The sequence below is a fragment of the Xanthomonas sp. NCPPB 2864 genome (genome assembly GCF_056675615.1).
Genome location: NZ_JBWWVS010000004.1, coordinates 113,965 through 169,804, shown reverse-complemented (window position 1 = coordinate 169,804; position 55,840 = coordinate 113,965). Strand labels below are relative to the sequence as shown.

General features: G+C 66.2%; 51 protein-coding genes, 1 other RNA gene and 2 pseudogenes (2 of these 54 running past the window's edge). 26 read left to right on the top strand and 28 right to left on the bottom strand.

The genetic code is table 11. The features are described 5' to 3' along the window. A protein-coding gene (locus AC1KVE_RS11315) for a M13 family metallopeptidase (protein ID WP_080931480.1) crosses the window boundary here: on the top strand, positions 1-1,700 show its 3' portion. Its footprint begins 370 nt before the window's first position; 1,700 of the gene's 2,070 nt are visible here — the last part of the coding sequence; its start codon lies beyond the left edge, outside the window; the stop codon is at positions 1,698-1,700. A gap of 50 nt (positions 1,701-1,750) precedes the next feature. Here the strand turns inward: AC1KVE_RS11315 and AC1KVE_RS11310 are convergent, their stop codons facing one another. Further along, positions 1,751-2,677, bottom strand: coding sequence for an oxygenase MpaB family protein (locus AC1KVE_RS11310; protein WP_065032927.1), 927 nt, complete (start codon positions 2,675-2,677; stop codon positions 1,751-1,753). Between the two features lie 457 nt (positions 2,678-3,134). On the opposite strand from AC1KVE_RS11310, the pseudogene AC1KVE_RS11305 reads away from it, so the two are divergent. After that, positions 3,135-3,856 (top strand): annotated as a pseudogene (locus AC1KVE_RS11305) (hypothetical protein). Positions 3,857-4,103: 247 nt separating this feature from the next. Here AC1KVE_RS11305 and AC1KVE_RS11300 read toward each other — a convergent pair. The 4 genes from AC1KVE_RS11300 to AC1KVE_RS11285 form a co-directional block, all read right to left on the bottom strand. Next, a complete protein-coding gene (locus AC1KVE_RS11300) occupies positions 4,104-5,699 on the bottom strand; it encodes an APC family permease (protein ID WP_024940772.1) in 1,596 nt (531 codons plus the stop codon). A 159-nt stretch (positions 5,700-5,858) separates the two neighbouring features. After that, complete coding sequence (locus AC1KVE_RS11295; RefSeq protein ID WP_065032928.1) at positions 5,859-6,230, bottom strand: hypothetical protein; 372 nt, start codon at positions 6,228-6,230, stop codon at positions 5,859-5,861. A 35-nt stretch (positions 6,231-6,265) separates the two neighbouring features. After that, positions 6,266-7,042 (bottom strand): LytR/AlgR family response regulator transcription factor, encoded by a 777-nt coding sequence (locus AC1KVE_RS11290; RefSeq protein ID WP_039525156.1) that lies wholly within the window; start codon positions 7,040-7,042, stop codon positions 6,266-6,268. Beyond that, positions 7,039-8,334, bottom strand: coding sequence for a sensor histidine kinase (locus AC1KVE_RS11285; protein WP_126966589.1), 1,296 nt, complete (start codon positions 8,332-8,334; stop codon positions 7,039-7,041). Before AC1KVE_RS11285 ends, AC1KVE_RS11290 begins: the two co-directional genes overlap by 4 nt. Before the next feature lie 315 nt (positions 8,335-8,649). On the opposite strand from AC1KVE_RS11285, the gene AC1KVE_RS11280 reads away from it, so the two are divergent. Continuing rightward, positions 8,650-9,864 (top strand): FAD-dependent oxidoreductase, encoded by a 1,215-nt coding sequence (locus AC1KVE_RS11280; RefSeq protein ID WP_481092103.1) that lies wholly within the window; start codon positions 8,650-8,652, stop codon positions 9,862-9,864. A gap of 23 nt (positions 9,865-9,887) precedes the next feature. On the opposite strand, the gene AC1KVE_RS11275 is transcribed toward AC1KVE_RS11280, so the two are convergent. Further along, positions 9,888-10,082 carry a hypothetical protein gene (locus AC1KVE_RS11275; RefSeq protein ID WP_039518719.1) on the bottom strand — a complete coding sequence of 65 codons (195 nt, stop codon included), beginning with the start codon at positions 10,080-10,082 and terminating at the stop codon, positions 9,888-9,890. Between the two features lie 545 nt (positions 10,083-10,627). Between AC1KVE_RS11275 and AC1KVE_RS11270 the strand changes: the two genes are divergently transcribed. Together AC1KVE_RS11270 and AC1KVE_RS11265 are read left to right on the top strand one after the other, a co-directional pair. Then, positions 10,628-11,134, top strand: coding sequence for a YciE/YciF ferroxidase family protein (locus AC1KVE_RS11270; RefSeq protein WP_016900918.1), 507 nt, complete (start codon positions 10,628-10,630; stop codon positions 11,132-11,134). Between the two features lie 134 nt (positions 11,135-11,268). Next, a complete protein-coding gene (locus tag AC1KVE_RS11265; RefSeq protein WP_481092102.1) occupies positions 11,269-12,168 on the top strand; it encodes a manganese catalase family protein in 900 nt (299 codons plus the stop codon). Between the two features lie 263 nt (positions 12,169-12,431). Here AC1KVE_RS11265 and AC1KVE_RS11260 read toward each other — a convergent pair whose 3' ends face one another. After that, on the bottom strand, positions 12,432-13,004 hold the full coding sequence (locus AC1KVE_RS11260; RefSeq protein ID WP_481092101.1) for a hypothetical protein: 573 nt from the start codon (positions 13,002-13,004) through the stop codon (positions 12,432-12,434). A gap of 264 nt (positions 13,005-13,268) precedes the next feature. Further along, complete coding sequence (locus AC1KVE_RS11255) at positions 13,269-16,823, bottom strand: CheR family methyltransferase (protein ID WP_481092100.1); 3,555 nt, start codon at positions 16,821-16,823, stop codon at positions 13,269-13,271. 198 nt (positions 16,824-17,021) lie between these two features. Between AC1KVE_RS11255 and AC1KVE_RS11250 the strand changes: the two genes are divergently transcribed. After that, positions 17,022-17,405: a response regulator gene (locus tag AC1KVE_RS11250; protein WP_024938475.1), complete on the top strand. Its 384-nt coding sequence runs from the start codon at positions 17,022-17,024 to the stop codon at positions 17,403-17,405. Here AC1KVE_RS11250 and AC1KVE_RS11245 read toward each other — a convergent pair. The 3 genes from AC1KVE_RS11245 to AC1KVE_RS11235 form a co-directional block, all read right to left on the bottom strand. After that, a complete protein-coding gene (locus AC1KVE_RS11245) occupies positions 17,399-17,626 on the bottom strand; it encodes a hypothetical protein (protein WP_024938476.1) in 228 nt (75 codons plus the stop codon). The two genes, AC1KVE_RS11250 and AC1KVE_RS11245, sit on opposite strands and share 7 nt — an antisense overlap. Beyond that, positions 17,626-18,906, bottom strand: coding sequence for a sigma-54-dependent transcriptional regulator (locus tag AC1KVE_RS11240; RefSeq protein ID WP_046344551.1), 1,281 nt, complete (start codon positions 18,904-18,906; stop codon positions 17,626-17,628). Before AC1KVE_RS11240 ends, AC1KVE_RS11245 begins: the two co-directional genes overlap by 1 nt. A gap of 563 nt (positions 18,907-19,469) precedes the next feature. After that, complete coding sequence (locus tag AC1KVE_RS11235) at positions 19,470-19,655, bottom strand: hypothetical protein (RefSeq protein ID WP_016900925.1); 186 nt, start codon at positions 19,653-19,655, stop codon at positions 19,470-19,472. 216 nt (positions 19,656-19,871) lie between these two features. Here AC1KVE_RS11235 and AC1KVE_RS11230 point away from each other — a divergent pair, with 216 nt between their 5' ends. Beyond that, positions 19,872-20,738: a glucose 1-dehydrogenase gene (locus AC1KVE_RS11230; protein WP_039525133.1), complete on the top strand. Its 867-nt coding sequence runs from the start codon at positions 19,872-19,874 to the stop codon at positions 20,736-20,738. Between the two features lie 197 nt (positions 20,739-20,935). Further along, positions 20,936-21,969: pseudogene (locus tag AC1KVE_RS11225) on the top strand (ABC transporter ATP-binding protein). 170 nt (positions 21,970-22,139) lie between these two features. Here AC1KVE_RS11225 and AC1KVE_RS11220 read toward each other — a convergent pair. Beyond that, positions 22,140-22,784 (bottom strand): DUF4142 domain-containing protein, encoded by a 645-nt coding sequence (locus AC1KVE_RS11220; RefSeq protein ID WP_184379407.1) that lies wholly within the window; start codon positions 22,782-22,784, stop codon positions 22,140-22,142. Positions 22,785-23,046: 262 nt separating this feature from the next. On the opposite strand from AC1KVE_RS11220, the gene AC1KVE_RS11215 reads away from it, so the two are divergent. Beyond that, positions 23,047-24,210, top strand: a complete 1,164-nt coding sequence (locus tag AC1KVE_RS11215; RefSeq protein ID WP_024938479.1) for a zinc-dependent alcohol dehydrogenase — start codon at positions 23,047-23,049, stop codon at positions 24,208-24,210. Positions 24,211-24,285: 75 nt separating this feature from the next. Here AC1KVE_RS11215 and AC1KVE_RS11210 read toward each other — a convergent pair whose 3' ends face one another. Then, positions 24,286-24,453: a hypothetical protein gene (locus tag AC1KVE_RS11210; RefSeq protein WP_164738933.1), complete on the bottom strand. Its 168-nt coding sequence runs from the start codon at positions 24,451-24,453 to the stop codon at positions 24,286-24,288. A 349-nt stretch (positions 24,454-24,802) separates the two neighbouring features. Here AC1KVE_RS11210 and AC1KVE_RS11205 point away from each other — a divergent pair, with 349 nt between their 5' ends. Together AC1KVE_RS11205 and AC1KVE_RS11200 are read left to right on the top strand one after the other, a co-directional pair. Further along, on the top strand, positions 24,803-25,135 hold the full coding sequence (locus AC1KVE_RS11205) for a YkgJ family cysteine cluster protein (RefSeq protein ID WP_226427509.1): 333 nt from the start codon (positions 24,803-24,805) through the stop codon (positions 25,133-25,135). A 10-nt stretch (positions 25,136-25,145) separates the two neighbouring features. After that, positions 25,146-25,412: a hypothetical protein gene (locus AC1KVE_RS11200; RefSeq protein ID WP_024938480.1), complete on the top strand. Its 267-nt coding sequence runs from the start codon at positions 25,146-25,148 to the stop codon at positions 25,410-25,412. 183 nt (positions 25,413-25,595) lie between these two features. Here AC1KVE_RS11200 and AC1KVE_RS11195 read toward each other — a convergent pair whose 3' ends face one another. Both AC1KVE_RS11195 and AC1KVE_RS11190 read right to left on the bottom strand, forming a co-directional pair. After that, positions 25,596-25,808 carry a hypothetical protein gene (locus tag AC1KVE_RS11195; protein WP_024938481.1) on the bottom strand — a complete coding sequence of 71 codons (213 nt, stop codon included), beginning with the start codon at positions 25,806-25,808 and terminating at the stop codon, positions 25,596-25,598. A gap of 267 nt (positions 25,809-26,075) precedes the next feature. Then, a complete protein-coding gene (locus AC1KVE_RS11190) occupies positions 26,076-26,987 on the bottom strand; it encodes a LysR family transcriptional regulator (protein ID WP_024938482.1) in 912 nt (303 codons plus the stop codon). A gap of 103 nt (positions 26,988-27,090) precedes the next feature. On the opposite strand from AC1KVE_RS11190, the gene AC1KVE_RS11185 reads away from it, so the two are divergent. From AC1KVE_RS11185 to AC1KVE_RS11165, 5 genes are all read left to right on the top strand, one after another. Next, on the top strand, positions 27,091-28,290 hold the full coding sequence (locus AC1KVE_RS11185) for an MFS transporter (protein WP_184458099.1): 1,200 nt from the start codon (positions 27,091-27,093) through the stop codon (positions 28,288-28,290). A 281-nt stretch (positions 28,291-28,571) separates the two neighbouring features. After that, entirely contained in the window at positions 28,572-29,318 is a 747-nt protein-coding gene (locus tag AC1KVE_RS11180; RefSeq protein ID WP_481092099.1) for a DUF3348 domain-containing protein, read from the top strand. A gap of 10 nt (positions 29,319-29,328) precedes the next feature. Next, the gene (locus tag AC1KVE_RS11175) at positions 29,329-32,001 is read left to right on the top strand and encodes a DUF802 domain-containing protein (protein WP_481092098.1); all 2,673 of its coding nucleotides are present in this window, start codon (positions 29,329-29,331) and stop codon (positions 31,999-32,001) included. Beyond that, positions 31,998-32,672, top strand: coding sequence for an OmpA family protein (locus AC1KVE_RS11170; protein ID WP_104541731.1), 675 nt, complete (start codon positions 31,998-32,000; stop codon positions 32,670-32,672). Before AC1KVE_RS11175 ends, AC1KVE_RS11170 begins: the two co-directional genes overlap by 4 nt. After that, positions 32,669-33,319, top strand: coding sequence for a DUF2894 domain-containing protein (locus tag AC1KVE_RS11165; protein WP_481092097.1), 651 nt, complete (start codon positions 32,669-32,671; stop codon positions 33,317-33,319). Before AC1KVE_RS11170 ends, AC1KVE_RS11165 begins: the two co-directional genes overlap by 4 nt. Before the next feature lie 230 nt (positions 33,320-33,549). Here the strand turns inward: AC1KVE_RS11165 and AC1KVE_RS11160 are convergent, their stop codons facing one another. Genes AC1KVE_RS11160 through AC1KVE_RS11150 form a run of 3 tightly spaced genes read right to left on the bottom strand, consistent with a single transcriptional unit; the run spans position 33,550 to position 36,991 of the window. Further along, complete coding sequence (locus AC1KVE_RS11160; protein WP_481092096.1) at positions 33,550-34,818, bottom strand: DUF3526 domain-containing protein; 1,269 nt, start codon at positions 34,816-34,818, stop codon at positions 33,550-33,552. Beyond that, on the bottom strand, positions 34,818-36,254 hold the full coding sequence (locus AC1KVE_RS11155; protein WP_481092095.1) for an ABC transporter permease: 1,437 nt from the start codon (positions 36,252-36,254) through the stop codon (positions 34,818-34,820). Before AC1KVE_RS11155 ends, AC1KVE_RS11160 begins: the two co-directional genes overlap by 1 nt. Further along, entirely contained in the window at positions 36,251-36,991 is a 741-nt protein-coding gene (locus AC1KVE_RS11150) for an ABC transporter ATP-binding protein (RefSeq protein WP_435013165.1), read from the bottom strand. The genes AC1KVE_RS11155 and AC1KVE_RS11150 overlap by 4 nt, the downstream gene beginning before the upstream one ends. 425 nt (positions 36,992-37,416) lie before the next feature. On the opposite strand from AC1KVE_RS11150, the gene AC1KVE_RS11145 reads away from it, so the two are divergent. Continuing rightward, complete coding sequence (locus AC1KVE_RS11145; protein ID WP_481092094.1) at positions 37,417-39,264, top strand: M14 family metallopeptidase; 1,848 nt, start codon at positions 37,417-37,419, stop codon at positions 39,262-39,264. A gap of 258 nt (positions 39,265-39,522) precedes the next feature. On the opposite strand, the gene AC1KVE_RS11140 is transcribed toward AC1KVE_RS11145, so the two are convergent. Further along, entirely contained in the window at positions 39,523-40,449 is a 927-nt protein-coding gene (locus AC1KVE_RS11140) for a LysR family transcriptional regulator (protein WP_046344574.1), read from the bottom strand. A 127-nt stretch (positions 40,450-40,576) separates the two neighbouring features. On the opposite strand from AC1KVE_RS11140, the gene AC1KVE_RS11135 reads away from it, so the two are divergent. From AC1KVE_RS11135 to AC1KVE_RS11115, 5 genes are all read left to right on the top strand, one after another. Then, positions 40,577-40,978, top strand: coding sequence for a Rid family hydrolase (locus AC1KVE_RS11135; protein WP_039529666.1), 402 nt, complete (start codon positions 40,577-40,579; stop codon positions 40,976-40,978). Between the two features lie 525 nt (positions 40,979-41,503). Then, a complete protein-coding gene (locus AC1KVE_RS11130) occupies positions 41,504-42,673 on the top strand; it encodes a hypothetical protein (RefSeq protein ID WP_104608191.1) in 1,170 nt (389 codons plus the stop codon). Positions 42,674-42,683: 10 nt separating this feature from the next. Further along, a complete protein-coding gene (locus AC1KVE_RS11125) occupies positions 42,684-43,112 on the top strand; it encodes a type 2 periplasmic-binding domain-containing protein (RefSeq protein WP_024938495.1) in 429 nt (142 codons plus the stop codon). Beyond that, positions 43,109-45,241, top strand: a complete 2,133-nt coding sequence (locus AC1KVE_RS11120; RefSeq protein WP_102251168.1) for a methyl-accepting chemotaxis protein — start codon at positions 43,109-43,111, stop codon at positions 45,239-45,241. The genes AC1KVE_RS11125 and AC1KVE_RS11120 overlap by 4 nt, the downstream gene beginning before the upstream one ends. Positions 45,242-45,821: 580 nt before the next feature. Further along, positions 45,822-46,559, top strand: coding sequence for a DNA/RNA non-specific endonuclease (locus AC1KVE_RS11115; protein WP_039518674.1), 738 nt, complete (start codon positions 45,822-45,824; stop codon positions 46,557-46,559). Positions 46,560-46,598: 39 nt separating this feature from the next. Here AC1KVE_RS11115 and AC1KVE_RS11110 read toward each other — a convergent pair. The 4 genes from AC1KVE_RS11110 to AC1KVE_RS11095 form a co-directional block, all read right to left on the bottom strand. Further along, positions 46,599-46,676, bottom strand: a non-coding RNA gene (locus AC1KVE_RS11110) — sX9 sRNA. A 157-nt stretch (positions 46,677-46,833) separates the two neighbouring features. Next, complete coding sequence (locus tag AC1KVE_RS11105) at positions 46,834-47,175, bottom strand: hypothetical protein (protein ID WP_102251169.1); 342 nt, start codon at positions 47,173-47,175, stop codon at positions 46,834-46,836. A 51-nt stretch (positions 47,176-47,226) separates the two neighbouring features. Continuing rightward, positions 47,227-47,460, bottom strand: a complete 234-nt coding sequence (locus tag AC1KVE_RS11100) for a DUF1653 domain-containing protein (RefSeq protein ID WP_046344579.1) — start codon at positions 47,458-47,460, stop codon at positions 47,227-47,229. 126 nt (positions 47,461-47,586) lie between these two features. Continuing rightward, entirely contained in the window at positions 47,587-47,793 is a 207-nt protein-coding gene (locus AC1KVE_RS11095; protein WP_024938500.1) for a hypothetical protein, read from the bottom strand. Between the two features lie 176 nt (positions 47,794-47,969). Between AC1KVE_RS11095 and AC1KVE_RS11090 the strand changes: the two genes are divergently transcribed. Continuing rightward, positions 47,970-48,215 (top strand): hypothetical protein, encoded by a 246-nt coding sequence (locus AC1KVE_RS11090; protein ID WP_228960576.1) that lies wholly within the window; start codon positions 47,970-47,972, stop codon positions 48,213-48,215. On the opposite strand, the gene AC1KVE_RS11085 is transcribed toward AC1KVE_RS11090, so the two are convergent. From AC1KVE_RS11085 to AC1KVE_RS11065, 5 genes are all read right to left on the bottom strand, one after another. Further along, positions 48,168-49,646: a SulP family inorganic anion transporter gene (locus AC1KVE_RS11085; protein ID WP_434982595.1), complete on the bottom strand. Its 1,479-nt coding sequence runs from the start codon at positions 49,644-49,646 to the stop codon at positions 48,168-48,170. The genes AC1KVE_RS11090 and AC1KVE_RS11085 overlap by 48 nt on opposite strands. A gap of 407 nt (positions 49,647-50,053) precedes the next feature. After that, a complete protein-coding gene (locus tag AC1KVE_RS11080) occupies positions 50,054-51,853 on the bottom strand; it encodes a chloride channel protein (RefSeq protein ID WP_054592654.1) in 1,800 nt (599 codons plus the stop codon). A gap of 167 nt (positions 51,854-52,020) precedes the next feature. Continuing rightward, a complete protein-coding gene (gene map, locus AC1KVE_RS11075) occupies positions 52,021-52,797 on the bottom strand; it encodes a type I methionyl aminopeptidase (RefSeq protein ID WP_046344586.1) in 777 nt (258 codons plus the stop codon). A 13-nt stretch (positions 52,798-52,810) separates the two neighbouring features. Beyond that, a complete protein-coding gene (locus AC1KVE_RS11070) occupies positions 52,811-53,005 on the bottom strand; it encodes a ParD-like family protein (protein ID WP_481092093.1) in 195 nt (64 codons plus the stop codon). Between the two features lie 132 nt (positions 53,006-53,137). Continuing rightward, complete coding sequence (locus AC1KVE_RS11065; protein ID WP_481092092.1) at positions 53,138-54,349, bottom strand: MFS transporter; 1,212 nt, start codon at positions 54,347-54,349, stop codon at positions 53,138-53,140. Positions 54,350-54,569: 220 nt separating this feature from the next. Here AC1KVE_RS11065 and AC1KVE_RS11060 point away from each other — a divergent pair, with 220 nt between their 5' ends. The 3 genes from AC1KVE_RS11060 to arsC form a co-directional block, all read left to right on the top strand. Continuing rightward, positions 54,570-55,181, top strand: a complete 612-nt coding sequence (locus AC1KVE_RS11060; RefSeq protein ID WP_024938507.1) for a TetR/AcrR family transcriptional regulator — start codon at positions 54,570-54,572, stop codon at positions 55,179-55,181. A gap of 227 nt (positions 55,182-55,408) precedes the next feature. Beyond that, complete coding sequence (locus AC1KVE_RS11055) at positions 55,409-55,747, top strand: ArsR/SmtB family transcription factor (RefSeq protein WP_102580468.1); 339 nt, start codon at positions 55,409-55,411, stop codon at positions 55,745-55,747. Positions 55,748-55,806: 59 nt separating this feature from the next. Beyond that, positions 55,807-55,840, top strand: the start of a protein-coding gene (gene arsC / locus AC1KVE_RS11050) for an arsenate reductase (glutaredoxin) (RefSeq protein ID WP_080931373.1). Its footprint extends 377 nt past the window's final position; only the first 34 of its 411 coding nucleotides appear in the window; the start codon lies at positions 55,807-55,809; its stop codon lies beyond the right edge, outside the window.

Genomic DNA, 55,840 nt, shown 5'->3' with positions numbered 1-55,840 from the left:
AGGGCGTGCGCCCGGTGCAACCGGAACTGGACGCGATTGCGCAGCTGGATGACAAGCAGGCGCTGGCGCGCACCCTGGGCGGCCAGCTGCGCGCCGATGTGGATCTGCTCAACTCCACCAACTTCCACACCGACCGGCTGTTCGGTCTGTGGATCTCGCAGGATCTGCATCACCCGGGCCGCTACGTGCCGTATCTGGTGCAGGGCGGCCTGGGCATGCCGGACCGTAGCTTCTATCTGGACGACGGGCGCATGACGCAGATGCGCGACGCCTACCGCGCGCACATCGTCAAGCTGCTGGAACTGGCCGGCATCGATGACGCGGCGGCCAGGGCCGAGCGGATCCTGGCCCTGGAAACCGCGATGGCGCGCGTGCACGCCACCGCCGAACAGACCAACAACGTGCAGGCCGGCGCCAACCCCTGGAAACAGGCCGATTTTGCGCGTAACGCGCCCGGCCTGGACTGGGCGCCGTTCTTCGAAGCGGCCGGCCTGAAGGCGCAGCAGGACTTCATCGTCTGGCAGCCCGGCGCGGTGACCGGGTTGTCGGCGCTGGTGCGCTCCGAGTCGCTGCAGACCTGGAAGGATTACCTGAGCTTTCGCGCCCTGGACCGCGCCTCGCCGTATCTGTCCAAGGCCTTTGCCGATGAGCGCTTTGCGTTCTACGGCACCACGCTGGAAGGCACACCGCAACAACGGCAGCGCTGGAAGCGCGGTATCGACGCCACCAACGCGGCCCTGGGCGAAGCGGTGGGCGAGCGCTATGTGCAGAAGTACGTCAGCGCCCAGACCAAGACGCGTGCCGAGGAGATGGTCAGGAACATCGTCACCGCCTTCGGCAAACGCATCGACGCGCTGGAGTGGATGAGCCCGCAGACCAAGCAGCATGCCAAGGCCAAGATTTCCGGGCTGACGGTGGCGGTGGGCTATCCGGACACCTGGCGCGACTACAGCGCGCTGGATGTGCGCCGCGACGACGCGCTGGGAAATGTGCAGCGCGCCGAGCTGTTCGAGTACCGGCGCAATCTGGCCAAGCTGGGCAAGGCCGTGGATCACCGCGAGTGGTACATGCTGCCGCAGGAGGTCAACGCGCTGAACGTACCGCTGGAAAACCGCCTGCTGTTTCCGGCCGCGATCCTGCAGCCGCCGTTCTTCGACCCGGCCGCCGACGACGCGGTGAACTACGGCGCCATCGGCGCGGTGATCGGCCACGAGATCAGCCACAGCTTCGACAACATGGGCGCGCAGTTCGACGAACATGGCGAGCTGCACAACTGGTGGACGCCGCAGGATCTGAAAAAATTCGAGGCCGCCGGCAATGCGCTCGCCGCGCAGTTCAGCGCGTACAAGCCGTTCGACGACCTGAGCGTCAACGGCAAGCTGACGCTGGGCGAGAACATCGCCGATGTCGCCGGCCTGGCCACTGCCTACGACGCCTATCAGCTGTCGCTGCAGGGCAAGCAGCCGCAGACCATCGACGGTTTCAGCCCGGACCAGCGCTTTTTCCTGGGCTTTGCCCAGGCCTGGCGCGGCAAGTACCGCGACGCGGCGCTACGCAATGCCGTGCTCACCGACGTGCACGCACCCGGACGTTTCCGCGCGCAGACCGTGCGCAACCTCGATGCCTGGTATCCGGCGTTCAATGTGCAGCAGGGCGAGCAGTTGTACCTGCCGCCCGAGCAGCGGGTGCGGATCTGGTAGCCAGCCCCCGCGTCACACCACCGCCCTGCATACCAGGCAAGCACCCGCACTCACTGCGCCCCGGGCCACTCCAGCAACATCGTCTGCGGCAGCTGCATGCGGCGGCAGGCGCGTGCGGACAGCCCGTCGCGTAGCGCGGTGCGGAACAGGGGCGACAGGCTGCGCAACAGCCGCGCCGACGCGTGTGCCTGTGCACGCTGCGTGGTGGTGCGGCCGAGCATGTCGCTGGCCCAGCCCGGCAACAGGGCGGTACCGGCACCGAGGAATACCCCGCGCGACAGACCGGCCGCCGGCACCGGCAACTGGATGCTGGTGAGGATGTCGAGCACCTCGCGCGAGCGCGTGTCCATGCGCAACTGCCCGCGCACGGTGGCGAAATACGCATCGACCTGCGCTTCGCTGGCGGGCACATCGGCGGCGCCCAGCGCTTCGGCAACGCGGCGCGCTTCGTCGTAGTAACGATCGGCAATGTGCGCCGGCACGTCGCGGCAATAACGTCGGCAGCCCTGCAGAAAACCGTAGGCTTCGGTGACGTGCACCCAGGTCAGCAACTGCGGGTCGTTGGCGTCGTACGGCACGCCGTCGGCGGTGTGGCCGTGGATATGCGAATGGATGCTGCGCACGCGGGCGATCAGTTGCTCGGCCTCGGCGCGCGGGGCATAGGTGGTGCCGGCGACGAAGTTGGTGGTGCGCCGCAACCGCCCGATCAGGTCGGCGCGGAAGTTGGAATGGTCGTAGACCCCGGCCAGCGCGCGTGGGTGCAGCAGCTGCAGCATCAATGCGCACAGTCCGCCGGACAACATGCCGGGGAATTCGGAATGCACGCGCCAGGTGACGCTGTCGGGCCCGAAGATGCCGGGATCCCCGAGTGGCTGGTCGTAATCGATGGTGCTCTGGCCACGCGGAAACGCGCCCAGCACCCAGCGATGGATCTGCCTGGCGGCGGGAGCAGTGAGGGTACGCAGGACGGCTGACATGCGCGCAAGGATACCTAGGCGGTTGCAAGACCGCGTCGTGGTGCTGAGGGGCTGGGATTGGGGATTGGGGATTGGGGATTGGGGATTCGGGATTGGTGAAAGGCGGCGGCGTGTGCGCTGCTCGTCTCCATGCGTGCCGACATTCTCGGCGGGTGCTTGCCCGCCCGTGGGACCTTGCGCGGCATGCATGCTTGCGCGGCGCTCACGCGATCTGTACGCCGGACTGGGTCGCGCCGGTCGCAACCGCCGCGGATGCAATCACGCAGGTGGGAGTGTGCAGTGCAACAAGAATCACGGCGCACCGCAGCTGCGATCGCCCGGCAAACGCTGCAAATCGCCTGAATACCGCGATTTGTGCGCCGGTACGCAGGATTGGCTGGCCTTCGGCGCGCAGCAGGCATTGCCAAGCACGGCGAAAGTGCTAGAACTAGGGCCGTCCGTGTACCGGCCAGCATCACTGCCAGCCGCTGCCCGGTCGCTCCAGGGCACCGGCGCGTTGCCGGGTGCAGCAAGTCGTTCGTACCAGCCATCCGTCAGGAGCTTGTCATGATCGCTTTGTTCCAGGGTTTGGGCCTGCTATTGCAGGACAACGCACTCCATCGGCTCTCCTTCGACGAGCAGGTCGCGCACTGGCGCGAAAAGACCGACGAACAGCTCGACCAGGAGCTCAATCTGCTCAAGGTGGCCAAGAAACAGTGGGTGATCGCCTCGATCATCGGCTGGCAGGCGATCTCGCTGGTACTGCTGGGCGTGATCACCCACCAGCTCTGGCAGAACGACTACCACCTGACCTTCAGCCGCGTGGTGATCATCTTTACTTCGTGGGCGTCGATCCTGTTCGTCATGTGGTACATCGCCGATCTGTTCGACCACAGCGCCGGTTTCGAACGCTGGCTGCGCGCCTTCAACAGCCGTGCACGGGTCACCCCGGATGCCGACTCGGTCGAATGCGTGGCCGATGCGCTGGACATGACCCGCCGCTATCCAGAAGTGCTGCGCTACAAGCAGGAGGTCAGTTCCAAGCGCGAGCTGCGCCACGAGGACATCGTCAACATGCGCGAGATGGGGCGGCTGCGTCGCTACACCGAATTGCTGCGTGATCTGGACCGCTTCGATGGTGCGCCGCGGCTGGTGACCAATACCGCTCCCCACAGCGCGGCGGCGGGGACGCTGGCGTAGCGGTGTGGCGATGGATGCGGTGATTGCCGCAAGGCATCGGCAAGGCCGCGCGCCTGACGAAACGTTCTGATTGATCTGCCCGACGTCCGATCGCAACACGGCGTGCGCTGCCAGGCGGCGCCGGTCGCTGCACTCCATCGCGTGCGTGACGACCAACAAAAAACGGCCGGTGCAGTGCACCGGCCGTTCCTGTTTGCGGCGTCCGGAGACAGACGCCTTGTTTCAGCAGCAATCAGCGATCAGGCGCTCACGCCTGCGCGACGGCCTTCTCCACCGACGGGGTGCGCCAACCGCTGCGCACACCCCAGATGTAGAACACCGCGCCGACTGCAGCCACTACCGCAAGATCGGTGCCGTAGCTGAGATAGCCATGGCCGCCGAAGTCGCTGCTGCCGGCCCAGGACAGCAGCGCGATCGTCGGCAGATAGCAGATCATCCAGGCCGCGCCCTTGAGGTTGCGGCCAAGGTCCGGCCAGCCCTGCTTGGCCTGGTAGTAGCAGTACACCGGTAGCGCCACGACCATCAGCAGGATGATCTCGCCGGTCAGCGGCCAGCGCGCCCAGTACAGCAGCTCGGTCGCCATCACGAAGGCCACGCCGGCCAGCACCGGCAGCGCGGCGATGCGCAGCGGGCGATGCAGCTCCGGCGCGTGCCGGCGCAGCGCCATCGCGCTGATCGGGCCGGTGAGGTAGGAAATGATGGTCGCCACCGAGATCACCGCCGCCAGCGTGCCCCAGCCGCGGAAGAAGAACAGGAACACGAACGACACCGCCAGGTTGAAGAACATCGCCATGCGCGGCACGCCCCAGACCGGGTGCAGCTTGCCCAGCACCGACGGCATGGTGCCGTTCTTTTCCATGCCGTAGACCATGCGCGCGGTGGTGGCGGTATAGGTGATGCCGGTACCGCTGGGGCTGACGAACGCATCGATGTACAGCAGCATGGCCAGCCAATGCAGGTTGACGATGATGGCCAGCTCGGCGAACGGGGAGCGGAAATCGATGCCGTGCCAGCCGGCCTTGGCCAGCAGGTCCGGCGGCACCGCGCCGATGTAGGCCACCTGCAGGATCACGTAGACCACCGTGGCCAGCGCAATCGAGCCCAGCACCGCGAACGGAATGCTGCGGCCCGGGTTGCGCGCTTCACCGGCCAGGTTCACCGGGCTCTGGAAGCCGTTGAAGCTGAAGACGATGCCGGCGGTAGCCACCGCGGTCAGCACCGCGGCCAGGTCGATCACGTGCGCATCGCCGTGGATGCCGACGCTGAAGTTCTCGCTGTGGAAGCCGCTGGCGATCAAGGCCACGCCGGTCGCCGCCGGCACCACCAGCTTGAACACGGTGATCAGCGTATTGGAGCGCGCGAACAGCTTGACGCTCCAGAAATTGAGGAAGAAATACACCAGCACCAGCACCGCCGAGATCAGCAGGCCGGGCACCGACAACTCCCCCGCCCCGCCGGGTGCCTGCACATACAGGCCCTGCGCCCAGGCCCATGGCCAGGAGGCCATGTACTGCACCGAGGCCTCGGCCTCGACCGGGATCACCGACACGATCGCGATCCAGTTGGCCCAGCCGGCGATGAAGCCCACCAGTGAGCCGTGCGAGTAATGGCTGTAGCGCACCATGCCGCCGGACTCGGGGAACATCGCGCCCAGTTCCGCGTAGGACAGCGCGATGGTGGTGATGATCGCTGCACCCAGAATCCAGGCCCAGATCGCACCGGGGCCGGCCAGGCCGGCGGCGCGCCAGGCACCGAACAGCCAGCCGGAACCGATGATCGAGCCCAGGCCGGTGAGCATGAGGGCGAAGGGGCCAACGTCGCGGCGTAGCGATTGTTCGGACATGAGAAGCCTGGCAGTGAGGACGCCGTGAACCGGCAACAAGCCGGCAATCATCGCAGAAGCGGCCGCTGATCGTCAGTGCGTATTCAGGCTTGCGTCCGGTTGCATGGCTTGCGACATAGCCGAAAGGGCTTTCGGCCAAGCCAGGCCGGCAACGCCCGCTCAGCCATGGCAGTCGGCGCTGGGCGCGCTGGTATCCACACAGGTGTGCGCCTGACGCGGAATGCCACGCAGTTCGCGCACCTGCCCGGGTGTCAGCGCAAAGCTGTCCAGCGTCCTGCGTGCGCAGGCTGGTGTACCCGTCGTGTTGCTTGCGGCAGGCGCGGCGCAGTGTTCCTCGTACACCAGGTAATGGCAGCGACCGCTGCTGCTGGCCAGGCAGTGCACATTGAGGTCGGTGGCGGTGGCCAGGGTCTTGCTGAAGATCACGTCCTGGCCATTGCTGGTGGCGCGGGTGATGGAGGTGGTGCCGTTGCGGTCGTGACAACCGGCCAAGGCAAGCAGGCAATACACGAGGGAGGCGATCAGGCGCATATCAGCAATCCTTTCAGTCGATGCGATCGGGGGAATTACATGCCGCGGAACAGGCTCATGAAGGGCTGGCTGACGGTGAGCGTTTCGCTGCGCCCGCGCAGCGCCAGCCGGCCCTTGCCGGTGTCCTCGCGCACCACCGAGGCGACCGCCTTCATGTTGACGATGGTGGAGCGGTGGATCTGCTTGAACACCTGCGGGTCCAGCACGTCGAGCAACTCGCGCAGCGGCGTGCGCAGGATCGCCTCGCCGGCGGCGGTCATCACCGTGGTGTATTTCTGGTCGGCCTGGAAATACGCCACCTCGTCCAGCGCGATCAGGCGCGTCTCGCGGCCGCTGCTGGCGGTGAGCCAGGCCAGTGGCGGCGCGGCGCTGGGGGCAGCAGGGCGTGCTGACAGGCGCTTCAGCAAGGTCTCCAGCAATTGGCCATCCGGCTGACCGGCGGCGGCGCGCTGCTGCACGCGCTGCCAGGTGGCCTGCAGGCGCTCGCGGCTGATCGGCTTGAGCAGGTAGTCCACCGCGCCGTGTTCGAACGCATCGATGGCGTACTGGTCGTAGGCTGTGACGAACACCACCTGGGTACGCGGGCTGACCTCGCGCAGCGCACCCGCCACCTCGATGCCGGTGAGCCCGGGCATGCGGATATCCAGGAACACCACATCGGGCTGCTGGGTGGCGATGGTCTCCAGCGCGCTGGCACCGTCTTCGCATTCGCCCACCACCTGCAGCTGCGGGCACACCTCGGCCAGCAGCGCGAGCAGGGATTGCCGCAGCAACGCTTCGTCTTCGGCGATCACCGCACGCAGCGCGCTCATGCCTGCACCTGCGCGGTGGAGCTGTGCGCGCCGGGCAAGGGCGGCGGCATGCGTGTGGCGGTCATCTGCGCCGGCAGCGGCAGGCTGATGGTGGCGGCCACACCGCTGGGGAAATTGGACACGATGGCAAAGCTGGCCTTGCCGGCGTAGATCAACTGTAGCCGCTCGCGCAGGTTCTTCAGGCCGATGCCGGTGCCTTGGGTGTGGGTGCCGAAGCCCTGGCCATCGTCGGCCACGGTCAGCGTGGCGTGGTCGTCGACGCGACGCGCAAGGATCCATATCGTGCCGCCGCCGGGCTTGGGTTCCAGCCCGTGCTTGATCGCGTTCTCCACCAGGGTTTGCAGCATCATCGACGGCAGTTGCAGCGCGCGCAGCTCGTACGGCACCTCCACCTGCAGGACCAGCCGCGTGCCCATGCGGATGCGCAGGATTTCCAGATAGGCCTGGGTGCGTTCGAGTTCCTCGCCCAGGGTGGAGATGGCCCCGTCGGCGCTGGGCAGCGAGCTGCGCAGGTACTGGATCAGGTGCCCGATCATGATCTCCGCGCGCGGCGGGTCGGTGCGTGCCAGCACCTGTGCGCTGGCCAGCGTGTTGTAGAGAAAGTGCGGCTCGACCTGCGCATGCAGCAGGTTCAGGCGGGCCACCGCCAGTTCCTTTTCCATCACCGATTGCTCGGCCGCGGCCTGCTCGTCGCGACGTTGCTCGCCGACCCGGCGCACCACCGCGCGATTGATCGCCTCGGCATTCTCGTAATTGCTGCCTTCGTCCACCGCGAACAGATCCACCCAGGCACCGGCGTCGGGTTCGCACAACACCGTGACGCTGCTGGTGCCCTGCCCCGGCGTGATCGTCACCAGCACCTGGTTGCGCTTGATCGCAAAACGCGCGAACAGGTTCCAGCGCGAGGGCTGACGTCCTTCGTAAGGGTCGATGCGGCGCACCTTGGCGCGGATCAGCAGGCTGCCGGGCGCGCATTCGATGTCCTGCACGCGCGGCAACGCGCGCACGGCCTCTTCGACCACGGCAAAGCTGGCCTGCACGTCCAGCGGCACCTCGATCTGGCGGCGCTGGCGGGTCGACAAGGTGTCGTGATCCAGCCGCCCGGCGATCAGGCGCACCCGGCGCACATGCGTGATCGCACTCATCAGGGCCAATGTCAGCAGCACCACGCAGATCAGCCCGAAGAAGGCGCCGGTGGAGCCGAACAACTGCGCCCACATGATCGCGGCCACCAGCAACGCGGCGGCCCAGGCGAACACGATACGCACGATCAGGAAGACGCTGGCAGACACGGGTGGGAGCTCGTTGGGTTGGGACGCGGCGAGCATAGCCGGCAAGCGATCGGGCGAACGCCCCCGGGCGACGAATGGCCGCTGGCGCGGCTTCAACTGCCCGGATCGCGGTGCGAAACCTGCCTGATCGACGGTGGCAGGCACAGATGCGCGCGGTATGCTCGGCGTGCGCGACCGACGATGCTGCGGGGTGCCTGTCGCTGGCGCGCAGCGCAGGGCCTGGCGTTTACCGGTACTGCACCGCGCGCGCTACGCGTGGCCGGTCACGCAGGCGCCGTTACCCCAATCACTTTCTGCACATCGCTCAGGAGCCGCATGCACCGTCGTCATTTCCTGCACAGCGCCGGCCTCGCGCTCGCGGCCGCTTCCACCGGGAGCTGGGCCGCGACCGGCAAGGTGGCCGCTACGCCGTCTTCGCCGCTACCCGCCATGCCGCCGGGTGCCTCGCCCGACCAGTTCGCCGCAGCGCCGCCGCTGGCGCCGATCCGTGCGGCGGTGGATCGCATCATCGCGATCAACGGCTGCACCCGTCCGTTCCGTGCACAGGGGCCGCGGATCGAGGCCGAGCGCATCGGCCGCAAGATGGTGGTGCACAACTACGGACATGGCGGCAGCGGGTGGTCGCTGTCGTGGGGCGCGGCCGAGCATGCGCTGCGGCTGGTGCAGGCCGCCGATGCGGATGCGCGCGAGCTGGCGGTGATCGGCTGCGGCGCGATCGGGCTGACCACCGCGCTGGTGGCGCAACGTGCGGGCCTGCGCGTGCGCATCTATGCGCGCGAGCGCCTGCCGGATGTGCGCTCGTTCTACGCTACCGGCGTGTGGTCGCCGGACTCACGCGTGTGCACCAGCGAGCACGCCAGCGCGGATTTCAGGACCCGCTGGGAAGAGATGGCGCGCATTTCGTTTCGCCGCTACCAGACCCTGCTGGGCCTGCCGGGCGAGCCGATCGAATGGCGCGATGGCTATGCGTTGTCGGATGTGTCGTTCGATCAACCGAGCGCATCGGCCGAAGCGCATGAGCCGGACTACCCGCCGCTGGAGCGCGACCTGCTTGACGATCTCGGTCCGCGCTCGCAACCGGTTGCGCCCGGCAGTCATCCATTTCCGGTGCCATTCGTGCGCCGCTACAGCCAGCTCACCTTCAACCTCAGCGCCTACGCGCGCCTGCTGATGGACGACTTTTTGCAGGCCGGCGGCGAGCTGTACACGCGCAACTTCGAGCATCCGCGCCAGTTCGGCCAGTTGCGCGAAAAGATCCTGGTCAATGCCACCGGCTATGGCGCGCGTGCACTGCTTGGCGATGACAGCGTCATCCCGGTACGTGGGCAGACCGCGCGCCTGATTCCGCAACCGGAAGTGACCTACGGCTTGGTCTGGCGCGGCCACAATCTCAATGTGGTGCCACGCCGCGATGGCTTGCTGGTGCAGTCGCAAGGTGCTCACGATTTCAACAACCCCGATGCCACGCCGGATCACGCCGCCTCCGCAGCAGCGGTCCGCGAGCTGGCACGCTTGTTTCCTGCGCGCTGAGGCAGCTTTCCCGCGCGCTGCGCTCAGGGCTCGCCGAGCGAGGCCTGCAGCGCACGGGCCAGGGCGGCATCGCCGCTGACCAGCTCGTCCCAACGCAAGGCCACGCCCTTGCGTCGGCCTTTTTCGACCAGCTTCAAGCCCTGCGGGTCGATGATCAAGGTATAGGCCTGCTCGCCGATCTGCAGCTCGCGGCGTAACGGTTTGTCCAACGGCGTCATGGCAGCTCCAGGAGCAAGAACGAGCCATAGGTTGTAGCGCATCGGTCTGCAACGGCGTGCATTCCCCGCCGTGCATGCCGCACGGTGCCGGTGCAATCGCTGCGCGTGCGCATCGACATCCGCGCAATGGCATCGACATCGGCACAGGCGCACCGGCGATGCCGCACGCACGGCCGCGGTCATGCGCCTTGTGCTCACGCATCTCGAGCAGCCGGCATCGATCTCGGTCGTTTGCAGCGCGGTTGCGGCGGCTCGGCGCTGGCGAATCGATTGCATGCGCATCATCACCGCGCCGCTCACGGCACAGGTCGTTATCGCCTCGGCATCACCGCATCTACCGATCGCGCTAACACGCCGACGATTAGCGTAGCGACCATGCGAGACAGCTTGAGCAAGCACGACAACAACGCTGCATTGCAGGCTTGGCGTGACGCCAGGCAATGCGATGCCGAAGTGGTGACGCAACTGGCTCGCACGCAATTGAAGGCAATACGCACACGGTGTGCCGCACTGTTTATCCACCTATCCATCCAAAGGAGCCGCCCATGGCGATCAAGACAATTGAAGAGCTTTTCGTCCACGAGCTGTCGGACATCTACAGCGCAGAAAAGCAGTTGACCAAATCGCTGCCGCGTCTGGCACGTGCGGCCACCGAACCCAAGCTGGTGGAAGCGTTCAAGCTGCACCTGGAGGAAACCCAGGGCCAGATCGAACGCATCGACCAGATCGTCGAACTGCTCGGCATCAAGCTCAAGCGCATCAAGTGTGCCGCGATGGAAGGCCTGGTCGAGGAAAGCCGCGAGGTGATCGACGAGATCGAAGAAGGTCCGGTACGCGATGCGGCACTGATCGGCGGCGCACAGAAGGTGGAGCATTACGAGATCGCCTCGTACGGCACCATCGCTGCGATTGCGAAGCAGCTGGGCTATACCGATGCGGTCAGCCTGCTGCTTTCCACGCTGGAAGAAGAAAAGGCCACCGATGAAAAGCTGACCCTGCTCGCCGAGCAAGGCGGCAATCAAAAGGCATCCAAGGCCAGCAAAGCGGCCTGATGCACCGCGCGGGCGGCGCTCCCGCCTGCGTTTGCCCGCATTCCGCGGGCAACCCCCACCCGTAGCCAGCCTCAGGTTTCTGCGCGCATGCCGCGTTGCAGTCGTCGTCGGGCGCCAGCCAGGAAATACCATCCATGTTTATGCATAACAAGCGTCTGATGTACACCGTTCGAGTTGCCGAACCCAATCCGGATCTGGCCACGTTGATGCTCGAGCAGTTCGGCGGACCGCAAGGCGAGCTTGCTGCAGCGATGCGGTACTTCACCCAGGCATTGGGCGAAGACGATCCGGGCCGCAAGGATCTGTTGTTCGATATCGCTACCGAAGAACTGAGCCACCTGGAAATCATCGGCTCGATCATCGCCATGCTCAACAAGGGCCCCAAGGCCGTGTTGTCCGAGGGCATGGAAGAGGCCATGGAGATGCGCTCCATGACCCAGAACAGCACCAGCCACACCCAGCAGATCCTGTATGGCGGTGGCCCGGCGCTGGTCAACTCCAGTGGCGTGCCGTGGACCTCGGCCTATATCGATTCGATCGGTTGCCCGACTTCGGACATGCGTTCGAACATCGCTGCCGAAGCACGCGCCAAGCTGGTCTATGAGCGCCTGATCACCGTCACCGATGATCCGGGCATCGTGGATGCGCTGCGCTTTTTGATGACGCGCGAAGTGGCGCACCAGAAGTCGTTCGAGAAGGCGCTGTATTCGATCGAGCCGAACTTCCCGCCGGGCAAGCTGCCGGGCGACCCGCGCTTCACCGACATCTACTACAACATGTCGCAGGGCGAAGGAGATACGGTCGGCCCGTGGAATGCCGGCGAGCAGTGGGATGTGGTGGCAGACCGTGAGCTGCAGTCCGCAGTCGACGGTGGCGATGGTTCGGCCACGGTTGCGCTGAATGCGACCCAGACCGAAGCGCTGGACGCGATGTCGCTGCGCCTGCTGTCCAATCCGGAACTGGATCGGGTGACCGGCGCAGACCTGGGCGCAGGCCCGGGTGCCGGCTCCACCACCGGCGACATCCAACGCTGATCTTCAGCGCTAGCAGTTGCCGAGACTGGCCCGGGTCGTTCGCGATCCGGGCTTTTTAATGCGTAACCTACTGTGGACAGCGGGCTGCATGCAGTTGGTCGTCTTGCGGTGGTTATCAAGACAACGTCGGCGCGTGATTTGCGACGCCCATGCAACACGGGTGGGTCGATACAAGACGTCGACGAATGCGTAAGGGTTACCGAACGACTGAAAAGAAAAGAGGCCCCGACAGGCCTCCTGGTGTCAGCGCGTGCCCGCGCCGCTCATACCGGCGCGGTGTGCATGGCATGCGCTTCGCTGGCCCACTCCGGTCGCACGCCTGCTGCCGTGGTGCAACGCTCCAGCCGCCACGGCATCAAATGACGCATGGCCTCCTCGCCACTGACCTGTAGCCATTGCGTGGCATCGCCTTCGACGCATAACGGGCGTTGTGTCGGCAGGCTGGTCGAGGAAGCGACCAGCAACGAGAACCCCATCTGCAGGCGGCCACCGATATCCATGACATTGCGCAGGCCCGCGGCGTACAGCGCGCCACCGTCCTGACTCAGCCAGGTCGCCGACGTGGCGCCATCAGCCGATGCGGCGCAGACAAAGCCACACAGCGGGATCAGGCAGCGCTGGGTTTCCCAGATGGCGAGGTCCACGCGCCCCAGCCACTCCGGCTCCTGGGTATTGATCGAGCGCTGCTGTCCCGGAGCACGTCGACCGAAGGTTGCACGCTCCTCGCGCTTGCCGCCACGGTCGGCAACCAGAATGTCGGCATCGGCACCCACACCGATCTCGACCCAGGCATTGCTCGCAACGCGGCCCGACAACTGAAGAATGCGCGTAATCATGTTTACTCCACTGTGCATCTGGATGACAGCAGGAGCTACGCACAATACGCGCCAAGTTTTAGGGATGCCGCGCACTGATGCACCGCAATGGTCCTGCATGACGGCCGTGGCATCGGCATCGTTGCGAGGTGCGAATCCGTCGCAACATGTGCACGCACGCGCAAGAATTTCCGTGAGGGGCGCGTCGGGACGCGCAGCATTTTGCACATCGGCATGGCCGCGCCTGCCAGAGTGCGCACGGACTGCACGCGCGCGTGCAGGTCTCTAGCGCTCGTGCAGCGAGGTCAACGGCAACTGGATCTCGCATTCCAGGCGTGTATCGCTGAGCTCGTAACGCGTCTGTGCGCCATGGCTGTACGGCAGCGCCTTTTCGATCAGACGGCGGCCGAATCCGCCCGCCTGGTCGCGGTCGTCGCGCCGCTGCTGGCTGGCACCTTCCTCGATCCACGACAGCACCAGACGCGCGGAGGCGTCGTTGGTGGACACCACGTCCCAGCGCACCGACAGCGTGCCGGTCTCCACCGCCAGCGCCCCGTACTTGAGTGCATTGGTTGCCAGTTCGTGCAGCGCCAGCGCCAGCGTCTGCACCGTGGACTTGCGCAGCGCCACATCCGGGCCTTCCACCACGATGCGCTGTTGGTCGGGCTCGGCACCAAGTGCATCCAGCTCCATCCGCAGCAGCGCACCGATGGTGGTGGGCACGTTGTCCGACTGCGACAACAGTCCTTGCACACGCGACAACGCAGAGAGCCGGTCGTCAAACCTGCCGGCGAATTCCGGCATGCTGTGGCTGGTCTGGACGGTCTGCTTGGCAACCGACTGCACCACGGTGATCAGGTTGCGGGTGCGGTGCTGCAATTCGCTGACCAGCACGCGCTGTTCGTCCTGCAGGCGGCGCAAATTGTCCGATTCGGTGGAGGTTCCCAGCCATTCCAGCACCTGGCCGCGCTCGTCCAGCACCGGCGCGCTGCGCGTATGGAACCAGCGGTAGCCGTCTTCGGCTGCGTTGAACAGGCGGTGTTCCACATCCAGCCCGCCGGTACGCGCACTGTCGTGCCAGGCATTCAGGGTCAGCTCGCGCTCGTCCGGATGCACCACCTGCAGCCAGCCCAGTTCCAGGCTCTCGCCATCGCGCTGGCCGGTGTAGCTGGACCACTGCGGGCTGGACCAGGTCCAGCGACCGCCATCGAGCGAGCGCCACACCAGTTGCGGAATGCCTTCCATCAAGGTACGCAGGCGCTGCTCGCTGCTGCGCAACGCGCGCTCGGCGCGTGTCAGCGGGGTGACGTCCATGAAGGTCAACACCGCACCGCCGATGAAATTGTTGACGGTGCGGTACGGCAGTACGCGCACCATGTAGCGCGCGCGCGTGGCGGGGTTTTCCACCTCGCGGTCCAGCACCGCCAGCGTGCGGATCACCCGGCGCACGTCGTCCTGCAGCTCGTCGTAGGCCACGTGCAGCTTGATGTTGCTGATCGGCCGGTGGATGTCGCTTTCCACCAGCGGCAGGATGTCGGTGACCGCGGGAGTAAAGTTGGTGACGCGCAGCTCGTTGTCCAGGAACACGGTGGCGATCTGGGTGCTTTCCAGCAGGTTCTTCAGGTCGCTGTTGGCATGCGCGAGTTCCTGCACGCGGTGGGCCAGCTCACCGTTGACCGTGGTGACCTCCTCGTTGACCGACTGCAGCTCTTCCTTGGAGGTTTCCAGCTCTTCGTTGGCGCTCTGCAGTTCTTCGTTGAGCGACTGGTACTCCTCGTTGGAGGACTTGAGCTCCTCGTTGGTGCTTTCCAGCTCCTCGATCATCGACTGCAGACGCTCGCGGGTCATACGCAGCTCGTTCTCCAGCGCCTGCACGTGCGCATTGTCGGACACCGTATCTTTCGGCGGCGCCAGCTCGGCCAGTTCACGCGCTTCCACTTCCTGGAACAACACCACATAGCCGCGCGGCACGTCCGAATCGGAGGTCGGCTCCACGAACAGGTCCACCGCCAGGGTCGCCGCGTCCTCGTGCATCTGGATGCCCCTGGCCTGCACCGGCGTCATGTCCGCTTCGGCACGGCTGAGCGCGCTGCGCAACTCCAGCCGCAGGTCGCGGTGAACCAGGTTGAGCAGGTTGAGGCTGGGTGCGCCGCCGCCGGGACGAATGAAACGCCCGGCCTGGGAAGAGAAATGCAGCACGTCGAAATGCTCGTCCAGCACCGCATAGGCCGGGGCATAGCGATCGGCGATGCGCTCGCCGGCGCGCACCAGTGCATTGCTGACGCTGTGCTGCTGGCGGTTGGCCGCCGGTGCATGGCCGTCCAGTCCCAGCGAAGATGACGGGAAGGTCGCATGCATGCGGCTGTCGGCATCGATCTTCTGGAACACGCGGAAGCTGCGCTCCACCGGTGCGAACAACTTGGCATGCCGCGAGACGTTTTCGGCGTTGCCCAGGAACAGATAGCCGCCGGGCTTGAGGGCGAAGTGAAACACCGGGATCACCCGGTTCTGCAGCTCGGCGTCCAGGTAGATCAGCAGATTGCGGCACGACACCAGATCCAGCCGCGAGAACGGCGGGTCCTTGACGATGCTGTGCTGCGAGAACACGCACAGCTCGCGCAGCTGCTTGCTCACCACATAGGTATCGCCCTCCTTGACGAACCAGCGCTGCAGGCGCTCCGGCCCCACGTCGGCGACGATGCTGGACGAATAACGCCCCACCCGTGCGATGGCCAACGCCCGCCCGTCGATGTCGCTGGCGAAGATCTGGATGCGCGGCGCCACGTCCAGCGTCTGCGCATGCTCGCGCAACAGCATCGCCAACGAATAGGCCTCTTCGCCGGTGGAGCAACCCAGCACCCACACCCGCAGGTGATCGCCCGGCTGCTTGCCCTGGAACAGGCGCGGAATCACCTGCTGCTCCAGAAATTCGAACTCGCGGCGGTCGCGGAAGAACTGGGTGACGCCGATCAGCAGATCGTTGAACAGCAGCAGCGGTTCGTCGAAGCGGCTGCGCAGCTGCTCCAGATACTGTTCCAGCGTGTCCACCTGCACCACCTGCATGCGTCGCTGCACGCGGCGCAGGAAGGTGGCGCGCTTGTACCCGTGGAAATCATGGCCGGTGGCATTGCGCAGGATGCTGGCGACCTGGCTGAGCTGATCGTTCTCGCTACCGTTGCGCACGCCCACCGGTGCCGGATGACCGAAGCGATGGTGGCGTTGCATATGCGCGGCGATGCGTGCGGCCACGCGCGGCAGCGGCAGGATGTCGTCGCTGATGGCGGCCGGGTTGCCGGCACTGCGCAGATCCATGCCATGTAACGACGGGTCGTCCACCGCCAGCGCCAGACCGCCACATTCCTTGATCGCGGCGGTACCCAGGGTGCCGTCGCCATCGAAGCGGCCCATGATCAGGCCGATCACGTTGCCGTCCTGGTCGTGCGCCATCGAAACGAAGAAACTGTCGATCAAGCCGTGATCGCTGGCTTCCTCCAACGGGCGCAGCCGCAGCCGGCCTTCTTCCAGGGTCACCAGGGTCTGGCTGGGCGGCAGGTAAATGCGCCCGGGATGCAGCGCATCGCCATCCTCCGGCGCCAGCAGCAGGCTGGATTGCGGGCCGAGCAACTCGCGCAGGCGCGGCTCGTCCAGCAGGTGGCGATCGCGCAACAACAGCATGATGACCAGATTGGGCGCCCCGGCGACCGCGTCGAGCAGCTCGGCCAGGCGGGTGGCATCCAGGCCATCGGCGCCGACACCGAGAACGAATAACGGCGGTGGCGCCACGGCGTCGTGCACAGGGGTCGCTGCGGTGTCGTCGCAGGAAGTGTCGTCGTCAGTCATCGCATCGATCGCGTCGGGTGTGAGGCGCAATCGTCAATGATGGCGCAAACCCGCCTCTACTGCTACGCGGCGTCTGAGCGGTACAGCTGCCTTGCACCACCGGTTCTGGAAGCGCCTGCTTACGCGCGGCGTTAACCGACGCGACGCGCACTATGGCTTGCGCGTCGCCAGACAGCGCCACCGCTCCAGGAGCTCGCCATGCAGGACAATCCACTCAACGGCCGTCGCATCCTCGTGGTCGAGGACGATTATCTGCTGGCCGAATCGCTCAACGATCTGTTGGTGGAAGCCGGCGTCTATGTACTCGGGCCGGTGGGCAATGTGCCGGAGGCATTGTCGCTGGTGGCCTCCGGCCAGACCATCGATGGCGCTTTGCTCGACGTCAATGTGCGTGGCCAACCGGTGTTTCCGGTCGCCGATGCGCTGCTGGAGCGCGGCGTGCCGTTCTCGTTCTGCTCCGGCTACGACCGCTACACGCTACCGCCGCGGTTTGCGCATCTGTCGTACTGCATGAAGCCCTACAACCCGCGCACCATCACCGCACTGCTCAGCAACCAGACCCAGCCTGCCGAGCATTACTGATCGGCGCTGTCGGTGGACATCGCATCGTCCTGGCGCAGGGCGCGCTCTTCTTCGCCCAGTTGATTGAGCAACTCCACCGCCGACTGATGGGTGGTGCGCAAGGTCTCCATGGGCTTGGAGGTCTCGTTGCGTAACGCATACAACGCAAAGCCCATCACGTTGAGGCGGTTGCGCAGCTGATGCAGCAGCTCGCGCCGCCGCCCCTGGGATGCATCGCCCACTACGCGTCCTTGTCGCTGAGCCGGTTGTGCAGGGTGCGCACACTGATCCCCAACTCGCGCGCCGCCGCCTTCTTGTTGAAGCGGGTGCGCGCCAGTGCTGCCTCGATCATGGCGTCCTCGGCCTGGCGCATGGTCCATCCCGCCGGAATCAGCAAGCCGTCTTCATCGGCCTGCGGCACGGTCTGCACCACATCCGGTGCGCTCAGCAGGTCGCCGTCCGCGCGCAGGTACAGATAGCGGATGAACGAGCGCAGTTCGCGCACGTTGCCCGGCCAGGTGTGGTAGGCCAGATAGCGCAGCAACGACTTGGTCGGCAGCTTGCGGGTGCCGTACTTGACGTTGAGCTCATCGATCACGCGCAGGCCCAGCAGCCGCGCATCGCCGCGACGCTCGCGCAGCGGCGGCACCTGGATCGGGTACTCGTTGAGCCGATAGAACAGATCCTCGCGCAGCACGCCGTGCTCGCGTTGCACATGCTGGTGCGTCGCCGCGACCACGCGCGCATCCAGTGGAATCTCCTCGCTGCCCCCCACGCGCATGAAGCTGCGCGACTCGATCGCGCGCAGCAGGTAGACCTGCAGCCGGGTCGGCATCTCGCCGATCTCATCCAGGAACAGCGTGCCATCGGCGGCCTGCTCCAGGAAGCCGGCGTGCCGACGATCGGCACCGGTGAAGCTGCCGCGCTCGTGGCCGAACAACTGGCTGGCGAGCAGCTCCTCGGGAATGGCACCGCAGTTGACCGGCACGAAGCGACCACGCCGGCCGGAGACCCGGTGGATCGCGCGCGCGACCAGATCCTTGCCGGTGCCGGTCTCGCCGGTCACCAGCACATTCAGATCGGTCGGCGCGACGCGCAGGATGTCCTTGCGCAGCAGCACGATGCTGTCGCTGTTGCCGATGATGCCCAGATTGCCCTGCTGCGCGTCGCGCAGGCCGCCGAGCACGCGCTCCAGCCGCTCGGGCGCAAACGGCTTGGTGAGGAACTCACTGACGCCGAACTGCTGCGCGCGGCCCTGGGTTTCGTAGGCGTAATCGCCCGAAACCACCACAATCTGCGGCGTGTGATCCGGGTCGAGCCGTTCGATGAGATCGAAACCGCTACCGTCGGGCAGACCAACGTCCACCACCAACAGGTCGGGGAAGTTGCTGTCCAGCCAACGGCTGGCTTCGCCAAGGGTGTGGATGCCCTTGGCACGGAAGCCGCTATCGGTGGCTAACTCAACCACCTGATCGCAGAACTCCACGTCGTCGTCGATGATGGCGCAGGAAAGACGGTCCATGGGCGCTTCTGTCCGCAATGACTAATACATGTTCAGTTGAGAATTGTGACGGCTGCGCGAAAAACGCGCCTGTACGTCACCACGAGATGGCACATCCGTGTCACGGCCATCCGGCCGTATGGCGCCCGCTTCCCCCCAAGTCGAGCTCGCCGTAGATGGTCGACCGAAGTACGCATGGCGGCGCTGGATTACGCCAGTGCCAAGCGTCATGGTCGGGGTAGGTCAGCGCGTCGTCTTGGGCGAAACGCCAAGGAGCGCAAGGTTTGCGGGAGATGGAGGGCAACCCGGACACGGGTACCGTTGGACTGAGCTGACGGATCAGCTCGCTTGGCTTGCGCTACGACGCGCCTGCTGGACTGTCGGCTCGCGCCGACGTGGATCATTGCCGGTGGATGCCTTGTGCACGCCCGGCCGCGAGCCGTCGGGTGCGCTGTGTTGCCAATAGCCTACGCATCGGCCGTGGAGAAAACGTGCATGGAGCGGCCAAGGCCGGCGCTGTGACACGACGGCAGAGTTGCGTGCGCCTGCATCGCGAACGCCGGAACTGCAGCGTCGAGCGCGACTCAGCGCTTCTCGGAGCCGTCCGGTCGCTCGTAATCGTGCTCGGGGTCGGCCTTGTTCACATCGCGGTCTTCGTCGGGCATGTCGTGCACCTTCCACTCGACATCCTCGTTGCGCTGTTCCTGCGGCGTAAACGGCTTTTGCTGGTCGTCGTCCGGGCCCCATGGCTTTTTCGGTTCGCTGCCCATCGTCGTTCTCCTGCGTTTGTGGTCGTGAGCCCACGCTAGGCCGGCGTGCATTGCACAGCAGTGAACAAAGCTGCGCGATGGCGTGAAGCAATCGCCGCATGCACAGGCGGCGACATCGTCAACACACACGCCGCCGACATCGCCTAGCCCGCCCGTTTACGTCTGCGCACGCACACTGCAGTGCATCGTGATGCGTCACACCGCCAGGAGACTGAAATGCCCGTACCCAATTACCCGCGCCCGCCATTCAAGCCGCAGCAGCAGAACTTTCCCGGGCGTACCGAGAAGATGGACCCACGCCCGGATCACGGCGAAGACAGCTATGTCGGTCATGGGCAGCTCACCGGCAAGCGTGCCCTGATCACCGGCGGCGACAGCGGCATCGGTGCGGCCGTGGCGATCGCCTATGCACGCGAGGGTGCCGACGTGGCGATCGCCTATCTTCCCGACGAGCAGGAAGACGCCGCCAGAATCGGCGCATTGATCGAAAAGGCTGGCGTCAAGGCCTTGCTGGTGGGCTGCGACATCAGCGACCCGGCCCAGGCGGCTGCGTTGATCGAACAGGTCAACAGCACGTTCGGCGGCCTGGATATCTTGGTCAACAACGCCGGCTATCAGAAATATTTTGAGAACTTCGAAGACATCACGCTGGAGGAATGGCGCAAGACCTTCGACACCAACGTGCATGCCGTGTTCCACCTGGTGCAGTTGTCGGTACCGCTGATGAAAGACGGCGGCTCCATCATCAATACCGCCTCGGTGCAGTCCAAGAAGCCGACGCCGAACATCCTGCCGTATGCCGCTACCAAGGGCGCGCTGGCCAACCTGACGATTGGCCTGGCAGGCGTGCTGGCCGACAAGCACATCCGCGTCAACGCGGTGCTGCCGGGCCCGATCTGGACGCCGTTCATTCCCGCCGGCATGGACGAGGAGTCGGTGGAAAACTTCGGCGGCCAGACACCGATGGGACGCCCCGGGCAACCGGTGGAGCTGGCATCGGCGTACGTGATGCTGGCAGCCGATACCGCCAGCTACACCTCGGGCACATTGCTCACCATTGCCGGTGGCGCGGTCACGCTGTAACGCCGTCCAGCGCTGCAGCTGCTCGCAAAGCCCGCCTCGCTTGCTTAGCGAGGCGGCAGGCCGCGCGCGTGGGCGGCGAGCTGGTGGATGCGGTGTCCACTGTGTGGAAGATCAAGGCGTTTGCCGCACGCGATCGCGAAAGCGCGCGGCTGGCCGAGCAGATCGGCGACGAGGCGGTGGCCCATCGCCGCAGCTGGATGTACGTGGAAAAGGCCCGCGTGATCCACGACATCTGCCTGTCGGTGATGGCCGGCGGCATGCTGATGTGGGCGATCAGCATGCGGCGCGCCGGCACGGTGAGCGCGGGCGACGTGGTGCTGGTCAGCGCGCTGACTTTCCGCATCCTGCCCGGCTCGCGCGACCTGGCGCTGACGCTGGTGGACACCACCCAGCAGTTGGGCGCCCTCGCCGACACGCTGCAGATCATCCTGCAGCCACATACCATCGTTGACGCGGACGCACCGCTGGCCCTGGCCCAGGGCGATGTGCGGTTCGAAGAGGTGCGCTTTGCCTATCCGGAGCGGGCGGCGGTGCTGGATGGATTGAACCTGCACATCCCTGCCGGCCAGAAGGTCGGCATCGTCGGGCCCTCCGGTGCCGGCAAGTCCCCCTTGATCGCGCTGATCCAGCGCCTGGACGATGTGCAATCCGGACGCGTGCTGATCGATGGCCAGGACATCGCAGCCTCAGCCAGGACAGCCTGCGCGAAAAGATTGCGGTGGTTCCGCAGGAAACCGCGCTGTTCAATCGCAGCATTGCCGACAACATCCGCTACGGCCGCCCGGAGGCCGGCGATGCGGAAGTGCAGGACGCCGCGCGGCACGCATTCTGCGATGGCTTCGTCCGGCAGCTGCCGCAGGGCTACGACACCCAGGTCGGCGAACGCGGGGTCATGCTCTCCGGTGGTCAACGCCAGCGTCTGGGCATCGCGCGCGCGTTCCTGAAGGACCCGCCGATCCTGATCCTGGACGAAGCCACCTCGGCACTGGACACCGAATCGGAAGCGGAAATCCAGGCCGCGCTGGATCACCTGATGCGCGAACGCACCGCACTGGCGGTGGCGCATCGCCTGTCCACGGTGATCGGCTTCGATCGTATCGTGGTGCTGCAGGAAGGCCGCGTGGTCGAAGACGGCAACCCGGCACAGCTGCGTGGTCACGGTGGCGTGTTCGATGGTCTGTGGCAACGCCAGGCGGCGGGATTCGAGCGGGCTGCGCCTGATGCGTCATGAAGACGGCCTTGCGATGCGATCGCCCGGTACCGGCCGAGCATGCTGCAGGTGTGCAGCAGATCGAGTAGACACGCCCCACGCATGCCCACAACGACAACAGGCAGCCGAAGCTGCCTGTTGCCTGCATCGCACCGCGCGTCACGCGGTGCCTGATCCACATCGCTGCCTGATCAGTGCGGCTGGTTCGACTTGGCACGCAGCGACTTGGCATGCTCCAGATGCTGGGCGACGGTCTCGCGTGCGCGCTGCAGTTCCTTGCCCAGATCGCTCGAACCCGGCTCGCTGGCCAGCTGCGCATCCAGCAACGTCAACGCTTGCTCATGGCTGGTCACGCTGGCCTGCAGGTACTGCGTTTCGAACTCCTTGCCGTTCAAGCCTTCCAGACGCTTGCGGGTGCCATCAGCGCGGGTGGTTGCAGCCTGCGCCAGCGTGCCGCTGCGATCCGGTGCAAACCGGCTGAGATCGGTGAGCGCCGCACTGTGGGCCTCGTCCATCTTGCGTGCAAACTGCAAGGTCTCGCCGCCAAGTCCCTTGACGACTGCCAGTTGCGCCAGCGTGCGCTCCTGCTCGTTAAACACCACCAGCGCACCAAGCGCCTGCTTGCGATCGCCGGAGATTGCAGCGGCATCACGCAACGGGTCGCCATGCGGCGGCGTGCTGCCCGCATTGGCCGGCGCGCTCAGCGTCTGCGGTTGAATATCGCGATCGTTGTTCTTCGGGCTGGCCGCTTCACCGGACTCGTTCTGGCGACGCTGCCATGCCTTGTAAGCCACGTAGCCCACTGCACCGGCGGTCACCATCTTGAAAATTCCCATCGTTGTCTCCTGGTTGATCGCGCAAGGCACGATCGTTGATTGTCGGGGTCGCATGGTCGCTGTACGCATGAGCTGCGAACGATTCAGCGTGGCATTCGAGAGTGCGAGCGCGCGGGTTATCCAGGCGTGACACACGCATCAACGCCGCGTCGCCAATCGAACGCGTCCACACCGTGCGCACGTGCCGTGCTGACGGACTTAACGGCGCGCTGCCGACACTGGCTGTGTTGCCGCACATCGACGGCCTTTCCGGAGAACCCCCATGCTCGCCCTCAACTACCACGGCTCACGCGATGTCCGGGTCGAAACCGTGCCGGACCCGGTCCTGGTCGAACGCGACGATCTCATCCTGCGCGTGACCGCCACCGCCATCTGCGGTTCGGATCTGCATCTGTACCGCGGCAAGATTCCGGATCTGCGGCACGGCGATATCCTCGGCCATGAGTTCATGGGCATTGTCGAAGACGTGGGCCCCGACGTCACCGCCGTCAAACGCGGCGACCGCGTGGTGATCCCCTTCGTGGTGGCCTGCGGACGCTGCTTCCACTGCATGCTGCAGGAATTCTCCGCCTGCGAGACCACCAACACCGGCAAGGGCGCGGCGCTCAACCACAAGGACATGCGGCCGCCGGCGGCGCTGTTCGGCTTCAGTCATCTGTACGGCGGTCTGTCCGGCGGGCAGGCCGAATACGTGCGCGTGCCCAAGGCCAATGTCGGGCCGCTGGTGGTACCCGATGCATTGCACGACGAGCAGGTGCTGTTCCTGTCCGACATCCTGCCGACCGGCTATCAGGCCGTCATCGATGCCGGGGTCAAGCAGGGTTCGACGGTGGCGATCTTCGGTGCCGGCCCGGTGGGCCTGATGGCGGCGGCGTGCTGCCGCATGCTGGGCGCCGAGCGCATCTTCATGGTCGACCGGCATGCCTACCGGCTGGACTTTGCATCCAAGGCCTACGGCATCATTCCGATCAACTTCGACGAGGTCGACGACCCGGCCGATGTCATCGTGTCGCAAACCGATGGCCGCGGCGTGGATGCCAGCATCGAAGCGGTGGGCTTCGAGGCCGAAGGCAGCGCGATCGAAACCGCGTTGACCAACTTGAAGCTGGAAGGCAGCAGCGGTGTTGCAATCCGCCAATGCATCGCGGCAACGCGCCGCTGCGGTGTGGTCAGCGTGCCGGGCGTGTATGCCGGCTTCATCCACGCCTTCATGTTCGGCGATGCCTTCGACAAGGGGCTGAGCTTCAAGATGGGCCAGACCCATGTGCAGAAGCATATGCCGCATTTGCTGGAATGCATTGGCAATGGCGACCTCAAGCCCAGCGCGATCATCTCCCATCGCATGCCGCTGGCCGATGCAGCGCGCGGCTATGAGCTGTTCGACAAGAAGCAGGACGATTGCCGCAAGGTGGTGTTGACGCCGTAACAGCCAGCAACGCTGCAAACGCAAACGGCGCGGTCGATGACCGCGCCGTTTGCGTTGCTGGCTCGTGTGGCCTGGTCAGTCCAGCGGCTTGGCCGGCACGAACGGCGACACCGGATCGCTGGCCGGAAAGGTTTCTTCCAGCGCATCGTCCTGCAAGGCGTCCTGTTTTTCCTTCTCGCTGCGTTGGTCTTCGTGATCGCCGGCCAGATCGGGCGCAGTTGCGTGTTGATGGGCAGTATTCATGGGATCTCCTGTCGCGTTGATGCGGACCACCCAACGCTACGGTGGCCTGCCGGCGGCACAGGTGAAAGAGGTCTTCGCATCGGCGTGACAAAGGCAACCGTTTAGGCAAACGTCTGATGCCTCGGCAGGTTGTCGCAACGTCGCAATCGTACGCACGCGGACCACAGCACGATCGAGCGCGCAGCATGCCGTGCTTGCGTCCACACGCACCCACGCAACACACGGCACTGCCGGCAATGTGATCATTGCGTTTTCGCGCCGCGAGAAAACAGGCTGCTGCCGCCACGGCGGGGACCGGTTCACACCCCGGCGCGCCCAGGGTGTATGGTGCAAGGGCGGCCGGACTCCGGTGTCGCCCTCACTCTATCTGGCCTTCTCCATCAAGAATCTCTGCGAACGTTGCGACGCCGTCTGTTGCCGGCTCACCGTCATGGTCGATCCATCCGACCGCATCCCCAACCACTTGACCAGCGTGACACCGCAAGGTTGGCACGTGATGGCGCGTGACGAGGAAGGCTGGTGCGTGGCCATCGATGCGGCGCGCATGTGTTGTTCGATCTACGAGACGCGGCCGGCAATCTGCCGGCGTTTCGTCATGTCCGGGCCGTATTGCCGCGACGTGCGTGCCACCTACGACGACCAACGCCGGCGGGGCATTCCCTTGACGCTGTACAACGCATGAGGATTTCGCCATGAACAACTCCCGCCGTCAGTCGATGACCGTGAGCAATCAGCCAGGCAAGCCGCGCTTGTCCGAGCAACGGCTGGCTGCCGACCTGGAGGCGTTCCAGCAATCCGGTGGCGCGATCGAGCGCCTGGGCGATACCCCGCTGCGTCGCGACAAGAAGCGCGGCGAGCCCGAGGCCGCTCCTGCCAAGGCAGTCAAAAAACCCGCTGCCAAGGCAACCGACGCGTCCGACGCAGAGACCGCGACAACCGCAACAACCGACGCCGAGTAAGCGCGTCGCAGTGGCAGCACACCTGCGTTGTGGCTGTCGCTGTTGGAGTTGGAGTTGGGCGATCGATGCCGCGCTGCGTGCACACACCGCAGCCGGCTGAACCCACAGCGCCGGCATCGTCGGCTTCGAAAAAATGACCGCCTTCCGGCACGCAGACCCGCGTCGCCAACAGGCAAGCGCGGATTACAGCAGTTGCGCGTGTTTGGTCGCGCCCAGTCCCTGTGCCAGTGAAGCCATCTCGTTGGCCAGTGTGATCAGATCGCCGCCGGCTTGCGCGGCAAGAGTCATGATGCGTTGATACGCGTCCCAGAAGTCCGGTCCACTGCCATAGGCGTCGTGGAACCCTTGTAACTCCAGGACCATGAGATCGGACACCTGCATGTCGCAGCGGTCCATTGTGGTCACCTCGTTGGGGAGTCGTCCCCGGACCGGCAGCCTACACGCGTTCACCTTACAAAACAGGGTCGGCCGTGAGACAGCGCAGTTGGAGCTGAATTGGTCAGAGAGCAGGCGCAGACCGGCGTGATTGCGCTTGATCGGGCCCGCTGCTGCGTGTGCTGGCATGTGCGCTGACCCGAACCTGGCGCTGCATTGCGGCACGTCGATGTGCACCATGCGCAACCGCTGCCGCGATCATGCACGACCCCACGCCAGGCGCCGCACTCACGCCGCATCCTGCAAGCCCTGCTGCAGGCATTCCAGCAACCGGCTCAGCTTGGGCAGCAACTGGCGCGCGCGCATCCACACCAGATGCAGTGGCAGGCCTTCGGTATCGCATTGCGGCAGTACCGCGACCAGGCTGCCGCGCTGCAGGTGCTGATCGATCAGCCAGGTCGGCAGCTGTGCGATACCCAGCCCGGCCACCACCGCGTCCACCTGCGCCTCGGCATTGCCGAACACCACCCGCGCGTCCATCGCACGCTGTTCCACCGGCCCTGCGCCATGCCGCAGCAACCACGGGCTACTGCTGCCGTCGGCCTTGCCGTAGAGCACCGCATCGTGCGCCAGCAAGGCGGCAATGCTGTCGGGCGTGCCGCGCTGCGCCAGGTACTGCGGTGCGGCGCAGAACACGCGTTTTTCATGGCCCAGATAGCGGTGCCCCAGGCTGCTGTGCCACTGATCCGGACCGCCGATGCGCACCGCGATGTCGATGCCTTCTTCGGCCATGTCGACGAAGCGATCGGTGAACGAAATGACCGGCTGCAGGCCGGGATAACGCTGGAAGAACGGCAGCAACACCGGCAACACCTTGTGCCGGCCGAAGCTCACCGGCAGGTCCAGCCGCAGCCGGCCGGTGGGCGCCTGGCCTTCGGCGCGCAGCACGTGCTCGGCCTCCTCCAGCTCATCGAGCACCTTGACGCAGACCCGGTAGAACGCCGCGCCTGCGTCGGTCAGCGCCAGCCGCCGGGTGGTGCGTGCGAACAGGCGCACGCCCAGACGCGTCTCCAGGCGTGCGATGGCTTTGCCCACTGCCGAGCTGGTCAGGCTGAGCCGCTCGGCGGCGGCCGTGAAGCTGCCGGCATCGGCGGCGCTGACAAAGATATCGATGCCTTTGACGCGTTCAGAGGGATGCATGGGTATACATTCAAGAACTGAAGTCCGCAATGTACGGAAAATACTCCCGATATACGATCTTAATTCTTTCCTATGATGGCCAGCCCACACTGCGACGCATGCCATGTCTGCTGTCGGCTCTACTTCCTCTCCCGTTTCCGCCACCGCGGCACCGGCCGCTGCTCGCAGCGGCCTGGCGATCTTCATCCTGGTGTTTGCCGCGTTCGTGATCGTCACCACCGAGTACCTGATCGTCGGGCTGCTGCCCGGCCTTGCACGCGACATGGAAATTTCCATCTCCGCGGCCGGCCAGCTGGTGACGTTGTTCGCCTTCACCGTGATGCTGTTCGGCCCGCCGCTGACCGCGTGGCTGTCGCATCTGGATCGCAAGCGCCTGTTTGTCATGATCCTGCTGGTGTTTGCGGTCTCCAACGCGGTGGCCGCGCTGGCGCCCAATATCTGGGTGCTGGCCTTTGCCCGCTTCGTACCGGCGCTGGCGCTGCCGGTGTTCTGGGGAACCGCCAGCGAAACCGCCGGGCAACTGGCCGGGCCGCAGCACGCAGGGCGCGCGGTATCGCGGGTGTATCTGGGCATTTCGGCGGCGCTGCTGTTCGGCATTCCGCTGGGCACGGTGGCCGCCAACAGCATCGGCTGGCGTGGCGCGTTCTGGATCCTGGCTGCCCTGTCGCTGGCGATGGCCGCGGCGCTGGCGCTCTGGATGCCGACCGTGGCCCGCAGCGAACGGGTGAATCTGCGTCAGCAGGCCGGCATCTTCGGCGAGCGCTTCTTCCTGGCCAATGTAATCCTGTCGGTGGTGGTCTTCACCGCCATGTTCACCGCCTACACCTATCTGGCCGACCTGCTGGAACGCAGCGTGGGCGTGCCGGCGGCGAATGTGGGCTGGTGGCTGATGGGCTTTGGCGCGATCGGCCTGATCGGCAACTGGCTGGGCGGGCGGGTGGTGGATCGCTCGCCGCTGCGTGCCACGGCGGTGTTCCTGCTGCTGCTCGCGCTGGGCATGGCCCTGTGCGTGCCGGTGGCCAAGACCGGCGTGCTGCTCTATCTGACCCTGGCGGTCTGGGGCATTGCCTACACCGCGCTGTTTCCGATCAGCCAGGTGCGGGTGATGAACTCGGTGACCCACTCGCAGGCACTGGCCGGCACTACCAATGTGTCGGCGGCCAATGCCGGCATCGGCATCGGCGCCATCATCGGCGGGCTGGTGATTCCAGCCTGGGGGCTGGGCAGCATCGGCTATGTGGCCGCGGCGGTGGCGCTGCTGGGGGTGGTGCTGATTCCGTTGGTACATCGCGCCCGAGGCTGAGATGTCGCGTTGCGGGCCAGGCGCCCCTGGCCCGCAGCGTTGGTCGCGCTCGCTGCGCACGACCACGGGAGCGCAAGCCAGATACCGCTACAGATGGACTTGATCCTTGGGCGCTGCGCCTACTGGATCGCTGCGCTGCACGCTGCAATCGCACGCACACCCCCACACCAGGCCGGCTGAATGCCGCCAGGGCCGGCCTGCGCGGCCAAGCCCGCAGCTGCCGGGCAAAGCGCCGAACCGCGCAGCTTCCCGTGTAAAATGCGCGGTCTTTGACCGGAACAATGGCGAAAGCTTCTCCACGGGCGCCCCTGTCGGGCCCGGCGTTCATTCGCCTGCTTGCTCGCCTCACCGATGCCCACGTGGCCCAGTCCAACCATGCGCTCGCCGACCGGCTCAGCCAATGGATCGACTGGACGCGCGCGGTCGCCGTGTCCAAGGCGCTGGATGGCAAGCTGCCGGAGATCGAAGCGCTGCCCGACACGCGCAGACTCGACACCGAGGCCTGCGCCCGCGTGCGCACCGGGCTGGCGACCAGCAGCGTGGTCGAGCTGGATGCCGTGCTCGCGCGCGCGCGTCGCGATGCGCGCAGCGCCGCTGCCGACATCGACGCAGCGGCAGCGCCGCCCGCGCTTGACTATGCCCCGTTCCGCCAGCACTACCTGGCAATGCAGCGCGCGATGCGCACCGCCACCGGCGACCTGCGTGGCCGCCTGCGCGACATGCTGGCGCTGGAATCGGCGCCGATGGCGCGGCTGGCCGAGGTGGATGCGGTGATGGAGCTGACCTTGAGCCCACGCGAGCAGACCCTGCTGAATCATGTGCCGAACCTGCTCGGCGCGCATTTCGAGCGCCTGCGCGATGCCGCGCAGGCGCAGAACCCGGCACCCGACGGCGAGGCCGCGCCACGCGCGCTCTCCGACGGCTGGCTGGATGTGTTTCGCAAAGACATGCAGAGCGTGTTGCTCGCCGAACTGGATGTCCGTTTTCACCCGATCGAAGGCCTGCTCGCAGCGCTTCGTACCCGCTAACTGGGACCTCATGTTCAGAACTCTCGTCCACCTGTGTGTGTTTGTCGTCGGCCTGTTGGCGGTTTGCTGGGTCGGCATCGGTTATCTGGGCTCCAATCCGCTCGGCGCCTGCGTCGCGGCAGTGATCGGCGCCTGTTATGTGGCCGGCGCGCTGGAGCTGTACCGCTATCGCCAGGCCAGCGCGACGCTGGATGCTGCCGTCACCGCATTGACCACCGCGCCATCGGCGTTGGGCGAATGGCTGGAGCGCCTGCATCCGAGCCTGCGCAATGCGGTGCGCCTGCGCATCAAGGGCGAGCGCGTGGCGTTGCCGGCACCGGTGCTGACGCCGTATCTGGTCGGCCTGCTGGTGTTGCTGGGCATGCTCGGCACCCTGCTCGGCATGATGGCCACGCTCAAGGGCACCGGCTTCGCATTGCAGAGCGCCACCGACCTGCAGGCCATCCGCGGCTCGCTGGCCGCACCGGTGGAAGGCCTGGCGTTTGCGTTCGGCACCTCGATCGCCGGCGTTGCAACCTCCGCGATGCTGGGGCTGTTGTCGGCACTGTGCCGGCGCGAGCGGCTGCAGGCAGTGCAGCGGCTGGACCTGAAGATCGCCTCCGAACTGCATCCGCACTCGGACGCGCACCAGCGTGGCGAAGTGTTCAAGTTGCAGCAGCAGCAAAGCGCGCTGATGCCGACGCTGATCGATCGCCTGCAGACGCTGATGCACAGCATCGAGCAGCAGAGCATTGCCGCCGACGAACGCCTTGCCGCGCAGCAGGCCGAATTCCACGCCCGAAGCGAAGCGGCCTATGCGCGCCTGGCCACGGCGATGCAGCAATCGCTGCAGAGCGGCGTGGCAGAAAGCGCACGCGCGGTGGGCGCGGCCTTGCAGCCGGCGATGGAAGCGACCATGACCAGCATCGCGCGCGACACCGCCGCCCTGCACGAGCGCCTCACCCATGCCGTGCAGCAGCAACTGGACGGCATCACCAGCGGCTTCCAGCACAGCGCCAGTGCCGCGGCCGCGCACTGGACCAGCGCGCTCGCCGCACAGGAACGCGCGCAGCAAGCGCTCGACACGCGGTTGCAGGCCACGCTGGAGCAGATCACACAGCAGACCGCTGCCGTGCAGGACGGCGTCGGCACCGCCGTGCAGCAGCAGTTGCACGCGCTCAACGACGGCTTCCAGCACAGTGCGCAGACGGCCGCCGAGCACTGGCAGGCCGTGCTGGCCGCGCAGGACCGTGCGCAGCACGCGTTGACCGAGCAGTTGCAGACCACGTTGGCGCAGATCGATCAGCGCAGCATCGCGGTGCAGGATGGCGTGACCCACGCGGTGCAGCAGCAGTTGGCCGCGCTCAATGACGGATTCGAACGCAGCAATGCCGACACGGCCGAGCACTGGGCCGCGGTGCTCGCCGAGCAGCAGCGCGCAGGCGCGGCGTTGAACGCGCAATTGCAGGCCACGCTCGCACAGCTCGCCCAGCAGAGCAGCGCACTGCAGGACGGCGTGCAGCAGGCCGTACAGCAGCAACTCGATGGACTGAGCAACGGCTTCGAAAGCAGCACCGCTGCTGCCGCCGCCACCTGGACCGCGGCGGTGGCCGAACAGCAACGTGCAAACCACGCGCTGACGCAGGAGCTGCAGGGGACGCTGACCCAGTTCGCCAGCACCTTCGACGCGCGCTCCAGCGCGCTGGTCGATGCGGTGTCCAGGCGCATGGATCAGTCCAGCAGCGAGACCGCCAGCGCCTGGAACGCCGCGCTGGCGCAGCAACAGGACGCCAGCGCCGCCTTGGCCGCCCAGCACCAGGGCGCACTGGCAGCCGCCACCGCCAGCTTCGACGCGCATGCCGCCGCCCTGGTCGGCACCTTGCAGCAATCGCACACCGAGCTGCAGGCCGCACTGGAAGCCCGCGACACCCAGCGCCTGGCGCTGTGGAGCGAGCGCTTCAGCGCGATGAGCGCAGACCTGAGCACGCAGTGGGAGCGCACCGGCGAGCGCGTCACCCAGCAACAGCAGGCGATCTGCGACACCCTGGCCAGCACCGCCAGCGAGCTGTCCACGCAGGCGCAGGCACAGGCCAGTGCCACCATCAGCGAAGTGGCGCGCCTGATGCAGATCGCCTCCGAAGCGCCCAAGGCGGCCGCCGATGTGGTGGCCGAGCTGCGCCAGAACCTGTCCGAGGGCATGGTGCGCGACACCGCGATGCTGGAAGAACGCAGCAAGCTGCTCGCCACCCTGGACACCTTGCTCAACGCGGTCAATCACGCCTCCACCGAACAACGCGCAGCGGTCGATGCGCTGGTCACCACCTCGGCCGACCTGCTGCAACGCGTGGGCACCCAGCTCACCGAGCAGATCGGCAGCGAGACCGGCAAGCTCGGCGCGGTGGCCGCACATGTCAGCGGCAGCGCGGTGGAAGTGGCCAGCCTGGGCGAAGCCTTCGGCGTGGCGGTGCAGCTGTTCAGCGGCTCCACCAGCGAACTCAACGAGCGCCTGCAGCATGTCGCCAGCGCACTGGATGCCTCGCTTGCACGCAGCGACGACCAACTGGCGTACTACGTGGCGCAGGCGCGCGAGGTGGTCGACCTCAGCATGCTGTCGCAGAAGCAGATCATCGAAGAACTGCGCCAGCTCGATCGCGGTCGCGGCGATGCCGGTGAGGCCGCTGCCGGCGAGGCCAGCGCGGCATGAGCGACGAGATCGACATCGACGGCGAATCGGGCACACCGATCTGGGCTGCCTTCGGCGACCTGATGTCGGTGCTGCTGGGCGCGTTCGTGCTGATCCTGGTCGGGGTGATCGGTGTGCAGCTACAGCTATCCAGCCGCCTGGACGAAGAGGTCAAACAGCGTCAGGCCGAAGCGCAGCGCCGCAAGACGCTGGAGCAGGCACTGGCGGCGCCGCTGGCCGCCGGCCGCGTGACCCTGGTCGACGGCCGCATCGGCATCCGCGGCAATGTGCTGTTCGCCTTCAATTCCGATCAGTTGCAGCCGGAGGGCCGCGAGGTGCTGAAGACGCTGGCCGCGCCGCTGACCGAATACCTGGCGGCGCGCGAGGAGATCCTGATGGTCAGCGGCTTTACCGACGACCGCCCGGTGCTGGGCGGCAACCGGCGCTACGCCGACAACTGGGAACTGTCTGCCCAACGCGCACTCACGGTGACGCGTGCATTGATCGCCGAAGGCGTGCCGGCCGCATCGGTGTTTGCCGCGGCCTTCGGTTCGCAACAGCCGGTGGATTCCAATGCCGATGAAACGCGCCGCGCCAGGAACCGCCGTGTGGAGATCGCACCGATTGCGCGCCCGTCCACGTCGCGAGCGCCTTCTGCCGCCAAGCCGACAGCAGCCGCAGGCACGCGATGAGCACGCAGGCGACATCCGCGCACGCGCGCCTGCAGCGCTGGCGCAGCCAGGGTGCCGACCAGCTGGATCCGGTGCGTTTCCACCTGATGGAAACGCTGGCCGCGCGTGCCGGCACACAGGCCGAGCCAGTGCGCGAGGTGCTGGAAGAAAAGCTGGGCAAGCTGGTCGATGCGTATGCGGCGACGGTGGAGCAGGCCGCGCGCCGCCGTGTCGCCAGCGCTGCCGCACAGCCGTCGCAACGCAGCGCGCTTGGCGCGTTAGCCGACCGGATGGCAGGCCACGCCGCGTTGATGGAAGTGGACAGCAGAAAGACCGCCAGCGCCGAAGCCACGCAGTTTCCCGAGCTGCCGGCGCTGGAGGATTTTCGCCGCACCTGGACCACGGTGCGCACTGCCAGCCAGGTGCGGCAGTCGCTGCAGGACGCCCCCAAGGACGCCGGCCCGCTCAATTCCAGCGTGCTGGTGCATCGCTGCATCAGCCTGATGCGCGAGTGCTCACCGGGCTATCTGCAGCACTTCCTCGGCTATGTCGACGCGCTGTCGTGGCTGGAACAGCTGCACAGCGGTGGCGCGTTGGCCAGCGAGGATGTCGCGCCGGTGGCGCCGGGCAAGAAGCGCAGCAAGCGTCCGTCCACGCGGCGCAGCTAGCGCGACCGGTCAGTCGCGCTGGCGCTGCACGCACACGGCCGTTGGCTGAAACCCGCCTGGCGCATGTGTCCGGCATGATCGCAGCCAGTGCGCGGGTCGTTCGCATCCGCCCGACCGGCGCTGGCGCGGTTCATCAAACGCGCAGGGGCGACTGTCGCCAGTCGGTGTCGTCAGCCAGCGACGCAGCGTGGACAACGCAGGCGGAGGCGGAGGGTGAATCGCAGCGGCCGCTATGACGCAGGATCGGCGCTTGCATCGAAACGTGGCGCGCGCCCGAAGTCCTCGCGCGTAAACGGGCGGTCGCGGAACAGATAGCCGTAATAGAACGTCCGCAGTGCCTGGTGGTAGGCGCGGATGCGGTCCTGGTACGCCAGTTGCGCGCGCAGATCGGTGCCTGCCAGGCGGGTCAACGCGGCCTGCAACGCCACCGGTGGCAACACGCTGGCAACGCGCTGCGCCAGTGCTTCGCGTCGCTGCAAACCTTGGCGATACGCCGCGACCTGCGGGGCCACCTGTTGGTCGCCGTTTTCGTGGAAGGCGAAATACCACTTGTAGTGGAACGCGCCGGTCAGCGGCGCCGAGTCCGCCCACTGCGGGTTCTGCGCGTAGAAGGCCCGCATGGTGTGCTGGCGCGGAATATCCCAGGCGTGGTTGACCGCCTCGCGCTGCAGCCGCGCGATCTCGCTGCCTTGGCTGACCGGCACTGCCTGATTGATCGCCACATGCGCCAACGCCGGTGCGACCAGCGCCAGCACCACCCAGCAGGTCGCCAGGGCGGTGGCATGCGCGGCCGGGCGCCAGTGGAGGCGCCCGACCAGCACCGACAGCAACACCCAGAACAGCAGATAGGCGCAGGTCATTGCCAGCACCGCGAGCTGTTGCAGCAGCGGCACCGCATTGAGGGTTGCGGCAATCACAAACGGCACACTCAGACACACCAGCACCGCAGCGGCACGCACCGCCACGCGCCGCACCAGCAGCGCGGTGCCCGCGCCCGGCAATGCGGCGAGCATGCGCGCACGCCCGGCCTCGCGCTCGCCCGAGCGCAGATCGAACAGCAACGCGATCACGAACAACGGCAGCAGGAACACCAGCACGAAGGCGTAGTCGAAGCGCCCGGCCAGTGCCAGCTCCGGGTTGTAGCTGTCGCCATCGTGGATCTGCGCTTCCAAGCCCAGCGCGCGGACACGCAGGATGTACGGCGAGACATCGCGCATGCCCACCGCAGCAAATGCCAGTGGCGTGGGCACATCCCAGGTCGGATGGAAGCTGTAGTAGGCCGCGCTGCCGGCGTCGTTGGAGCGCGCCACATAGTCTTGCACCGCTGCAATGTCCTCCTGCTGCAGCGCTGCAATGCGCGCGATGTTGGCGCGTTGCGCAGCGATGAGGTGCTGGCCGGAGAGCAGGCTGCACACCGTCAACACCGCCAGCAACAGCAGGCCGGCCAGCGCGGCGCGTGCGCGCAGCAACAGCAGCAGTTCGTATTTCCACAGCAGCATCAGCGCGCCACTCCCACACGCCGGCCGGCCACCACCAGCATGCACAGCGCCGCCAGCAGCCAGGCACCGACCAGGCCGAGCGCCGCGCCCGCGGCGCGCAGCACCTCGGTGGTGGCCGGCGGCTGGAATGCGAACACCGGGATCGCATGCCAATGCGCGGAGGAGATGCGCTTGCGTTGGTCGGCACCGGCATCCTGCGCGGTGTCGTCGGCCATGCTCACCGCATCGGCCTGCAGCTGGTTGAGCTGCTGCACTAGCGTGTAGCGGTAATGCTCGGCCTGGGCGAGAAACCGCTCGTGCGCACGCAGGTCGGTTTCTGCCAGCGTCATCGACAGCTCGCGCAGCGCAACCGTGGGGCTCAACAAGGCGAACGTGCGCACCAGTAGATTCTGTTGCTGTTGGATGGCCGAATCACGCGCGGCATAGCGCTCGAACAGGCTCGCGGTGAGCCGCTCGCCTTCCAGCGCCAGCAGGCCCTTGTAGTTGACCGGCAGCTCTTCCACCCGCTGCACGCCATAGCGCGCCAGTGTCTGCTGCTTGAACTGCGCAAAGTGCGGGTCATCCGGGTTGTGGCTGTCGCCGAGCGTGCGCAGGTCGCGCTGGATCGCCACATCGGTCTCCAGCCGCGTCGGCAGGCGGTACGCCGCACTGGCCGCATCCGGCGCCACGCGCGGCACCAGCAGGGCCAGCCACACCCACACCGCCAGCGACACCAGCAACGCATCGCGGCCACGCCGGCACAGCATCGACACCGACAGCACCAACGCGCACCACACCAGCAGATACACCGCATACGCCAGTACCAGCAGCGCGACCCGCAGCGCCTGACCCGGCAACGACGCGATCGGCAGCAACCCGACCAGGGCCGGCAACAGGCAGGCAGCGGCCACCACCGCGAGCGCGAGATATTTGCCGCCGAACAATTGCCCACGCGTGGCCCCCTGCAGCAACAGCGCGCGCAAGGTGCCGGTCTCCTGCTCGCGCGCCACCGCGCCATAGCCGAGAAACACCAGCAGCAGCGGCGCCAGCACCTGCAACACGAACGCCGGGGTGAGCTGGCCGAAGCGCACCAGCAGCGAGCTCTGACGCACATCGCCGAAGTTGGCGGTGTTCTGGCGATGGCCTTCCAGGAACATGCTGTTGCCGGTGAACGCGTCCACGCCGGCATCGAAGGCGGCCAGCGCCGGCAACGGGCGATAGATGAAGTGGCCGTAGTGCACCACCCGATGCGGGTGGCGGTCCGGCTGCGCTTCGAAGGCTTGCTGCGCGGCCAATTGTTGGCGTGTGCGGAACTCGGCCACCTCGCGCTGATGATGCGCGGCGGTCAATGCCGCCACCAGCGTGAGCAGCATCAGCAGCACCACACCGATGGCAGCGGAACGGTTGCGCGCCATGAAGCGCAGTTCTTCGCGCGCAACCAACAGCACAGGACTCATGCCGCCCGATCCTGCGCACGCGCAAAACGCGCATGCAAGCTGCGCACGTCGAAGCCACTGTCGCCGGCACCGATGTCTTCGGCAATGCGCCCGTGTTCCAGGAACCCGATCCGGTCGGCGACATCCACTGCGCCGAGCAGGTCGTGGGTCACCATCAACACCGCGCCACCGCGTTCGCGCACGCTGCCGAGCAGCCGGTTGAAGTCGGCAATGGCGCGCGGGTCCAGGCCGGAGGTGGGCTCGTCCAGCAGCAACACCGGCACCTGGCGCAGCGTGGCCACTGCAATCGCCACCTTCTGGCGCATGCCCTTGGAAAAGCCCGCCAGTCGCTGACGCCAGGCCTCGCGCTGCAGGCCGGCAGCGGCCAGCGCCTGGCCGATCTCGGCCTGGCTGCGGCGCTGGCCGGCCAGCGCGAGCAAATAGTCGGCATTTTCCAGCGCGCTCAGGTGCTCGTAGAGCGCCACGTTTTCCGGCAGATAGGCCAGCCGCGCACGCGCGCCGCCAGGGTCGGCGACCGGGTCGATGCCATCGACCCGCAGGCTGCCGGAGGTGGGTTTGACAAAGCCGAGCAAGCTGGAAAGCGTGGAGGACTTGCCAGCGCCATTGCCGCCCAGCAAGGCGTAGACACTGCCGGGGGCGACCTGCAGATCCAGCCCCTGCAGCACGGCGCGGCCGCGGTAGGCCACGTGCAGGTTGCTGATCGAGATGGCAGGGGCGGCTTGAGAACTGGAAAGCATGGCAAGGCAATGGCTTAACGAAATGATACGTTATCACATTGCTTTCAACGCTTGCAGGGGACCGGGCGACGCCGCGCAAGCGCCCGCCGGAGAGGTGAACGCGCGGTGCGATCCCGCTTGGACGACAGCACCACAGGAAGCAGGCTAGCCGCTGCGGCTGCGCGACCGTCGACGCGAGCGCGGCCCGTCAAATGTTACTGTATTACGCAAATGTTCTGCGGTTGCTGCAGCGCCGGAGGCAGGAACTCCTTGCACCGCGCGACCCGCTCCCAGGGAATGACCAGCCCTCCGCCCTCCGACCCACGCAGTCCGCTGCAACGCCGCGATGCGGCATGGCGGCCGTCTAACGCCGCTGCCGTCGCAACCACCCAGGAGCAGCAAGCCTTGCCACGTTCTCCCCTCAATCGAGATCCCGTACGTCCCACATGACTTCCGATACGCGCCCCTCTGCCCCGCATGCCTCGCCCCCTCCCGCACCCGCTTCCGCCAACGCCGCCGGGCCTGCCAGCCGCAGCACCACGCGTGCCGCTGCCGGCCTGCTCGCCGCAACCCTGTTGACTGCCGCCCAGGCCAGCGCGCAGTCCATCGACACCAGCGCGCCGCTGCCACCGGTACGTGCCTGGCATGGGGCCAGCGAGGCGTTGATCGTCACACCGGACGATCCGTGGAGCACCCCGGCAGAGCGCAACGATTTCGCCAGCACGCCCAGCTATGACGAGACGCGCGCGTGGCTGGAACGCCTGGTCGCCGCCTCGCCGCTGCTGTCGCTGGAGGTGTTCGGCAAGAGCAGCGAGGGCCGCGACCTGCTGCTGGTCCGCGCGCACAAGGGCGCGCCCGGCAAGCCGGTGGTGCTGGCGCAGGCCGGCATCCACGCCGGCGAGATCGATGGCAAGGATGCCGGCCTGATGTTGCTGCGCGATATCGCGCAACGCGGCAAGGACCACCTGCTCGACCAGGTGGATCTGGTGTTCGTGCCGATCTTCAATGCCGACGGTCACGAGCAGCGCGGCCCGCTGATCGGCGCCGCATTGCGCGGCCCACAGCAGATGGGCTGGAACACCACCACGCGCGGCATCAATCTCAATCGCGACTACCTCACCCTGGAAGCGCCGGAAACGCGCGCGATGGTCGCGTTGCTGCATCGCCTGGATCCGGCGCTCTACATCGACCTGCATGTCAGCGGCGGGCTGGATCACCAGTACGACATCACCTTTACCTTCGCCGGCTGGGGCACCTATGCGCGCTCGCGCGCCACCGCCGACTGGCTGCAGCAACGCTTCACGCCGGCGGTGAACAGCGCATTGCGCAAACAGGGCCACGAACCGGCCATCTACCCGAGCCTGATCGACGAAAACGAGCCGCGCTCGGGCCTGCGTTACGCGCCGGAAGGCCCGCGCTATTCCACCGGGTATGGCGACTTTGCCGGCATCCCCACCGTGCTGGTGGAGAACCATCGCCTGAAGTCGTACCGGCAGCGCGTGCTGGGCGACTATGTGCTGCTGGAAGCAGCACTGCGCGTGGTTGCCCGCGATGCAGGCAACATCGATGCGGCCAAGCGCGCCGATCGCGCCGCCCGCCCGCAGGAACTGATGGTGGCCTGGGAACGCCTGCAACAGCCGATCGCCCAGGTGCCGTTCAAGGGCGTGAGCTACACCCGCGCGTTGTCGCCGGTGTCCGGGCGGCAGGAACTGCGCTGGGAGGGCCGCGATGAAACCTGGACCATGCCGGTGATCGGCTATCGCCAGACCCAGGCGGTGCGCTACCCGCTCGCCTGGTGGATCCCGCCCGGCAACGACGATGTGGTGGAACTGCTCAAGGCGCACGGCATCACTTACGAACGCCTGCAGCAGCCGCGCCAGCTCCAGGTGCAGCAGATCCGCGTCGTGAAGGATGCCGGCACGCAAACGCCGCACGCCGAGCCCGTGGAAGAAACCTTCGTCGCCGGCAGCGTCCGCGTGCCTGCCGATCAACCCATGCGCATGCTGGCAGCCGCGTTGCTGGAGCCGCAGAGCAGCGACTCGTTGCTGGCCAGCGGGCGTTTCCGCAATGCCGGCAGCCCCGACAGCGGCTTGTACGGCGCCGAGCTGGTGGACTTCAGCGAGCGCGTGCTGCGCAGCGACGCCGCCCTGCGCGCCGCATTCGAACGCAAGCTCGCAGACGATGCCGCATTCCGCGCCGATGGCGATGCGCGGCTGCAATGGATCTATGCGCGCTCGCCGTATGCGGCGATCAACGGCTGGCGTTATCCGGTGCGGCGCCAGCTGGCGGAGTGACCCTGCGCATTGCCGATTGCACGCTGTGGGATCGGCAATGCGGCTTGAGCCTCTCTCGTATCGCGCATTGCGCAAGGCCAGTGGCGACGGCAACGGCAACGGCAACCGCAACCGCATCGGCATCGATACCGGCAGCAACGTCGCTTGCATGTCGGCAGACAGGACGCTTCACCACGCACTGCGCACTCCATCATGCGTGCGTGCCCCCGTGTCTTGCGTGCACGACCACGACCACATCAGCCACGCCACGCAGCGCGCTCAGCGCAGCGCCGGCGCTTCCACTGGCGCATGCTCGGCCATCAACGCACTCACCCACTCGATGAACACACGCAGCTTGGCGCTGACATGCCGGTTGGGCGGGAACGCGATCGACAGCGGCATCGGCTCCATCCGCCAGTCCTCGAACAGCGGCACCAGTTCGCCACTGGCCACGTGCGCCCTGGCCATGTACACCGGCAACCACAGCACGCCCATGCCGGCCAGCCCGGCGGCCAGATAGGCATTGCCGTCGTCGGACGCCACCACGTAACGCCCTTGCAGGTGCACCGCCTCGCTGCCGCGCTGCATGACATAGGGCACGGTCTTGCTGCTGCGCCAGCGCATGAAGCCCACACAGCGATGCCGGGTGTTTTCCAGCTCGCGCGGATGTGCCGGCATGCCCAGCCGCTGCAGATACACCGGCGCCGCGTACACACCCGCCTGCAGGTCGCCCACGCGGCGCGCGATCAGCGACTGATCGGTGATGGTGCCGCCGCGCACCACGCAATCCACGTGCTCGCCGATCAGGTCCACGCGGCGATCGCTCACGCCCATGTCCAGCTGGATATCCGGATAACGCGCATGAAAGGCCGGCAGTGCCGGCATCAGGATCAGGCGCGCCAGCGGGCTGGGCACATCCACGCGCAGGCGGCCGCGCGGCAGCGCCGACGCATCGGACAGGCTGGTCTCGGCATCGTCCATGTCCGCCAGCAGCCGCAGCACGCGTTCGTAGTACGCCGCGCCATCGGCGGTGACATGCACCTGCCGCGTGGTGCGGTTGAGCAGCCTCACGCGCAGGCGTGCCTCCAGCTGCTGCACCAGCTGGGTCACGCTGGCCCGGCTCATGTGCAAGGTCTCGGCCGCCTTGGTGAAGCTGCCGGTCTCCACCACCCGCGCAAACGCCTGCATCGCGTCGAACCGGTCCATCGCCACTCCCGACCCCAAGATTGTTTGGATTCTACAAACAGTGCTGCTCGCCATCGCCGATTTATCGCGCGCAGGCAAGCACCTACGCTGCCTGCCTGTTCCGATTCGCCACCCGATGGAGGTCACCATGGCAACACGTGAGGCAGTTTTTCCGCAGGGGCGGCACGCGCTGTACGAGCGCCACCGCTATTCGCCGGCAGTCCGCGCCGATGGCTTGCTGTTCGTCGCCGGCCAGGTCGGCAGCCGCGAAGACGGCTCGCCGGAGCCGGAGCTGGAGGCAGAGATCGCCCGTGCCTTCGCCAATCTCGATGCCATCCTCGCCGCAGCCGGCTGCAGCACACAGGACGTCGTCGACGTCACGCTGTTCATGCTCGACCCCGACGTGGTGTTCGAGGCCATGTGGGACAAATGGGTGAGCTACTGGGGCCCGGCGCCCTACCCCACCGTCACCGCAGTGGGCGTGACCTGGCTGGCGGGCTTCCGGTTCGAGATCAAGGTCGTGGTGAAACTCCCGACACGGCAGCAGTAAACGTTTCCAGTAACTTGCCGGCTGTATCTCGTTGCGTCTGCATGCAGCCGAAGCAAATCTTTGTTGGCCGCATCGCACTGGCGATAAGTAACTGGCGCGCCCACGCGAAATAATTCAAAGACCGCCACGCCTGGCTCGCCAGTGCGTGGCGTTTTTTTGCGTGCGCACTTCGGAGCAAACGCCTCTTTGTCAATTTCCCCCGGGAAAAACTCGGTTTTTTGCTTACCTCGCCCTTCACCGGCTGCGCTACTCATCGGCAGGCCTGCGATGCGGACGATTATGTCCGCCGATATTCATCCCAGCTGTTTCAAACACCTAAATCGTGCGCCTCGATAGGGCAAAACTATCGTCAGATTCTTGTGGCGCTTTGCTTTCTTAACCGGTTTTTCCAAGTTGTAAAAATCTCGCTAAAGCAATGATGCAGACGGCCGCTACCGCAATCCAGGGCGTTGCGACGCTCATTACCGTTCTGCCCGCGCGCCTCCCATGGCGCTGCGTCCATCACCCACTCAGCCGAGATTCTCAATGAAATTGACCGTCAAGCTTCTCAGTGGCGCCATCGCCCTGGCGTCATCGACCTGCGCCTACGCGCAGCAGGACTCGATGTTTTCCTTCAGCGGCTTCGGCACGCTGGGCGTGGTGCATTCGACCGAGGACCAGGCCGACTTCACGCCCGACATCCAGACCGTGGAAGGTGCCGGTGCCAGCCACTCCACCTCGGCACGTCCGGACTCGCGTATCGCCGGCCAGGTCAATGCCAACTTCACCGACAAGTTCACCGGCGTGTTGCAGGTGACCAGTGAGTACGCCGAACGCGGCGATTACGATCCCAAGGTCACGCTGGCGCATGTGAAGTATCAGTTCGGCCCGCAGTTCGCCGCGCGCCTGGGCCGCATCACTGCGCCGCTGTACATGCTGTCCGAGTACCAGCGCGTCGGTTACGCCACCCCGTGGGTGCGTCCGCCGTACGAGGTCTACAACTACCTGCTGCCGATGGACGGCGTCGAAGGCGTGTACACCATCAACGCCGGCGAGAGTGTGGTCAGCGTGCAGGGTTTCTACGGCCGCATCAACTCGAAGAAGGCTGATGTGTACGCCATGCGCGGCCTGGCGCTGGGCCTGGAATCGGGTGCGTCCACGTTCCGCGCCGCCTACATCGTGGGCACCACCGATTTCGATACACCGTCGCTGGATCGCCTGTTCTCGGTCTATCAGCGCATCAATCCCGCACTGGCCGATCGCCTGACCACCTATGGCGTGGACGGCAGCTTTGCCAGCCTGGGTTACGCCTACGATCCGGGCAGCTGGTTCCTGCGCAGCGAAGTGATCCGCGCCGATTACTCGCCCTCGCTCAACGGCAAGACCACCTCCGGCTATCTCAGTGTCGGCGGTCGCTTCGGCACGCTGACGCCGTCGATCACCTATGCCAACGTCGATCGCAAGGGCCCGACCATCGCGGCCGGCCAGGATCCGGTCGGCGTGATGACGCGCGCACTGGCGCAGGCCGAGAGCGGCCGTCACAGCTTTACCGCATCGCTGCGTTGGGACGCGCGTGAAAGCGTCGCGTTCAAGCTGCAGGCCAGCCACATCAACAACAACGCGGGCTCGTTCGGATCGTTGAACAACATCCAGCCGGGCTTCCGTCCGGGCGGCAGCTACAACCTGCTGTCGGCCTCCGTCGACTTCGTGTTCTAAGAGAGCCCCCATGACCATTTCCAAGTGTTTTGCAGTCTCCCTGCTTGCCGCGTTGTCGCTGAGCGCGTTCTGCGCCAATGCCGATGTCGTGGTGGTGATGTCGGCCAAGGGCGGCCCGGACAGCCTCAGCGCCGCGCAGGTGTCGCAGATCTTCCTGGCCAAATCCAACAGCCTGCCCGGTGGCGGCGCGGCGGTGCCGATCGATCAGGAAGAAGGCGTCGCCACCCGCGATGAGTTCTACAAGAAAGTGGCCTCACGCGACGCGGCACAGCTGAAGTCGTACTGGTCGCAGCTGATGTTCACCGGCAAGGCGCAGCGTCCCAAGCGTGTCAGTGGCGACGATGCGGTCAAGAAGGCCGTTGCCGCCACGCCCGGCGCCATCGGTTACATCAGCGCCAGCGCAGTCGACGCCAGCGTCAAGGTCGTCCTGAAGCCGTGACCCGCCACCTGCTCGAGACTCAAGTCATGAGACGCATCCTGTCGCTACCGTTGTTCTGGAAAATCCTGATGCCGGCCGCGGTGGCGATCCTTTGCCTATCGAGCTATGTGGCCTTCAGTACGCTGGTCTTTCACCGCAACAACGACCGCCTGGAAGCGGTACGCGACGTGCATTTTCCGATGCTCGACGCCATGACACGCAACGTGGCTGCGCTGGACAAGCTCATCAACGGGCTCAACGGCGCCGCTGCCGCCGGCGATGCCGACATGTTGGCGGCCACCAAGCCGGTGGCCGACGAGATCCACGCCTCCTACGTGAAACTGCAGAAATCCGATCCCGCCAATGCGACGGAGCTGGCACGCCTGGGCAAGGAGTTCGATCAGTACTACAGCCTGGCGCACGGCGTGGCCGCCGCGTTCGTGGAACAGCGCGAACCCGATGCGGCGCAGATGAGCGCCATGGCACCGGCACTGGAAACCTATCGCACCACCCTGACCGCCATGCAGAAGCGTGCCGATGCACGCTTCCGCGGCACCGTGCAGGAAGCGGTGGACAGCTCGGTGGCGGCAAGCATCGGCGGGCTGGTGCTGGGCCTGGTCGGTGCGGTGCTGTGCATCGCCTTCGGCTGGATCGTGGCACGCGCCATCACCCAGCCGCTGAACCGTGCGGTGGGCATTGCGCATGCGGTGTCGTCGGGCAAGCTGGACAACAGCATCTCGATCGACCGCAACGACGAGGTCGGCCAGCTGCTGCAGGCGATGGACAGCATGCAGCGCCAGCTGCGTCGCGTGATCCAGGCGCAGACCGACATGGGCGACAAGCATGAAGCCGGCATGGTCAGTCACCGTATCGCCGAGCAGGAATTCCCCGGCGAATTCGGCAGCATGGTGCGGGCCAGCAACGCGCTGGTGTCCAGCCATATCGCGGTGACGATGCAGATCGTTGCATTGACCGAGCGCTATGCCGCCGGCGACCTGTCGCAGCAGCTGGAGCCGTTGCCGGGCGAGAAGGCGGTGATCAGTCAATCGATCAACGATGTGCGGGCCAGCCTGTTGTCGATCAATGGCGAGATCAAGCGGCTGGCATCGGCGGCGGCGGCAGGCGACTTCAGCGCGCGTGGCGACGAGACCGCGTTCGAGCATGATTTCCGCCAGATCGTGGTGGACCTCAATCACCTGATGAGCAGCTCGGACCAGAGCCTGGGCGCGGTGTCGCAAGTGTTGCAGGCGATTGCGAGCGGCGACCTGACCACGCGCATGCACGGCGACTTTGCCGGCGTGTTCGCGCGCATGCGCGACGATGCCAACACCACGGTGGACCGCCTGACCGACATCGTCGGGCGCATCCAGCATTCCTCATCGGAGATCGATACTGCGGCCGGTGAAATTGCCGCCGGCAATCAGGACCTGTCGCGGCGTACCGAACAGCAGGCGGCCAGCCTGGAAGAAACCGCCGCCTCGATGGAGGAACTCACCTCCACCGTCAAGCAGAACGCCGAGCATGCGCGACAGGCCAACGAACTGGCACGCAATGCAGCCGGTGTGGCCTCCAAGGGCGGCGAGGTGGTCAGCCAGGTCGTCGGCACCATGTCGGGCATCGAAACCTCCTCGAAGAAGATCGCCGAGATCATCAGCGTCATCGATGGCATCGCCTTCCAGACCAATATCCTGGCCTTGAACGCGGCGGTGGAAGCCGCCCGTGCCGGCGAACAGGGCCGCGGCTTTGCGGTGGTGGCCTCGGAAGTGCGCACGCTTGCGCAGCGTTCGTCCGCTGCGGCCAAGGAGATCAAGGAGCTGATCGACGCCTCGGTGGGCAAGGTGGCCGAAGGCTCGGTGCTGGTGCACAAGGCCGGCACCACCATGACCGAGATCGTCGCCAGCGTGAATCGGGTCACCGACATCATGGGTGAGATCACCGCTGCATCCAGCGAGCAATCGGCCGGCATCGAACAGGTCAACCAGACGGTGATCCAGATGGACGAAACCACCCAGCAGAATGCAGCGCTGGTGGAGGAAGCCATGGCCGCGGCACGGGCGATGGAAAAGCAGTCCAGCACCCTGACCCAGCTGGTCTCGCTGTTCCAGCTGCAGCCTGCCAGCGCACCGCAGCTGGAAAAAGAGGTCGCATAGTCGACCGAGACAATCCTCTCGCGACGTCTTTGACGCCCTCTTCTGCATGGACTGCAGAAGGGGGTTTTTTGTTCCGCCGGTGGCGAACGCGGCGCTGGCACGGCAGTGTCGCAAGGCGCGCATCTTGCGCCGACGAACGGCACTGCGCTGCTTCCGACCTGACGTCTGGCGGTGTCGCCTGCCGATGTGTGCTGGCGTATCCCGACCGCAAGGCGGGCAGTTGTCCGACAGCAGCGACCGCGCCTTGCTGATGGCGCAGCTGTGCGCCATCGCAAAACGACCGACGCGGCAGGCGCATCCGCGCGCTCAGGCATAACCACGCGCTTATCGCCTGCCAGCCCGTATGCCGCCCAATGCGCGAGACCGGTCACAGTTTTGTCGGAAAAACTGACGTGACCGCACATTCCTCACGCCTACGTCACCACCAAGCAACATTTGCATGCGATAGCTGTCGCGCTCGCTAAAAACAGCGAGCCAACTGTCCCCCTTCCAGCGCGCGTTCCGCTGAGCGTCGATCTGCCCCCCGGCAGCCGGCGGTGGCGTCGTGCGTCCGATTGATTTTCCAGGAGATTCACTGCCCATGCGCTTCCGGACTTTCTTCGCCGTTCTGCTGTTCACCGCTGCCAGTGCTAGCGCAAACGCCCAGGTCGTCACCCTCAACAAGGGCGGCTACACCTTGCGCTACGACTGCACCAACCACACCGCGCTGCGCTATGAGTACGTGCTGCAAGCCGATACCGGCTCGGCCGCACGCCCGTCCAGTTTCAATCTGGACACCGAACTGCCCAGCGGCTGCGCCGGCCAGACCTCCACCGCCTCCTACGCCAGCGTGCGCACCGGCTACGATCGCGGGCACCTGGTGACCTCCAACCACATGGACTACAACGCGACCTACATCCGTCGCGCCAACCTGATGTCCAACATCGTGCCGCAGGTGTCCAGCTTTAACCAGGGCATCTGGGTACGCGCCGAAAACGTGGCCGAGTGTTACCGCGACATCGCCAGCGTGCAGGTCTACGGCGGTGTGATCTACAGCGACACGACCAACGATTACTTCCTGAGCAGCCACGGCATCCGCACCCCGGACTTCTTCTGGAAGACGATCATCACCGCCAACCCGGGCGGCGGCACCCGCGCGATCAGCTGGCTGATTCCCAACAGCGCCAACCTCGGTTCGCTGGACAGCTACATCGTCAGCATCGACGAACTGGAAGACCTCTACGGCGCCAGCACCATCGGCATCACCGCACCGGCCGCCGTCAAGGCCATGCTGCCCGCCACCACTTGGCCGCAGCCGAGCAATTGCGACCTGGGCTGAGGCCGGCTGCCCGCTTCTCCAGCCACGTCGATCAAGAGCGGCTGACACCCATGTTGCGAGCAGTCGTCAGGTGGGTGCGAACGGCGCCTCCGGCATCGGAGTGCCCGAATGGCCCTTGCCGATGTCTGGCACCAGCCGTACCCACCTGGCGCTGAGCGCAGCAGCCTGCTCAGCCGCTCTACACCGCTGGGCGTGCGATCCAGCAGACAAGGCCCGGCATTCCCGGGCCTTGTCGTTGCAGGCGGCGGCAGGCCTGGCCCGCCGCAACGCGCACTCAGGCCTCGGGCGCGGCAAGCGCCGCAAACCAGTCCGCGTATGGCGTGTTCTTGACCAGATGCCGATTGAAGTCTTTGGCACCATCGCTCCACCACACCGGGCCGCGCTCTCCCAGCGCCGTCTTGGCACGATCGACCGCCGCACGCGCTGCAGCCAGCCCCCCGGCATCCTCATCGCGCTTGGCCGCCTTGACCGCGCGTCGCGCGTCCATCAAGGCGCCGACCAGCCCGGCACGCACGTCTTCGCGCAGATGCGGGTTGGCGGTACGCCAGAGCCGGCCACGCACGATCAGATACCGGCCATCGGGCGTGGTGACTGGCGCAGCGGCGGCAGCCGTCATTGCCAATGCACTCGCCAACAACCAAGTAACGTCGTGCAGACCAAGCCGCGCCTACTCGACCCGCGCAAATCGGGGACGCGCAACGCCGTCCACCTCGACCTGCTCGACGAACATCGCATACGGCCGCACCCACAGACCGACCTCGCTGTCCAACGGGCGATAGAGCACCAGCGGGGCCAGCGTTTCGCTGCAACGCACGACGCCGAGCACGTCATAACGGCCGCCCTTGAAGTGGCGGTACTGGCCCAACGCGATGTTGGGCAATGGCGACAGGGAGGTGTCCATGGATGTCACAGGATGGGCAATCCGCAAGTCTAGGCAGCATGGCCGGCCACAGCCAGCACATGCCGCGCAACCGGTGCCCTCTGCCGGGTTCAGCGTTGCACGGCCGCGTGCAACGCTGCCACGCGCTTACTGGTCGTCGTCTTCGTCTTCGTCGTCTTCCGCGCCCAGGTCGTCATCGTCCTCGACCGGGTCTTCGATGCCATCGTCGTCATCGATCTCGCTGTCCTGTGCAGGCCCTTCCTGGATCGGTGTGTTGTCGCTGCCCGGTGCCTTGATGCCATTGGGCGGGGTCGGATCGTCTACGCCGCGGTTGCCGTTTTCGTCGTTGCTCATGGTCTGCTCCAGCGGTAAAAGACCGCACGGCCACCCTCCTCCCGCCGATGTGACGCGCACGTGTGTCCTGCACGATGGCAGCGCGCCCGTGCGGCCACGCGTGAGGCGAACGAGCGCGACTGCATCCGGCCGGCGCCTGTGGCCGTAGTGATGAGAACGCCCACGGAGTCGCCCGCATGCCGAGCCTGATCTGCGACCTGAAAGACCTGCTCGCCGCCTGGAAGGCCGAGGCCGGAACCTTCGATGCCTGCGACATGCCCGCCTCCGCGCTGGCCTTCCGCGACTGCCATCGTCGCCTATCCGCGTTGCTGGACGACCATGCACGCCACGCGGCGGCGCCGACGGCCGCGCTGGCTGCGCACGAGCAGCCGGGCTCAGTGCCCCAGCTGCAGGCGCGCGCCATCGCGTCGATGGGTTCCTAAGGTTTCGATCAGCGTGTCGCTGGCCTGATTCACGCCGATCACCTCGACCTCGGCGCCGTGCGCGCGCAGCTTGAGCACCACCCGATCCAGCGCCGCCACCGCGCTGATGTCCCAGAAGTGCGCGTGGCTCAGATCGATCAGCACCTTCGGCGGCGTGCCCGGGAAATCGAAGCTGGCCACGAACTGCCCGGCCGATGCAAAGAACACCTGGCCGCGCACCGCATACACGCGCACTCCGTCGTCACGCTCGCTGGCCTGCACCTGCAACATGCGCCCGACCTTGCGCGCAAAGAACAGCGCCGACAGCAGCACCCCGGCCAGCACGCCGCGGGCCAGATCGTGCGTCCATACCGTGACCACGACGGTGCCCAGCATCACCACCGACGAACTCCCCGGGTGCGTGCGTAGATCGCGTAGCGAGCCCCAGCTGAAGGTGCCGATGCTGACCATGATCATCACCGCCACCAACGCCGCCATCGGAATCTGGCGCACCCAGGGCGCGCCATACACCACCATCAGCAGCAGGACGACACCGGCCACCAGGCACGACAAACGCCCGCGCCCGCCCGAGCGCACATTGATCACCGATTGCCCGATCATCGCGCAGCCGGCCATGCCACCGAAGCACCCGGCCAGCAGGTTTGCCAGCCCCTGCCCTGCGCATTCGCGGTTGCGCTGCGACGGGGTGTCGGTGAGGTCTTCGACAATCTGCGCGGTCATCAACGACTCCAGCAGGCCCACCACGGCCAGCGTCGTCGACACCGGCAGCAGGATGCGCATGCTGTCCCACGTCAGCGGTACGTCCGGCAGCAGGAACACCGGCAAGCTGTCGGGCAGACGGCCCATGTCGCCCACGCTGCGGATGTCGATGTGCCAGTACGCGCACACCGCCGTCAGCACCACGATGGCGACCAGCGGCGAGGGAATCGCCGTGGTGAAGCGCGGCAGCAGATAGATGATGGCCAGGCCCGCTGCACACACCGCATGCACCGGCCATGGCATGCCGACCAGCTCCGGCAACTGCGCCAGGAAGATCAGGATCGCCAACGCATTGACGAAGCCGGTGATCACCGAGCGCGAAACAAAGCGCATCAATGCGCCCAGGCGCAATGCCGCGGCGATCAGCTGCAGCACGCCGGCCAGCACGGTGGCCGCCAGCAGGTACTGCAGGCCGTGGTCCTTGACCAGGTCCACCATCAACAACGCCATTGCGCCGGTGGCGGCCGAAATCATGCCGGGCCGGCCACCGGCGATCGAGGTCACCACCGCAATGCAGAACGCCGCGTACAGCCCGACCTTGGGGTCGACGCCGGCAATGATCGAAAAGGCAATGGCTTCGGGAATCAGCGCAAGCGCGACCACGATGCCGGCGAGCACATCGCCACGCACGTTGCCGAGCCATTGCTGGCGCAACGAGAAAACTCTGGACATTGAAACGACTCCGCGCACCGGCAAACACACGGCGCGAATACATGAACGTCAAACACCTGGACCTTCGCAGCAACTGCGAGCGCGTGATGCCTTAGGTCAGGGTGGTGTCATGTGTCGGAGGAAATCGCTCTGGACGAGGCTGCATGCTAACGCGCTGAGGTCGGTCTGCACAACCCGATGGCGCGCTGCTGCGCACGCGCGTCGAGCCGAGCAACGCTGCCAATGCATGAGCAACATCAACGCACAGGCCGCTGGAAGCTGCGTGCTGGCATCGCATGCTGCCGCTGGCGAGGGCAAGCTGCATGCGTCGCGGGCGCAGGGCGTTGCGTGAGACACCTTCTGCACGCAGTGGATCTACCGGGCCAGCATGCGCCCCGTCGCTTCAGCCGCTGCCGGCAGCGCGTGGCTCAGTCGTCGCCGAGCACACGCTCACCCATCAGTTCGCGTTCGCGCTTTTCCAGTTCTTCGGCATAGCGCTTGCGCACGAAGCCTTCCGACAACACGCCCAGCACCTTGCGTTGTGCATCGATCACCGCCAGCTCGTCGGCCTGCGTAGCGTCGAAGACCTTCATGACCGCCACGATGTCGGTGTCTGCCAGCAATGCCGCATCGCGGTGCTTGGCGTAGTCGCTCACCGGCGCATCGGCCTGCACGTTGTCCGCATACAGCACCGCCAGCGGCACCACACCGGCGTAATGGCCGGCGGCGTCTTCCAGCACCACGCGCTGCGTGGACCCCAATGGAAACCGCCGGCGAAACTCGCTCACCGTGGTGTCGTGCGCAGTGTGGTTGGCGTCCTTGCGCATCATCTTGCCGGCCGACAGATTGCGCACCCACCCCACGTCGCGTGCGCTGCGGATGTTCTCGCCACGCAGATGCAGGCGCCAGGTGGAGAACGAATAGCCAAACACCTGGCGCACCACGGTATTGGCCACCAGCACCGCCACCATCACCGCGCTCGCCAGCACAAAGTCGTGCGTGCCTTCCAGGATCAGCATGGCCATCGTCATCGGCGCACCGACAATGGCCGCCGCCAACGCGGCCATGCCCACCAACGAAGCGCTGGTGATGTCCACCGCCGCGGCGCCGACCAGAAGGTTCAGGAACACCGCAAACAGGCTGCCCACCAGCGAGCCCATGAACAGCGAGGCGAAGAACAGCCCGCCACGGAAGCCGAAACCCAGCGAGATGCCCGACGCGATGCATTTGAGCACCAGCAAACCGGCCAATACCTGCAGCGTGCTGCTACTGGTCAGGTCCAGATGCAGGGCGCCATGTCCCGACGACAGCACTTGCGGCGAATACATCGCCAACGGTATCAGCAGCAACCCGCCCACCACCGGGCGCCCCCAGATCGGCAGCTCGATCCGCCCCACGGCGCGTTCGATACCGGCCACCAGCCGCATCACCGCGATGCCGATCAACGCGCAGGTCAGCCCCAACGCGATGTAGATCGCATAGTCACGCGGCTGCAATTGATAGGCGACCGCCGCCGGCAACGAATACGGCGCGGCACCAAGCGCATTGGCCATGAACGCGCCGGCCAGCGCCGCTGCGGCCACCGGCGCAAGCGCCGAGGGCGTATAGGCGCCGATCACGATCTCGAACGCGTAGAACGCACCGGCCAGCGGCGCCCCGAACGCACCGGCGATCGCGCCTGCCGCGCCGGCACCGACCAGCGTGCGCATGTCGGCCCGGCGTACCCGCAGGACACGGCCCAGCTGCGAACCGGCGCCTGCGCCCATCTGCGTATAGGTCGCCTCCAGCCCCACCGATGCGCCAAAGCCGTTGGACAGCAGCGTCTGCACCGCAACGATCAGGTTGTCGCGCATCGACATGCGCCCGCCGTGCAGGGCATTGGCTTCCACCGCATCCACCAGCGGCCGCTTGCGCCGCCGCGCCAGCAAGGCCACCAGGCCCACCAGCAGGCCGCCCAACGGCAACACCAGCAACTGGGTGGCGGTGATCGATTCGGCGGTACTGAGCCGCTCGCCCGGTGCAAGCGCGTACAGCCAGGCCTGCAGCGCATGCGCCATGCCGGCCTGCACCACCATCAGTGCCGCCGCGATCAGCCCCACCACGGCTGCCAGCCCGATGAACCACAGATCGTTGGCGCGCAACTGCCGGCGCAACCACTCCAGCGGCCGTCGCCAGGATGCTGCCGCCGGGTGCACGGCGTGCGTGGGGTTGTGAGGAAGTGGCTGCATGGAAGACCAGCGCTCCGCCGGATCAGGGTGCCGGCGCACGGGAGACGTCAGCGATGCGGACTAGTGTGCAGCAACCTGGCTGACCTGCCGCAGTCTGGCCGCGGCAGTGCACGCAACGAACACAGCGGCGGCAGTGGGCGCAGGCCACGCGCCGGGGGACGACACTCTCACCCCAGTGCACACAGCGGCGTTTCCCCGGGGCGCAAGGTCAGCACACGCACACCGGTACGCGTCACCGCCACGGTGTGCTCGAACTGCGCCGACAACTTGCCGTCGCGCGTATGCACCGGCCACTGATCCGGCTCGGCGCGGATCGCCGCCCTGCCCTGATTGATCATCGGCTCAATGGTGAACACCATGCCTTCCTGCAGCTGCATCCCGGTTCCGGCATGCCCGTAGTGCAGGATCTGCGGCTCTTCATGCATCTGCCGGCCGATGCCATGCCCGCAATATTCCTTCACCACGCTATAGCCCTGCTCGCGCGCATGCCGCGCGATCGCATGACCGATGTCGCCCAGCCGCGCGCCCGGACGCACCGCCGCAATCCCCTTCCACATCGCCTGATAGGTGGCCTGCACCAGCCGCCGCGCCGGATACGCCACCTCGCCCACTAGATACGTCGTGCTGGAGTCGGCGATATAGCCGTCCTTTTCCAGCGTGATATCCAGATTGACGATCTGCCCGTTGCGCAGCACGTCCGCGGCCGCGGGCACGCCATGGCACACCACATCATCGATGGAGGCGTTGAGCACGAAGGGAAAGTCGTACTGCCCTTTGCTGGCCGGCCGCGCGCCCAGCTCGTCGACAATCATCCGCTCGACGAAGTCGTTGAGTTCCAGCGTGCTGCGGCCTGCCAGCGGCAGCTGATCCAGCGCATGGAACACCTGCGCCAGCAGCGCACCGGCGTTGGCCATCAACGCAATCTCCGCCGGCTGCTTGATCATGTTCGCGCCGGTTTCAGGATTGCGGCCGCACGCCTGCCGCGCGCAGTTCCTGCGCCACGATGTCCTGGAACGAGGATTCCGGATGCATCTCGCACAGCATGCCGACCTTGATCCAGAAAGTGGCCTGCGCGTTGATCGACCGGCTGGTCACCGTGCACGCGCGGCGCAGTTGATCGTGCAGTTCGTCATCGATATTGACGATGCCCATGCAAGCTCCAATGTCATGAATATACGAATCGTATATGAAACGTATAAACACCTGCAATGCCGGCAGTTGCCTGCGGCTGCGCTCGCTGGGTACCAGGCGGACGCAGCCGGGAAGACATCAGGTAGGGCAACGCTAGTGACCGGCAACCGGCGAGCGCGCGCCCGCCGCAAAGCCGTGCTGCCGGGCACGCCATGCAATCAGCAACCCGATTGCCAGCAGCAAGGCCATGGCAATTGGAAAGGTCTGCGCGCCCCATCGGTCCAGCAGCACGCCGCCCACCACGCCACCGCCGGCGATGACGCTGTTCCAGGCAACCACGTTGAGCGACAGCGCAACATCGGCGCCTTCGCCTGCGCTGTCGGCAAGCGCGGTCTGCAGCAGGGTCGCCGCGCCGCCAAAGGTCAGGCCCCACACCGCCACACAGACGTAGACCACAGGCTGCACGTCTTGCAGCAACGCCAGCACCACTGAGATCGCAAGGAACGTCGCCAACGACACCAACACCGTGCCACGCAGATGCTGCTCCACCAACTTTGCCGCCACGCCGATGCCGACCAGTGCCGCAACGCCGAAGATCAACAGCAACACGTCCACGCGATGTGCCAGCCCCGCGTGTGCGGCGAACGGCGCCACATAGGTGTACAGGATGTTGTGGGCCAGCATCCACGCCATCACGGTGGCGAGCACCGGGCGCACGCCGGGCGTGCCGAGCACCTTGCGCAGCGGCACCCGCTGCGCTGCGGACTGGCCGGGGTAGTCGGGCACCTTCAGCAGCACCCACACGATCAGAATGAGCGTCAGTCCGGACATCGCGGCGAACGCGCTGCGCCAGCCCAGTATGCCGCCCATCCAGGTGCCCAGCGGCACGCCGAGGGAAAGCGCAACCGGCGTGCCCACCATCGCAATCGCCATGGCCCTGCCCTGCTGGTCCGGCTGCACCATGCGCCGCGCGTAACCGGCAAGCAGGCTCCACGCCAGGCCTGCCGCTGCGCCGGCAAACAAGCGCGCCACCAGGGTCAGCGCGTAACTGGTCGACAGTGCGGTGACCGAGTTGAACAGCAGGAAGCCGACGATGGTGAGCAACAGGACGTTACGCCGCCTCCACTGCCGGGTCGCAATGGTCAGCGGAATTGCGGCAATCACCGACCCAAGCGCGTAGGCGGTCACCGTCTGCCCGGCCAGTGCCGGGCTGATACCGAGGCCTGCGGACATCTGCGGCAGCAGTCCTGCCGGAAGGGTTTCGGTCACGATGCAGATGAAGCCGGTCATGGCCAGCGCCAGCAGCGCGGCGACTGGCAATGGCGGCGGGATCGCACCGGCGGTGGATGCAGTTGAAGAGGTCACACGCTGTCCTTTGTTGGGGAGGGGAATGCCGGTCAGGCCGCTACATATATATCGATCGATACACATCGAGACCGAAAAAAGCAGGTCTTCGTCCTGAGACCTGCCGGCCGGCACCACTGAGTGCCTACATATGTATCGCTCGATATATATATCTACAGGGCGACTGCGTTGTCAACGACATCTGTATCGATTAGTCTTGATGTAGAGATCGGAGGGCGCCATGGCGCAAATGGGAAGGCCACGCAGCTTCGACCGTGACGCCGCGGTGGAAGAGGCGCTTCACCTGTTCTGGGAACAGGGCTACGAGTCCACCTCGTTGAGCCAGCTCAAGGCCGCGATTGGGGGCGGCATCACCGCGCCCAGCTTCTATGCCGCCTTCGGCTCGAAGGAAGCGCTCTTCAAGGAATGCATGGACCGCTACCTGGCGACCTACGCCAAGGTGACCCACTGCTTGTGGGACGCCGCGCTCGGCCCCAGGCAGGCGGTGGAGCTTGCGCTGCGCCGCTCCGCCAAGATGCAGTGCGAGCGTGGCCACCCGAAAGGCTGCATGGTCACGCTGGGAGTGATGAGCGCGCCGTCGCCGGAGCTCTCGGCACTGTGCACACCGCTGACGCGCTCGCGCGCACGCACGCGCGCCGGCATCCGCGCCTGCGTAGACCGCGCCATCGCCGGCGGCGAACTCGGGCCCGCCGTGGACGCCGCCGCACTGACCTGCGTGTTCGACAGTTTCCTGCTCGGGCTATCCACGCTGGCCCGGGATGGCATGAGCTTCAAGGCGATGGATGCCGCGATCACGCAGCTCATGGGGTTTTGGGACGCCCAGGCGCGCTAGGTAGGCAGCGCTTCAACCTTGCCGCCCAGCAAGGCTGGAAGTCGATGCGCATGTGCTCAAGCGTATCCGCAAGTGCTGTGGCTGAAGCCCCTGCCACAGCCGGTGGCCCCCGGCCAATCCCTGATGCACTGGTCCTACGGCGGTTGGTGCGCGGCACCGGCCTCCGCCGTGCAGGCGCAAACTGAGCCAACTATTGCACTTTGCAACTATATTTGTAGAGTAGCGCAATGAAAGACGATTCCGCTGTTGCAGCCCTCTCTGCTCTCGCACACACCGATCGACTGGCCGCATTCCGAATGCTTGTTCGCGCAGGCCCAGACGGCATGCCGTCAGGGGAGATTGCCGAGCGGCTTACGATCCCCCCAACACGAATGAGCTTTCACCTCGCAACGCTGGAGCGTGCTCGCCTGCTGCGCTCCTGGCGCGATGGGCGACGTGTCCTTTATGCGGCGAGCTACGAGGACATGCGCCAGCTGCTCTCGTTTCTCACCGAGGACTGCTGCTCGGGCAACCCAGAGATCTGTGGTGTGGCCCTGACTCGTTGCGCATCGGAAACCTGCGTTTGAGCCTTCCTCAGCATTATGCCCGTCGGCCTGACACGGCCCAGCTCAAGGAGATCATTGCGATGCTGACGATCTATCACAACCCCGCCTGCGGCA

What these genes read in the sequence shown, in the direction of transcription:
- AC1KVE_RS11085 (WP_434982595.1), bottom strand. Translation starts at nt 49,646, where the DNA reads ATGTCCAGAGTTTTCTCGTTGCGCCAGCAATGGCTCGGCAACGTGCGT.
- AC1KVE_RS11155 (WP_481092095.1), bottom strand. Translation starts at nt 36,254, where the DNA reads ATGAGTCCTGTGCTGTTGGTTGCGCGCGAAGAACTGCGCTTCATGGCG.
- AC1KVE_RS11280 (WP_481092103.1), top strand. Translation starts at nt 8,650, where the DNA reads ATGCACCGTCGTCATTTCCTGCACAGCGCCGGCCTCGCGCTCGCGGCC.
- AC1KVE_RS11150 (WP_435013165.1), bottom strand. Translation starts at nt 36,991, where the DNA reads ATGCTTTCCAGTTCTCAAGCCGCCCCTGCCATCTCGATCAGCAACCTG.
- AC1KVE_RS11145 (WP_481092094.1), top strand. Translation starts at nt 37,417, where the DNA reads ATGACTTCCGATACGCGCCCCTCTGCCCCGCATGCCTCGCCCCCTCCC.
- AC1KVE_RS11200 (WP_024938480.1), top strand. Translation starts at nt 25,146, where the DNA reads ATGAACAACTCCCGCCGTCAGTCGATGACCGTGAGCAATCAGCCAGGC.
- AC1KVE_RS11295 (WP_065032928.1), bottom strand. Translation starts at nt 6,230, where the DNA reads ATGCGCCTGATCGCCTCCCTCGTGTATTGCCTGCTTGCCTTGGCCGGT.
- AC1KVE_RS11275 (WP_039518719.1), bottom strand. Translation starts at nt 10,082, where the DNA reads ATGACGCCGTTGGACAAACCGTTACGCCGCGAGCTGCAGATCGGCGAG.
- AC1KVE_RS11265 (WP_481092102.1), top strand. Translation starts at nt 11,269, where the DNA reads ATGTTTATGCATAACAAGCGTCTGATGTACACCGTTCGAGTTGCCGAA.
- AC1KVE_RS11160 (WP_481092096.1), bottom strand. Translation starts at nt 34,818, where the DNA reads ATGCTGCTGTGGAAATACGAACTGCTGCTGTTGCTGCGCGCACGCGCC.
- AC1KVE_RS11255 (WP_481092100.1), bottom strand. Translation starts at nt 16,823, where the DNA reads ATGACTGACGACGACACTTCCTGCGACGACACCGCAGCGACCCCTGTG.
- AC1KVE_RS11130 (WP_104608191.1), top strand. Translation starts at nt 41,504, where the DNA reads ATGAAATTGACCGTCAAGCTTCTCAGTGGCGCCATCGCCCTGGCGTCA.
- AC1KVE_RS11165 (WP_481092097.1), top strand. Translation starts at nt 32,669, where the DNA reads ATGAGCACGCAGGCGACATCCGCGCACGCGCGCCTGCAGCGCTGGCGC.
- AC1KVE_RS11270 (WP_016900918.1), top strand. Translation starts at nt 10,628, where the DNA reads ATGGCGATCAAGACAATTGAAGAGCTTTTCGTCCACGAGCTGTCGGAC.
- AC1KVE_RS11115 (WP_039518674.1), top strand. Translation starts at nt 45,822, where the DNA reads ATGCGCTTCCGGACTTTCTTCGCCGTTCTGCTGTTCACCGCTGCCAGT.
- AC1KVE_RS11250 (WP_024938475.1), top strand. Translation starts at nt 17,022, where the DNA reads ATGCAGGACAATCCACTCAACGGCCGTCGCATCCTCGTGGTCGAGGAC.
- AC1KVE_RS11175 (WP_481092098.1), top strand. Translation starts at nt 29,329, where the DNA reads ATGTTCAGAACTCTCGTCCACCTGTGTGTGTTTGTCGTCGGCCTGTTG.
- AC1KVE_RS11100 (WP_046344579.1), bottom strand. Translation starts at nt 47,460, where the DNA reads ATGGACACCTCCCTGTCGCCATTGCCCAACATCGCGTTGGGCCAGTAC.
- AC1KVE_RS11105 (WP_102251169.1), bottom strand. Translation starts at nt 47,175, where the DNA reads ATGACGGCTGCCGCCGCTGCGCCAGTCACCACGCCCGATGGCCGGTAT.
- AC1KVE_RS11300 (WP_024940772.1), bottom strand. Translation starts at nt 5,699, where the DNA reads ATGTCCGAACAATCGCTACGCCGCGACGTTGGCCCCTTCGCCCTCATG.
- AC1KVE_RS11260 (WP_481092101.1), bottom strand. Translation starts at nt 13,004, where the DNA reads ATGATTACGCGCATTCTTCAGTTGTCGGGCCGCGTTGCGAGCAATGCC.
- AC1KVE_RS11195 (WP_024938481.1), bottom strand. Translation starts at nt 25,808, where the DNA reads ATGGACCGCTGCGACATGCAGGTGTCCGATCTCATGGTCCTGGAGTTA.
- AC1KVE_RS11140 (WP_046344574.1), bottom strand. Translation starts at nt 40,449, where the DNA reads ATGGACCGGTTCGACGCGATGCAGGCGTTTGCGCGGGTGGTGGAGACC.
- map (WP_046344586.1), bottom strand. Translation starts at nt 52,797, where the DNA reads ATGATCAAGCAGCCGGCGGAGATTGCGTTGATGGCCAACGCCGGTGCG.
- AC1KVE_RS11290 (WP_039525156.1), bottom strand. Translation starts at nt 7,042, where the DNA reads ATGAGCGCGCTGCGTGCGGTGATCGCCGAAGACGAAGCGTTGCTGCGG.
- AC1KVE_RS11090 (WP_228960576.1), top strand. Translation starts at nt 47,970, where the DNA reads ATGCCGAGCCTGATCTGCGACCTGAAAGACCTGCTCGCCGCCTGGAAG.
- AC1KVE_RS11230 (WP_039525133.1), top strand. Translation starts at nt 19,872, where the DNA reads ATGCCCGTACCCAATTACCCGCGCCCGCCATTCAAGCCGCAGCAGCAG.
- AC1KVE_RS11135 (WP_039529666.1), top strand. Translation starts at nt 40,577, where the DNA reads ATGGCAACACGTGAGGCAGTTTTTCCGCAGGGGCGGCACGCGCTGTAC.
- AC1KVE_RS11095 (WP_024938500.1), bottom strand. Translation starts at nt 47,793, where the DNA reads ATGAGCAACGACGAAAACGGCAACCGCGGCGTAGACGATCCGACCCCG.
- AC1KVE_RS11055 (WP_102580468.1), top strand. Translation starts at nt 55,409, where the DNA reads ATGAAAGACGATTCCGCTGTTGCAGCCCTCTCTGCTCTCGCACACACC.
- AC1KVE_RS11190 (WP_024938482.1), bottom strand. Translation starts at nt 26,987, where the DNA reads ATGCATCCCTCTGAACGCGTCAAAGGCATCGATATCTTTGTCAGCGCC.
- AC1KVE_RS11220 (WP_184379407.1), bottom strand. Translation starts at nt 22,784, where the DNA reads ATGGGAATTTTCAAGATGGTGACCGCCGGTGCAGTGGGCTACGTGGCT.
- AC1KVE_RS11060 (WP_024938507.1), top strand. Translation starts at nt 54,570, where the DNA reads ATGGCGCAAATGGGAAGGCCACGCAGCTTCGACCGTGACGCCGCGGTG.
- AC1KVE_RS11310 (WP_065032927.1), bottom strand. Translation starts at nt 2,677, where the DNA reads ATGTCAGCCGTCCTGCGTACCCTCACTGCTCCCGCCGCCAGGCAGATC.
- AC1KVE_RS11210 (WP_164738933.1), bottom strand. Translation starts at nt 24,453, where the DNA reads ATGAATACTGCCCATCAACACGCAACTGCGCCCGATCTGGCCGGCGAT.
- AC1KVE_RS11185 (WP_184458099.1), top strand. Translation starts at nt 27,091, where the DNA reads ATGTCTGCTGTCGGCTCTACTTCCTCTCCCGTTTCCGCCACCGCGGCA.
- AC1KVE_RS11240 (WP_046344551.1), bottom strand. Translation starts at nt 18,906, where the DNA reads ATGGACCGTCTTTCCTGCGCCATCATCGACGACGACGTGGAGTTCTGC.
- AC1KVE_RS11180 (WP_481092099.1), top strand. Translation starts at nt 28,572, where the DNA reads ATGGCGAAAGCTTCTCCACGGGCGCCCCTGTCGGGCCCGGCGTTCATT.
- AC1KVE_RS11235 (WP_016900925.1), bottom strand. Translation starts at nt 19,655, where the DNA reads ATGGGCAGCGAACCGAAAAAGCCATGGGGCCCGGACGACGACCAGCAA.
- AC1KVE_RS11070 (WP_481092093.1), bottom strand. Translation starts at nt 53,005, where the DNA reads ATGGGCATCGTCAATATCGATGACGAACTGCACGATCAACTGCGCCGC.
- AC1KVE_RS11080 (WP_054592654.1), bottom strand. Translation starts at nt 51,853, where the DNA reads ATGCAGCCACTTCCTCACAACCCCACGCACGCCGTGCACCCGGCGGCA.
- AC1KVE_RS11170 (WP_104541731.1), top strand. Translation starts at nt 31,998, where the DNA reads ATGAGCGACGAGATCGACATCGACGGCGAATCGGGCACACCGATCTGG.
- AC1KVE_RS11215 (WP_024938479.1), top strand. Translation starts at nt 23,047, where the DNA reads ATGCTCGCCCTCAACTACCACGGCTCACGCGATGTCCGGGTCGAAACC.
- AC1KVE_RS11125 (WP_024938495.1), top strand. Translation starts at nt 42,684, where the DNA reads ATGACCATTTCCAAGTGTTTTGCAGTCTCCCTGCTTGCCGCGTTGTCG.